Annotated in this window: 54 protein-coding genes and 8 pseudogenes (1 of these 62 cut by a window edge); 47 read left to right on the top strand and 15 right to left on the bottom strand. The window is 54.8% G+C overall.

The features are described 5' to 3' along the window. The 3 genes and pseudogenes from BDK88_RS20805 to BDK88_RS20795 form a co-directional block, all read left to right on the top strand. Window positions 1-34, top strand: the final stretch of a protein-coding gene (locus BDK88_RS20805) for a type II toxin-antitoxin system PemK/MazF family toxin (RefSeq protein ID WP_092935412.1). Its footprint begins 317 nt before the window's first position; the window shows 34 of its 351 coding nt (coding positions 318-351); its start codon lies beyond the left edge, outside the window; it ends in the stop codon at window positions 32-34. Window positions 35-432: 398 nt separating this feature from the next. Continuing rightward, window positions 433-1,575 (top strand): tyrosine-type recombinase/integrase, encoded by a 1,143-nt coding sequence (locus BDK88_RS20800; protein WP_130502027.1) that lies wholly within the window; start codon window positions 433-435, stop codon window positions 1,573-1,575. A 220-nt stretch (window positions 1,576-1,795) separates the two neighbouring features. Further along, window positions 1,796-2,647 (top strand): annotated as a pseudogene (locus BDK88_RS20795) (IS5 family transposase). A gap of 109 nt (window positions 2,648-2,756) precedes the next feature. Here BDK88_RS20795 and BDK88_RS20790 read toward each other — a convergent pair. After that, on the bottom strand, window positions 2,757-3,260 hold the full coding sequence (locus BDK88_RS20790; protein WP_277613500.1) for an ArsR/SmtB family transcription factor: 504 nt from the start codon (window positions 3,258-3,260) through the stop codon (window positions 2,757-2,759). 205 nt (window positions 3,261-3,465) lie between these two features. On the opposite strand from BDK88_RS20790, the gene BDK88_RS20785 reads away from it, so the two are divergent. Beyond that, window positions 3,466-4,197, top strand: coding sequence for a hypothetical protein (locus BDK88_RS20785; RefSeq protein ID WP_130502025.1), 732 nt, complete (start codon window positions 3,466-3,468; stop codon window positions 4,195-4,197). A gap of 149 nt (window positions 4,198-4,346) precedes the next feature. Here BDK88_RS20785 and BDK88_RS20780 read toward each other — a convergent pair whose 3' ends face one another. Further along, the gene (locus BDK88_RS20780; protein ID WP_130502024.1) at window positions 4,347-4,970 is read right to left on the bottom strand and encodes a hypothetical protein; all 624 of its coding nucleotides are present in this window, start codon (window positions 4,968-4,970) and stop codon (window positions 4,347-4,349) included. Between the two features lie 555 nt (window positions 4,971-5,525). Here BDK88_RS20780 and BDK88_RS20775 point away from each other — a divergent pair. Further along, entirely contained in the window at window positions 5,526-6,425 is a 900-nt protein-coding gene (locus BDK88_RS20775; protein ID WP_130502023.1) for a methyl-accepting chemotaxis protein, read from the top strand. Window positions 6,426-6,981: 556 nt separating this feature from the next. Here BDK88_RS20775 and BDK88_RS20770 read toward each other — a convergent pair. Beyond that, window positions 6,982-7,251, bottom strand: coding sequence for a HalOD1 output domain-containing protein (locus tag BDK88_RS20770; RefSeq protein ID WP_130502022.1), 270 nt, complete (start codon window positions 7,249-7,251; stop codon window positions 6,982-6,984). A gap of 1,542 nt (window positions 7,252-8,793) precedes the next feature. Between BDK88_RS20770 and BDK88_RS20765 the strand changes: the two genes are divergently transcribed. From BDK88_RS20765 to BDK88_RS20750, 4 genes and pseudogenes are all read left to right on the top strand, one after another. Next, entirely contained in the window at window positions 8,794-9,825 is a 1,032-nt protein-coding gene (locus BDK88_RS20765; protein ID WP_130502021.1) for a PAS domain S-box protein, read from the top strand. 202 nt (window positions 9,826-10,027) lie between these two features. After that, window positions 10,028-10,306: a hypothetical protein gene (locus BDK88_RS20760; RefSeq protein WP_130502020.1), complete on the top strand. Its 279-nt coding sequence runs from the start codon at window positions 10,028-10,030 to the stop codon at window positions 10,304-10,306. Window positions 10,307-10,312: 6 nt separating this feature from the next. Beyond that, window positions 10,313-10,738, top strand: a complete 426-nt coding sequence (locus BDK88_RS20755) for a hypothetical protein (protein ID WP_130502019.1) — start codon at window positions 10,313-10,315, stop codon at window positions 10,736-10,738. 28 nt (window positions 10,739-10,766) lie between these two features. Continuing rightward, a pseudogene (locus BDK88_RS20750) lies at window positions 10,767-11,507 on the top strand (hypothetical protein); the annotation flags it as partial. 12 nt (window positions 11,508-11,519) lie between these two features. Here BDK88_RS20750 and BDK88_RS20745 read toward each other — a convergent pair. Beyond that, the gene (locus tag BDK88_RS20745) at window positions 11,520-12,818 is read right to left on the bottom strand and encodes an IS4 family transposase (RefSeq protein WP_130500312.1); all 1,299 of its coding nucleotides are present in this window, start codon (window positions 12,816-12,818) and stop codon (window positions 11,520-11,522) included. A gap of 85 nt (window positions 12,819-12,903) precedes the next feature. On the opposite strand from BDK88_RS20745, the pseudogene BDK88_RS20740 reads away from it, so the two are divergent. The 12 genes and pseudogenes from BDK88_RS20740 to BDK88_RS20685 form a co-directional block, all read left to right on the top strand. Next, a pseudogene (locus BDK88_RS20740) lies at window positions 12,904-13,908 on the top strand (hypothetical protein); the annotation flags it as partial. After that, window positions 13,905-14,738 (top strand): hypothetical protein, encoded by an 834-nt coding sequence (locus tag BDK88_RS20735; protein WP_130502018.1) that lies wholly within the window; start codon window positions 13,905-13,907, stop codon window positions 14,736-14,738. The pseudogene BDK88_RS20740 and the gene BDK88_RS20735, both read left to right, overlap by 4 nt. 2 nt (window positions 14,739-14,740) lie before the next feature. Further along, complete coding sequence (locus BDK88_RS20730) at window positions 14,741-15,859, top strand: hypothetical protein (RefSeq protein ID WP_130502017.1); 1,119 nt, start codon at window positions 14,741-14,743, stop codon at window positions 15,857-15,859. Then, window positions 15,859-16,968: a hypothetical protein gene (locus tag BDK88_RS20725; protein ID WP_130502016.1), complete on the top strand. Its 1,110-nt coding sequence runs from the start codon at window positions 15,859-15,861 to the stop codon at window positions 16,966-16,968. The genes BDK88_RS20730 and BDK88_RS20725 overlap by 1 nt, the downstream gene beginning before the upstream one ends. Then, on the top strand, window positions 16,961-19,168 hold the full coding sequence (locus tag BDK88_RS20720; protein ID WP_130502015.1) for a VirB4 family type IV secretion system protein: 2,208 nt from the start codon (window positions 16,961-16,963) through the stop codon (window positions 19,166-19,168). Before BDK88_RS20725 ends, BDK88_RS20720 begins: the two co-directional genes overlap by 8 nt. Continuing rightward, entirely contained in the window at window positions 19,161-22,973 is a 3,813-nt protein-coding gene (locus tag BDK88_RS20715) for an ATP-binding protein (RefSeq protein WP_130502014.1), read from the top strand. The genes BDK88_RS20720 and BDK88_RS20715 overlap by 8 nt, the downstream gene beginning before the upstream one ends. Continuing rightward, the gene (locus BDK88_RS20710) at window positions 22,970-23,854 is read left to right on the top strand and encodes a bifunctional DNA primase/polymerase (protein ID WP_130502013.1); all 885 of its coding nucleotides are present in this window, start codon (window positions 22,970-22,972) and stop codon (window positions 23,852-23,854) included. The genes BDK88_RS20715 and BDK88_RS20710 overlap by 4 nt, the downstream gene beginning before the upstream one ends. Then, window positions 23,851-25,362, top strand: a complete 1,512-nt coding sequence (locus BDK88_RS20705; protein WP_130502012.1) for a primase-associated protein — start codon at window positions 23,851-23,853, stop codon at window positions 25,360-25,362. The genes BDK88_RS20710 and BDK88_RS20705 overlap by 4 nt, the downstream gene beginning before the upstream one ends. A gap of 546 nt (window positions 25,363-25,908) precedes the next feature. Continuing rightward, a pseudogene (locus BDK88_RS22460) lies at window positions 25,909-26,145 on the top strand (hypothetical protein); the annotation flags it as partial. Beyond that, a pseudogene (locus BDK88_RS20695) lies at window positions 26,136-26,813 on the top strand (transcription initiation factor IIB); the annotation flags it as partial. The pseudogenes BDK88_RS22460 and BDK88_RS20695, both read left to right, overlap by 10 nt. A 77-nt stretch (window positions 26,814-26,890) precedes the next feature. After that, window positions 26,891-27,403, top strand: a complete 513-nt coding sequence (locus BDK88_RS20690; protein ID WP_130502011.1) for a winged helix-turn-helix domain-containing protein — start codon at window positions 26,891-26,893, stop codon at window positions 27,401-27,403. Continuing rightward, window positions 27,400-27,852, top strand: coding sequence for a hypothetical protein (locus BDK88_RS20685; protein ID WP_130502010.1), 453 nt, complete (start codon window positions 27,400-27,402; stop codon window positions 27,850-27,852). The genes BDK88_RS20690 and BDK88_RS20685 overlap by 4 nt, the downstream gene beginning before the upstream one ends. Before the next feature lie 8 nt (window positions 27,853-27,860). On the opposite strand, the pseudogene BDK88_RS22585 reads toward BDK88_RS20685, so the two are convergent. Next, window positions 27,861-27,974 (bottom strand): annotated as a pseudogene (locus BDK88_RS22585) (DUF7342 family protein); the annotation flags it as partial. Window positions 27,975-27,984: 10 nt separating this feature from the next. Here BDK88_RS22585 and BDK88_RS22030 point away from each other — a divergent pair. From BDK88_RS22030 to BDK88_RS22025, 14 genes and pseudogenes are all read left to right on the top strand, one after another. Next, a pseudogene (locus tag BDK88_RS22030) lies at window positions 27,985-28,242 on the top strand (hypothetical protein); the annotation flags it as partial. Between the two features lie 138 nt (window positions 28,243-28,380). Next, window positions 28,381-28,569: a hypothetical protein gene (locus BDK88_RS20675; RefSeq protein ID WP_130502049.1), complete on the top strand. Its 189-nt coding sequence runs from the start codon at window positions 28,381-28,383 to the stop codon at window positions 28,567-28,569. Window positions 28,570-28,664: 95 nt separating this feature from the next. Then, entirely contained in the window at window positions 28,665-29,129 is a 465-nt protein-coding gene (locus tag BDK88_RS20670; RefSeq protein WP_130502009.1) for a hypothetical protein, read from the top strand. Window positions 29,130-29,285: 156 nt separating this feature from the next. After that, on the top strand, window positions 29,286-29,579 hold the full coding sequence (locus BDK88_RS20665; protein WP_130502008.1) for a hypothetical protein: 294 nt from the start codon (window positions 29,286-29,288) through the stop codon (window positions 29,577-29,579). Continuing rightward, on the top strand, window positions 29,576-29,905 hold the full coding sequence (locus BDK88_RS20660; protein ID WP_130502007.1) for a DUF7558 family protein: 330 nt from the start codon (window positions 29,576-29,578) through the stop codon (window positions 29,903-29,905). The genes BDK88_RS20665 and BDK88_RS20660 overlap by 4 nt, the downstream gene beginning before the upstream one ends. Window positions 29,906-29,990: 85 nt before the next feature. Beyond that, a complete protein-coding gene (locus BDK88_RS20655) occupies window positions 29,991-30,350 on the top strand; it encodes a MarR family transcriptional regulator (RefSeq protein ID WP_130502006.1) in 360 nt (119 codons plus the stop codon). Further along, window positions 30,347-30,688, top strand: a pseudogene (locus BDK88_RS20650) (type II toxin-antitoxin system PemK/MazF family toxin). The gene BDK88_RS20655 and the pseudogene BDK88_RS20650 overlap by 4 nt, the downstream one beginning before the upstream one ends. Before the next feature lie 156 nt (window positions 30,689-30,844). Beyond that, the gene (locus BDK88_RS21450) at window positions 30,845-31,156 is read left to right on the top strand and encodes a hypothetical protein (RefSeq protein WP_165397024.1); all 312 of its coding nucleotides are present in this window, start codon (window positions 30,845-30,847) and stop codon (window positions 31,154-31,156) included. 382 nt (window positions 31,157-31,538) lie between these two features. Continuing rightward, entirely contained in the window at window positions 31,539-32,435 is an 897-nt protein-coding gene (locus BDK88_RS20640) for a replication factor A (protein ID WP_130502005.1), read from the top strand. 355 nt (window positions 32,436-32,790) lie between these two features. Next, window positions 32,791-32,937 (top strand): hypothetical protein, encoded by a 147-nt coding sequence (locus BDK88_RS21445; RefSeq protein ID WP_165397023.1) that lies wholly within the window; start codon window positions 32,791-32,793, stop codon window positions 32,935-32,937. Between the two features lie 770 nt (window positions 32,938-33,707). Beyond that, the gene (locus BDK88_RS22580) at window positions 33,708-33,845 is read left to right on the top strand and encodes a DUF7563 family protein (RefSeq protein ID WP_015310288.1); all 138 of its coding nucleotides are present in this window, start codon (window positions 33,708-33,710) and stop codon (window positions 33,843-33,845) included. A gap of 85 nt (window positions 33,846-33,930) precedes the next feature. Then, window positions 33,931-34,815 carry a biosurfactant protein 1 gene (locus BDK88_RS20630; protein WP_130502004.1) on the top strand — a complete coding sequence of 295 codons (885 nt, stop codon included), beginning with the start codon at window positions 33,931-33,933 and terminating at the stop codon, window positions 34,813-34,815. A gap of 191 nt (window positions 34,816-35,006) precedes the next feature. Beyond that, window positions 35,007-35,444 (top strand): DUF5518 domain-containing protein, encoded by a 438-nt coding sequence (locus tag BDK88_RS20625; protein ID WP_130502003.1) that lies wholly within the window; start codon window positions 35,007-35,009, stop codon window positions 35,442-35,444. 121 nt (window positions 35,445-35,565) lie between these two features. Further along, a complete protein-coding gene (locus BDK88_RS22025; RefSeq protein ID WP_130502002.1) occupies window positions 35,566-35,754 on the top strand; it encodes a hypothetical protein in 189 nt (62 codons plus the stop codon). Between the two features lie 93 nt (window positions 35,755-35,847). On the opposite strand, the gene BDK88_RS20615 is transcribed toward BDK88_RS22025, so the two are convergent. Beyond that, a complete protein-coding gene (locus BDK88_RS20615) occupies window positions 35,848-36,513 on the bottom strand; it encodes a hypothetical protein (protein WP_130502001.1) in 666 nt (221 codons plus the stop codon). Between the two features lie 359 nt (window positions 36,514-36,872). Here BDK88_RS20615 and BDK88_RS20610 point away from each other — a divergent pair, with 359 nt between their 5' ends. The 4 genes from BDK88_RS20610 to BDK88_RS20595 all read left to right on the top strand — a co-directional run bounded on the left by BDK88_RS20610 (window position 36,873) and on the right by BDK88_RS20595 (window position 38,735). Next, a complete protein-coding gene (locus BDK88_RS20610; RefSeq protein WP_130502000.1) occupies window positions 36,873-37,379 on the top strand; it encodes a hypothetical protein in 507 nt (168 codons plus the stop codon). A 6-nt stretch (window positions 37,380-37,385) separates the two neighbouring features. Further along, window positions 37,386-37,751 carry a DUF7568 family protein gene (locus tag BDK88_RS20605; RefSeq protein WP_130501999.1) on the top strand — a complete coding sequence of 122 codons (366 nt, stop codon included), beginning with the start codon at window positions 37,386-37,388 and terminating at the stop codon, window positions 37,749-37,751. An 80-nt stretch (window positions 37,752-37,831) separates the two neighbouring features. Next, the gene (locus BDK88_RS20600; protein ID WP_130501998.1) at window positions 37,832-38,383 is read left to right on the top strand and encodes an HD domain-containing protein; all 552 of its coding nucleotides are present in this window, start codon (window positions 37,832-37,834) and stop codon (window positions 38,381-38,383) included. Between the two features lie 124 nt (window positions 38,384-38,507). Beyond that, the gene (locus BDK88_RS20595; RefSeq protein WP_130501997.1) at window positions 38,508-38,735 is read left to right on the top strand and encodes a hypothetical protein; all 228 of its coding nucleotides are present in this window, start codon (window positions 38,508-38,510) and stop codon (window positions 38,733-38,735) included. A gap of 91 nt (window positions 38,736-38,826) precedes the next feature. On the opposite strand, the gene BDK88_RS20590 is transcribed toward BDK88_RS20595, so the two are convergent. Beyond that, window positions 38,827-39,798, bottom strand: a complete 972-nt coding sequence (locus tag BDK88_RS20590; RefSeq protein WP_130501996.1) for a hypothetical protein — start codon at window positions 39,796-39,798, stop codon at window positions 38,827-38,829. A 667-nt stretch (window positions 39,799-40,465) separates the two neighbouring features. Between BDK88_RS20590 and BDK88_RS20585 the strand changes: the two genes are divergently transcribed. Next, entirely contained in the window at window positions 40,466-41,038 is a 573-nt protein-coding gene (locus tag BDK88_RS20585; RefSeq protein ID WP_130501995.1) for a hypothetical protein, read from the top strand. A 261-nt stretch (window positions 41,039-41,299) separates the two neighbouring features. Here BDK88_RS20585 and BDK88_RS20580 read toward each other — a convergent pair whose 3' ends face one another. The 3 genes from BDK88_RS20580 to BDK88_RS20570 all read right to left on the bottom strand — a co-directional run bounded on the left by BDK88_RS20580 (window position 41,300) and on the right by BDK88_RS20570 (window position 44,175). Beyond that, on the bottom strand, window positions 41,300-42,373 hold the full coding sequence (locus BDK88_RS20580) for a hypothetical protein (RefSeq protein ID WP_130501994.1): 1,074 nt from the start codon (window positions 42,371-42,373) through the stop codon (window positions 41,300-41,302). Between the two features lie 182 nt (window positions 42,374-42,555). Continuing rightward, window positions 42,556-43,119, bottom strand: coding sequence for a hypothetical protein (locus BDK88_RS20575; protein ID WP_130501993.1), 564 nt, complete (start codon window positions 43,117-43,119; stop codon window positions 42,556-42,558). Between the two features lie 150 nt (window positions 43,120-43,269). Next, complete coding sequence (locus BDK88_RS20570; RefSeq protein ID WP_130501992.1) at window positions 43,270-44,175, bottom strand: hypothetical protein; 906 nt, start codon at window positions 44,173-44,175, stop codon at window positions 43,270-43,272. 430 nt (window positions 44,176-44,605) lie between these two features. On the opposite strand from BDK88_RS20570, the gene BDK88_RS20565 reads away from it, so the two are divergent. Beyond that, entirely contained in the window at window positions 44,606-45,748 is a 1,143-nt protein-coding gene (locus tag BDK88_RS20565; RefSeq protein ID WP_130501991.1) for a DUF4238 domain-containing protein, read from the top strand. A 389-nt stretch (window positions 45,749-46,137) separates the two neighbouring features. Here BDK88_RS20565 and BDK88_RS20560 read toward each other — a convergent pair whose 3' ends face one another. Both BDK88_RS20560 and BDK88_RS20555 read right to left on the bottom strand, forming a co-directional pair. Further along, window positions 46,138-46,776 carry a hypothetical protein gene (locus tag BDK88_RS20560; RefSeq protein WP_130501990.1) on the bottom strand — a complete coding sequence of 213 codons (639 nt, stop codon included), beginning with the start codon at window positions 46,774-46,776 and terminating at the stop codon, window positions 46,138-46,140. Between the two features lie 5 nt (window positions 46,777-46,781). Continuing rightward, on the bottom strand, window positions 46,782-47,396 hold the full coding sequence (locus tag BDK88_RS20555) for a hypothetical protein (protein ID WP_165397022.1): 615 nt from the start codon (window positions 47,394-47,396) through the stop codon (window positions 46,782-46,784). 204 nt (window positions 47,397-47,600) lie between these two features. Here BDK88_RS20555 and BDK88_RS20550 point away from each other — a divergent pair, with 204 nt between their 5' ends. Further along, window positions 47,601-48,188, top strand: a complete 588-nt coding sequence (locus BDK88_RS20550) for a hypothetical protein (protein ID WP_130501988.1) — start codon at window positions 47,601-47,603, stop codon at window positions 48,186-48,188. A gap of 269 nt (window positions 48,189-48,457) precedes the next feature. On the opposite strand, the gene BDK88_RS20545 is transcribed toward BDK88_RS20550, so the two are convergent. Next, on the bottom strand, window positions 48,458-50,092 hold the full coding sequence (locus BDK88_RS20545) for a DUF7845 domain-containing protein (RefSeq protein ID WP_130501987.1): 1,635 nt from the start codon (window positions 50,090-50,092) through the stop codon (window positions 48,458-48,460). Window positions 50,093-50,565: 473 nt separating this feature from the next. On the opposite strand from BDK88_RS20545, the gene BDK88_RS20535 reads away from it, so the two are divergent. Both BDK88_RS20535 and BDK88_RS22455 read left to right on the top strand, forming a co-directional pair. Next, entirely contained in the window at window positions 50,566-51,501 is a 936-nt protein-coding gene (locus BDK88_RS20535) for an ArdC-like ssDNA-binding domain-containing protein (protein ID WP_130501986.1), read from the top strand. 75 nt (window positions 51,502-51,576) lie between these two features. Beyond that, entirely contained in the window at window positions 51,577-51,711 is a 135-nt protein-coding gene (locus tag BDK88_RS22455; protein WP_394342684.1) for a hypothetical protein, read from the top strand. Window positions 51,712-51,768: 57 nt separating this feature from the next. Here BDK88_RS22455 and BDK88_RS20525 read toward each other — a convergent pair whose 3' ends face one another. Beyond that, complete coding sequence (locus BDK88_RS20525) at window positions 51,769-51,996, bottom strand: MarR family transcriptional regulator (RefSeq protein ID WP_130501985.1); 228 nt, start codon at window positions 51,994-51,996, stop codon at window positions 51,769-51,771. Window positions 51,997-52,161: 165 nt separating this feature from the next. On the opposite strand from BDK88_RS20525, the gene BDK88_RS20520 reads away from it, so the two are divergent. After that, window positions 52,162-53,871: an ATP-binding protein gene (locus tag BDK88_RS20520; RefSeq protein WP_130501984.1), complete on the top strand. Its 1,710-nt coding sequence runs from the start codon at window positions 52,162-52,164 to the stop codon at window positions 53,869-53,871. Between the two features lie 123 nt (window positions 53,872-53,994). Here BDK88_RS20520 and BDK88_RS20515 read toward each other — a convergent pair whose 3' ends face one another. Further along, window positions 53,995-54,267 carry a hypothetical protein gene (locus BDK88_RS20515; RefSeq protein WP_130501983.1) on the bottom strand — a complete coding sequence of 91 codons (273 nt, stop codon included), beginning with the start codon at window positions 54,265-54,267 and terminating at the stop codon, window positions 53,995-53,997. A gap of 745 nt (window positions 54,268-55,012) precedes the next feature. On the opposite strand from BDK88_RS20515, the gene BDK88_RS20510 reads away from it, so the two are divergent. Beyond that, on the top strand, window positions 55,013-56,167 hold the full coding sequence (locus tag BDK88_RS20510) for a hypothetical protein (RefSeq protein WP_130501982.1): 1,155 nt from the start codon (window positions 55,013-55,015) through the stop codon (window positions 56,165-56,167). A gap of 279 nt (window positions 56,168-56,446) precedes the next feature. After that, window positions 56,447-57,532 (top strand): DUF262 domain-containing protein (locus tag BDK88_RS20505; RefSeq protein ID WP_130501981.1); only part of this gene is annotated, 1,086 nt, incomplete at its 3' end.

Genomic DNA, 57,532 nt, shown 5'->3' with positions numbered 1-57,532 from the left:
GGCGGTGACTGCGCTCGTCGAAGAGCTACAATAGCTTCTCCGATGGTTTGTTCGAGTCGCGATTTGGTGAAACAGCTGTGGGTAAGTCTACTTATGGATCAGAATTGAACGGGGCCTCGCCTTCTCGATAATAGACGAACTAATACACAATAGGCCAACAGATAACGAGCGCCGCGATACTCAACGGGGTCGTTGAGGACTATCATAACGGCTGTCAACGGTATGGTGGTTTGTAGAATTTAAGATCCGCAACTGTCGGTCGCCGCCGGGAAAAATCTATACAGCTGTATTTGGTTTATGGAGTGTGGTTTTGTACGCTCGAGTACCCGAGACTCCCGAAATCGCCAGCGAGAGCCGTTTCAGTATTCACTTGTCTAAATCGCAGTTTAACCAAGGGACTTTACGAGGGTCGACACTGTACCCCACATACGAATGTCTGGATCAACGGAAAAACGGGCTACACGCGGGGGCACAACCGTCCACGAGGCCATCGAGAGCTACCTTCGGTACAAGATCAACGCCGACGGTTCGAAGACGACCATGCGCTCACCACTGCGTGAGTTCGCCGACCACTGTCGAGACGAGCGTGACCTCGAGTTCGTCGACGACCTCACACCCCACGATGTCCGCAGTTACAGCGAGCACCTCTACGACCGCGTCGTGATCGACGAGGACCTGGCGGCTTCAACCGCTCACAACTACTTCGCCTACGTCCGGGCCTTTCTCTCGTGGTCAGTTCGGGAGCAATACCTCGAGTCGAACCCGGCGAATACGAACACCGCGATGGACCCGCTACCGGAAGACGACGGGAAGCGCAAACGCCAGTACTGGAGTGCCGAGGACCGCGAGACGTTACTCGAGTACGCCACCAAGCGTGTGGACATGGCCCTGGAAGAAACCATTAGGACCGATGTAGAGGCGGCTTTCCGTGACCGGGCGATCGTCGTCATGCTCGATGGCACGGGGGCGCGTGGTGCGGAACTGTTCGCCGACCCGAAAGACGACAAGCGTAACGGCCTCCGGTGGAAGGACGTCGATTTCGACGAGCGGCTGATTGAAGTCTACGGCAAGTCCCGTGAGTACGAACAGGCCCCGTTTCCTGCGAGTGTCCACGACGTCCTCAAGCGATGGTACCGGGTGCAAGAGCCGACGACAGAAGCGTGGCCCGTCTTTCCGACCGGCCACTATGGGTCGAAAAAGCGTACACTCGAGGATGAACTCGGCGAGAAGGAAGTCTCTCGGGCGCTCGAGGATAGGGGTGACGCCGGGAAGACCGAGGTGCTTGACCGTCTACACCGTGAGCACGAGGTTCCGCCGCCGTCGATCTCGAAAGAGGGCGTTCGCCGGTTGTTGAAACGGCTCACCGACGAAGCCGGGATCGATCCAGATGGGGAGTACGACTATCTCACCTTGCACGGCGCTCGGCGGGCACTCGGACGCGACCTCTATACCAGCGGGATGTCCGAAAAGGCTCAGGAAGCGTTACGACACAACTCGATCGAGACTACTCACGAGGCCTACGCCGACGTCAAGATGAAGGACGTCTCCGATTCGATTGACGACGTTCGTGGCTGAGAACGAACTCGAGTTATCCCTTACCCTTCGATTCTGGAATTCCCCGTGGTGTTCGTCGACGAACTACTCAAACAGTCAGCCAAAACAGCCATCACACTGCTGATATTCGTTGGCTTACCAGATGCGAGCATAGACAGCTTTAGAACCGGATCAAACTTTAGACAACTTGGCCTTGTTGAAACCCTTGCTGACAAACATGACTGGTGAATAGCCGAGAAAAATGGCTGCTCTGCCGAAATCACGACTCCTTCAATTCGCTGAACGGGCTATGAGTCTGGCTCGCCGTGACACGATTCTCGACACGCTATTCACGGAAGCGGTTTACGCTCCGCCAACATGTTGTCCTGCTCTGTCTCAAAGTGAAGAAGATGACCACGTACCGCGACCTCGTTGACGAACTCATTGAGATGCCTCGCATTCGTGACGCCCTCGATCTCGATTCGATCCCCGCACCCTCGACACTCTGCAAGGCATTTGATCGCTTGGAGATGGCCGTCTGGCGGGTTCTGTTGAACGTTTCATTGCGGACTTGCCGCTGAACGGTGTCACCAGCATCGATGCCTCCGGGTTTGAGCGGGCGCATGCATCAACTCACTACACGAAACGAACGAATCTCACCATCCAGCAGTTGAAAACAACGCTGTTGGTCGATACAGCTACCAACGCCGTTCTTGATGTTCATGTGACGACAACGCGGAAGCACGATACGCAGATTGCGCCACAGTTAGTGAAACGGAACGTACAATCTATCGCGGTCTTGACCGGTGACAAGGGCTATGACGACCAAAAGCTCCGGCAGCTCGCCCGTGATCATGATATTCGACCACTCATTAAGCATTGTGAGTTTAGCTCACTCCACAAAGCGTGGAATGCACGACTGGATAGCGACCTCTACCATTGCCGAAACATGAACGAAACGGTCAACGCGTCGATTAAACAGAAATATGGGGCATTCGTGCGTTCACGCCTCTGGCGGAAGCAGTTCCGCGAACTCCTCATCAAGTGCATCGTTCACAACGTGGAACGAGGGCTGGCTATTTCACGCGAAGAGTGCGAATCCCCGTCACCCTGAGAGGAACAGACTGGTGGATACGGAGGGAAAGTCCAACACACCATCTCTCAACAATTGAGGATATCAGAAATAGGATTAGTCTCTGACAGGTTCGGTGCTAACTTCCCCGCTACCGGAACCAGTACCACCAGGCGAAAACGACAGCTAAAACGAATAGTCCACCAACAAAAAAGAGCACGCCAGGCGGCACCACTGGTCCACCGATGCTCTCCACTTGCATCTGTTCATCGACGACTATGGATCCATTTGTCAGTGAGCGCCGGTTGAAAATCTTGATCACGTAGTCAACAGCAATACTCATCACACCCAAGAGTCCTACCGCCCCGAGCAACCGCTTGAGCATCTCCCGAAGAGAGTTCTTTGTTGACTCGTCGCTGGCAACCACGACCAACGATCCGTTGGCGGGAGCATAGACCTTCATCTCACGTCCGTGTTCCGAATACCACGTATCCACGATTTCGATCAGTCCTGCATCAAGGAGGTTGTCAAGGTGGTATTTTGTGTTCTGAAGGGACGTATCAACAGAATTGGCAATGTCAGATGCAGTTTGAGGTTCCTCATATAGGGTCATCAGTATCGACCGTGCTGTAGACGAACTCAATGCATCAAACACTTCGTCGGCAGCGTCCTCATCGATACTGAGTAGCAGAGATTCTCGGGAGGGCTCCTGGGTGATCTCTGAGCGTAAGGGCAAGAGTTGACTCACGGTTCTTGAATGCACTTTCACGAAGACATCAAATAGCCGTTTTCGTTGGTAAAGGCACTCTTGTAGTTCGCTGAAAGCACTTATCTAATTCTCTCCAACTGAGTAGATGATTATGCAACGACGGACGGCCCTCCAGGCGATTGGTACAGCGATGTTCGGAGCAATAGCTGGTTGTGCGAGCCAGCGACAGTCCTCCGGGGAACAGCCATCATCAACGGAATCTCAGCGGCTGAATACTGACGACTCTTCAGAGACGGCGGATTCGCTGTCAAGACCGATAACCTCCGATGATATTGCATTCGATGTCACCGTACTACAACAGTTCACGAACGATTCTCCCGCTCAGTTCGAAGTTAGGTTCACGAACGACAGCGACACACGATTGACGTTATTTGGAGGTCCCGTACTTCCGTTCACTGGCCTCGAAGGTGTGCACCAGAACCGCGACGTAGCACTGCTCCTTATGCCGGAAGATAACAGTTGGATAACTCCGACGGATGGTAATAGCGAGGTTCGAGATGTGCCGCTGGTTCCACCCTCTCGAACGGATAGCTGCTGGACAGTCGAATACGAAGGTATGTTACGGAAACAAACTATGCTCGTTGATGAGCTGCGGACAGGAGAATCGATAAGTCACACCTACAGTCTCTTGGACTGGGGGAACGAATCGTGTCTTCCAACCGGTAGCTACGCTTTCAGCGAGGGACACCCGCTCCAACGAGGCGAATCCTCGGTAGAGGCAGGCAAATTCGAAGTGACACTCGGATTTGAGGCAGAACTCGATACGGAGCGGAGAGTATCAGTCACAGTTCAGGATCCAACGGTTAGAAAGCATACGCACTAGTGATGCTTTAGGTCCATCAGTGTTATCTGCTTACTCTATACTGAGCGACCACTACCTTTTCAAACGGAACCGAATCGTATGCTACATTTGCGTGTTGTATTCAGCAATCAGTTGGCATATGTTATCGATTGAGGGTTTCAACAAGGCCACTAGCTAGCAACCCCTCTGGTTGACCTCACATCTCGCAATATTTCAGTGTGTAATACTGCACTATACACTACAACAGTGACTGGGATTATTAAAATTAATAATAATGATATAACTATGTGAAGTAATTGAATAAGCAATCCAGACGTCACAGGAACACCAAATACCGCGTCGAAATAGGTATCCAGAAGCGCCAACCCTAGGGTAAAGCCACTAAATAAGTAGTGGAATTGAATTGATGCAGGGAAGATGCTATTCGGAGTAGGGGATATCACTTGATACTCAGTTACCTCAAGATACGGATAGAAGGCGGCGTACAGTCCTGTAATCAGTGTTAAGAAGAGAGGGAGATTTATGTCTTGAGCAGTGAAGGTATCCCAGAAACCTCCACCAGAGTATGCCTTGGCTGCCATATTGAATGACAGAATAACGATAAAGTGATTTAGAGCATGGGTGACTGTGAATGGGCCGAGATGGTAGAACTCAATGTCTATGTGCGGAATATGCGTAATCTGGATTTCTTGTGTTGTTATTTTTGTTAAGTCGTATTCTCTTATGAGAGATGCTATACCGAGTGAAATGAGCATTAGTAGGGAGATTGTAGTCCCAACCCCGATGAGCGCCATTGTTTGCTCCGATTCAGCGTTTCCTGATAAATCTTCATAGCGTCTTTGAGTTCGCGATGTGAAGTCAGGTGTCAGAGTTGGGTGTCAAGTGCATCAATATCTCATATCTTCTCGAGTAGGTGATCAAGAACTGTGGCACTCGTCCATCGTTCTCAGTGATAGTCATAGGCTCTCGATGCATGCTGACGACGATCTAGCACTGATTTCACCACGCTGATGCGTGAGCCTGCTTGCGATTACCGCAGTCCGATACTGAGGAAAAGCCGCCAGTGAGGACTCCTAGTTTTAAGTGACATCCATGACTATCAGTGAGGCAAGAAGATAGGAGAATATACCCACCGCTCATCGATGTGGGTCGCAGGAGAAGGGGGCGTCAATTCGCCCCCAGAGTTGGCTACTCAATCCTGCGACCCGGATCGACATAAAAGTTTGCCTCTCGAGGAGCCGTGGCTCTGTCCAGCATGGTGTCTCGTCTCCTTCGAGAGTCGTCTCTCCCCAGCAGCATCGCGACTTGACCGACAACCAGCAGCACACGACCACGACCAACGACCCTCCATGACAATTGGAAAAGATCCGGACGCAGTTGACGCAGAAACGCCCGACAATCACGACGTTGCCGCCGTTCTTGACTTCGACAATGTCGGCAAGCACACCAACACTGATCCGACGGCCGATGACGGTGATGATGAGCTCCCGAGTCGCGCAGAGATGTGGGCCATCATCCAAGAGCAGTCACAAACGATCGACCGCCTCAAGGAGCGTGTCGACGAACTCCAGCAGGAACAAAACCGCGCCGATCGCAACCGCAAGGAGATCGCTAGTCAACTCCACGAGATCTCCGAGTCGGTTTCCGATACCGACGAGACAGCTGACCACGCAAAGGAAATCGCAAAGACTGCGAACGCAAACGCTGAGCAGGCCAAGTCGATTGCCGAGACTGGTGAGACTGCGTTCGATCGCGAGGATCCAGAGGAACTGCCTGGTGGCCTCGAGCCCTCGAGCAGTCCATTGGACTTCCTTGCGAACTGCCGCCAGCACCGCGTCAAAAAACACCTCGTCGACCAGGGGACGCCGCGGAAGAACCGATTCCGGGCACTCCTTGTGATGAAGCGCTGGAACGAGTTCGCAACCAAGCGTACGAACGGAAGCGGCATTTTCTGGACGCGAGACGATGTCCGGGATGCGCTCACTGCAATCCTCGGAAAGCGTCCCCACGCACAGACACTCAAACGCGTGTGGGACGAGATGGTCGCGCTCGGAAGTTCGGACATCGATGTCACCGAGCGTCATGTTTCTGCGAAACAGACGCCGACGGAGATCATCGCGATGGACATCGAGACTGCTGAGGGACTGCTTGACGCTCGCTATCACCATCTCGAGTTGCTTGATGGAGATGGACAAGTCACTGGTGGCGTCACACCCGTTGTGACTCGGACCGACACGGCAGAGGTGTGAGAGAACGGCTGAATTCATCCCGAGAGGGAGAATCTCTCTGACGAGCAAACAAACGGATCTGGTCGTCGTCTTGATTCGATGACGTCGCCGCTATCGCTAGCTGCAGGTGTAAGAGAGGATTCCCCCCTTTCAGAGATAGTGTTTGTCCCTCTAACGCTCGTTCTGGAGTTTCGGCTTTGGGACCACTCACAACGAGTGTGATCATGACCGGTCAGTTGTGGTCTACACGATCGTCCCTTCCCGGGGTGGATGTCAATGACCTCGTGGACTGGTATGATGATACCCAATTTAACAGACCACAATGAATTATTGTGTAGTATTGTGCCAAGTCATAAAGACTGATATAGCTGTGATACAGACAGTGACTTGGGCGTGAGGATGGGCGGTGGGGAGATAGCGCTCACGCTCAGTCAGAGGCACAACTCAGACACACGGACCGTGTCGAATACTCGTCTCTACACGAGTCATCTGGGACAAAGAGTACAACCTGGAAAGGGTAGCGTTCGGTGGCTCCGTCGGTACCCTGTCTTGAGAAGTGATTTTTCGTTCGATTGTGTTACTCAACGAGCTCTGGCTCCTCTTTGACCGTGATTTCTGGTCCGTTGTCGAATTCGACAATAACCGTATAGCCATTATATTGGAACTCGATTCGGCCAGACTGAGTCATCCCGTTCTGGCGTCCCGACGCAAAGAGATCGTCGAGCGCATCTGGATCGACCGCATCATACAATGGGGGAAGTTCCAGTGGATCTGTGTGTTCTCTTTTAGCAACGAAATCAACTATCTGCAAAGAAATATTACTCTCTTCTCCAAGACTTCTTTCCATAGTGGTGGATAGACCTTTCGAGCACTAATATGTGACGCCAAATGTACCAATTTCTATGATCTCGTGGAGAACTTATTACTGGCTAAGCTGGAGAAATAGAGATCCGAAAGCGGTGTTGTGCACCAAACTTGAACAGCGCTGGTCATGACGAGGCACTGCATGACATTCTAAGACTCACCGCTATGGAATTCCGGAAGGCGGATATCGAGCTCGCTTTTGATTTGAAGCGAATCCAGGTCCTCTCCCACTTGGACCGGGAAATAGTGTCGGCGATGGGGATGGGGGGTAGTGCCTCCGTTAACATGGGGGGAGTTGGAGGCAATTGATTGTTATTGGTGATCATTATTAACCATTTACATTCCGATCACTTATCCAACAGATTCATACGAGACATATCCTAAGAGCACACGTGGGGAGGGACAGTGTGGCTCTAATCGATCTCCAGACAGGGAATGCAATCGATTCGAGACACATGGCTCCTCGCCGCAACTGGGATTGCTCCACCACTGTCTGGTGCCATCAGGATCTCAGATCACCCACCAGTGACACACTACCTGGGACATGAGTGTGCCAACGTCGGCCTCTGGCCGGCGTTTTTGCAAGATGCTGAAGTCTATATCTGAAGCGACGGCCAACGGCGATGATGGTACTGACTGATCGACAAGAGAATCTCCTGGTCGCAGTCGAATTGACCGAGTTCTCAGTTCATTACGAACAGGCCGATTCCAAACTCGTCGAACACGCTTAGCAGCTGGCCGCCGATCGTCTCCTCACACATGATGTTGAGTCCGCCAAAATCATCGCCGTTTTTGAGAGTGGGTAGGAGGATCAGAAGACAGCAGCAGGAGCAGCGTTGGTTTCACATCGGACCGCAGACAAGTAGGCACTCGCCTTGGTACAGTTGGGGAACAAGTTGATACTCCTATGGGACATATGACGGGTTGGCGCGGACAAGGTGGGTCAACCTACTCCCCTGTATCGTTGCCCCTTCCTCGATCACAAGTCAGGGAACACTTGTCCACGCCAGCCGAGATCGGCACGTTCCACAAGATCCACAGCTGGTTTCGTCCTCCGATCTCTGGCTTTCGAGTACCATCCGGCCTTCGAGAACCTCATGCTGGCCCTTGGCCGGCATTTCTGTCAACTCGAGAGTGTGTAGTTACTCACTCTCGATATAACGCCTTTCAAGAGGATCCTGACCCGCCCGGATGGGCTCGGGGTGAGAGCCGCCGGGCAGGGTGGGACAAGAGCGGCAGTGTAAGGGGCGTATCCTGTCGCGTGGGGGAAACGCGACAGGCAGATAAATTCAGCGAGCATTTATCAATCTTATCGCGGCTCTCAACTACATAAAATCGTCTTTGGTGATTCCACAACTGCTCACTGCTCCGCTAAGTCCGATCGTCGATGTCTTGGATCGTTTCGCAGATCGATCGTCACCTCGAGCAGTGTTGTCTCGAGAGAGTCGTAGTGACATTCTCCGTGAAATGCACTTGAACATACTATTATTATAGGGAATTTCCTATGGTCAAGTATGATCTAATAATGGAAACCAAGAACCCATCTCTCCCGTCGATCGTTGATCGTCTGAATGCCGGAGTCACACTGCACGAACCAGAGACAGGTGTGATTCTCGACGTGAACAATCGATTAGAGCAACTGTATGGGTATTCCGCAGGCGAACTTCGAGGCATGTCTGTGGGGGACATCACACCCTCTTCACAGAGATACACAGAAGCGGACGCTCTCGATCGAATCCAGGCTGCTGCTGCTGGGAATTCCCAGATCTTCGAATGGAAAATTGAACGTGCAAATGGGGAATCTCGATGGGTACGCGTTCATCTTACACCAACACAACTGGATGGGGAAGTCTACGTCTGTGCTGAAGTAAACGATATTACGAAGTACAAGGCTCGTGAGCAACTTCTTCGGCTCTTGAACCGCGTTATCCGTCACAATCTGCGGAATGAAATGAATATTCTTATGGGATATACAGATCGGGTCAAGGCCGCCATTGAGAACGATCAACTCGAGGAGGAACTGGAGACGGTTTTAGAGATCGCTTCTGAGGTCGGGCGACTGAGCGATTCGCTCACCGAAATTGAACAAATCGTTGAATCTGAGGCGACACAGCGAGAAGCGACGAACCTTCGGACTCTGGTTCAAACATGTGCGACAGCGGTCCAGTCAACCTATCCCGCAGTCGATCTGCTGGTCGAGGCACCGGCTGATGTCTGGGTGGTCGGGAATACAGGACTCAAACATGCGATCGAGCATGCGATCGATAATGCGGTGAGACATAACGATCAGGAGACGCCAGAAGTGACGATACTGGTAACTGACGATCCCGAGGCCAACCAAGGGATTGTCCGAATCGCAGACAATGGACCGTCTATCCCTGAAATTGAGACTGACGTGTTGGACGACGAGACGGAAATTAGCAGTACGTACCATGGCTCTGGCGTTGGCCTTTGGGTGATGCAGTGGGCTGTGAATTCACTCGGTGGGGACCTTTCTTTTGAGGAGAACTCACCTCGAGGCAATCTCGTTCAGATTGCGCTCCCAAAAGCGGAATAATAGCCTTCCTTTCTAGCCAAAAAGAGGAGTTCTAAATCTGACTGTTCATTCAACTTAGCCTACCCACAATCAATGTATCTGTCTAAGATATAATTTGTACCGTTATAGTGTTGGTCACCATAAACTATATATTTTCTACCCAATAATACAGACAATATGCACCGGTCCTCAACCGGTGTCGACCAATACGATCACATCACACATGATTACACGGTCAGTCACCGTCGAAGATATCGATGACCTGTATTTAATGTGGAACAGTCATATCAACGCATCCGCCCTCTATCGTCGTGCCCTCCGCGAAGAGATGGCCGTTCGAGACGTTGATCCACATGAATTCCGTACGCTCCTCGAGCGAGCTCGTGAGCAGGGGTACACGTTAGACGAGATTGCTGACAAGACCAACCGGTACGCCGATCTTCAGTCACTTGTCGAAGAATCACAGGGCCAGCGTACCGCTGGAAATACAACTCACGACTAACCTGCTATGTCACCAGACCCTATCCCCTCCGAGCATGAGAATAGCAGCGAACACGACCGTAACCGACCGATGAGCAGCCGAATTCCCAGACAGACTGCGATCGCGATTGTCCTGCTGACGTTGGTCGTTGTGGAACCTGCCGCAGCACAAAACAACGCAGTCTGTGGAACAGACAAACTCCCCGGGATGGTTGAGGGGTTCTTTCAGTTAACCACAACACTGGGTATCGTTGGTTTTGTTGTTGTCTGGCAGGCTGATACCCTCGTAGAGATATTCGTACTCGACCCAGAGCAGAAGAAGGCGTTCAAGCGTCACAAGCGCTCTGCGATGAAGTCCATGGTTGTTATTGTCGTTCTCGGCCCTCTGTATACGGTTGCTGGATCCATGATGGGACTTCCGATGGCAGAGTGTGTCAACTTCGTCCCCTGGTAATCACACGCCCATCCCTATCGCGAGTTCCATGCACCACTGCGAACGCTCCGTGCTCATCGCTGCGCTGTTCGTGACCAGCCTAGCCACGGGTAGTGTCGCTGCTGATCCACCGCGACCGGGAACCGAAGGAAACGGACTCACTGAAAACGAATCCGCGACGCTCTGGTCGCGAGACGCAGACGAGTATCTTGGTCAAGACACGTTCCGCCAGCGATACGGAGACAGCCGTACTGCCGTTCACCAACTCGCCAACGGAACGGACATCACGTTCAAACGACCTCCCGAAACTGCCGCAACATGGACCCGGAACGATTTCGAGGATCTCAACGCCGGCGGGTCAGAGACCTCCGTCTATCCGACTCATGCAACTCTCGAGGACGGCGTGTTCATCGAGGATGCCCATGCGACCATCTTCGCCGTCCACCCATCCACTCGAGGGCATCTCGAGCCCAACGAGACCCCGCTCTACATCGCACCGAACGGGACGATGCGCGGTTTCATCGATTACCGCGTTCGCGTTCCCGAGGACAGAACCTCTGGAAACACGACGATCGAGTGGTCGCTTACCGAGCACGAAATCGAGGATATCCAGTTGCAGACGGGCGATGAGACCATCGCCAAGGAAGCCGGCTCACACACGCCAACGCTCGACTACAATCTCGAGGATGACGGGAGTACAACCCTTTCCCTCGAAGCCGAGATTTATACGCGGCTAAAGAAGACCACACGAATCGATCGCGGCAACGAGACAGATGTTCGTGTCTCCTACATCTGTGTTCGGTTAAGGCCAGACCTCCGTCTTGAAGGCTTGAGCCACTCGTTTATTCAAGGTGAGGCGTGATTTCTCTGGTTGGCGAGCCTCACAACGCACAAGTTCAGGAAGATTCGGTGGTGGATGGCCCAGAGCAAGTCCGAGATCTGCAAGCACTGGCTGGGCGACCGACCGAAAGGTCGTCGCCCAGCGTTCTTCTGGATACTCTACGTCCGGTTCAATCTCCTGAAACACCGCTAACAAGGCTCTGCTGACCACAAGCGTCAGCAGAGCCGCCGTCACGAGCAACTCTGCAATCGCTTCATCACCTGTCTCGAACTTCTCCAGTCCATACCGCGACTTCAACTCCCGGAACAACAACTCAACCTTCCATCGCAGGCTGTACAAGGCTGCTACTTGCTCTGGGGTGAACTCGTCCGGGAGGTTCGTCACGTAGAGGTGGTAGTCGTCGGTGTCATCGTTGCGGACACCGACGACGCGAAATTCAACGATAGCCTGTGACTGCCTCTCACCATACTTCCGGCGCTTGAACTCGAACTCACCAGTCACATCAATGTGCTTGCGCGTGAGCTTCGAAAGTCGGTCTTGGAGATGGGTTCCAGTCAAGGAAATGGCGCGCCCGCGCCATTTCCGTCGCTCGCCGACGATTCGTGGATTGGCGTTCGTCTTCAACCGGCTCACAAAGTAACCATCGTTTTCGTCGATCAACGCGAACCGTCGGTAGCTGTAGAAACCGAGATCGAACAGAAACAGCCGCCCACGCAGCCAGTTCCCCGTGCGGAACTGGCTGCTTTCATGAGTTCGTTCGTCAGTGAGTTTGAACTGTGCGAGCGTCTGTCTCGTGACGTTGTAGACGAGATACAGCTGCGCTCCGGATTGGTCTTCGTGAGTTGCTGGAAATGCCGTAAGGAGCCGATGCAACCTGAACACGGTTGCATCGGCGATCATCGTATCGCGGAACTGGGTGAGTTGCGGAGCGATGGTGTGCGGAACCGCGACCTCCTCGAGCGCATGCGCGAGGAGGTCGCTCAAGAGGTTACGGAGTTCCGGCGTAAATCGGTCGTAGAAGCTAGAACGAGCCACGGTTTGGTTAGTCGCAGTCTGATAGGCCCGCTGAAACGCGGCGATAGAGCGGGTTTCGCCGTCCACGGCGAAGCCCAAGATGAGCGACCAGACGAGCATCGTGATGTCGATCGTTCGATGGCGTTGGACGGCATCGCGCTCGCTCGCGATGCCTTCAACGAGGTCTACGGGAAAGAGGGAAATCAGCCGGCGGCGTATGAGTGTTGGAGAGAGTTCAGGTAGCACAACCTCTCTCTACGCGGTTTCTGAAGATAACCTCATCAAGACGCTGGCGTCTGTCGGTTTGGCTCCTTAACCGAACACGGATGGTGTCTCCTACCGAACCGAGTCGGTCACCGTTTCGGATTCAATCGACGTCGAGATTTACGATCTCTCGGCGTCTCCCTACTACGCCGAGTATCCTAATGGAGATACTGGCGTTGCCATCTTCCAGTCGCGGCCGTGGCAGGGATACACACTGACAGCAGATGGTGAGTCGAGGGTGCGTGGTGTCTGGCGATTTTACACTGCACGGAACACTAACTGGGACACGCTCATTCACTCGAGTCGGACCGATAGTACTGCCGTCGACTCTGATGCGATTCCAGTAGCTGTACACGCCTACCCGTCACGGATCGGCCCCCGCGCTGAGCCCGTGCGAACCGGGCCAGAAATCATCGATACATGGGGGACTGAACGGCCTGCCCCAGGAGAGACCATCGGCGAAAACGTCAACATCGAGGTGATAAACCAGTCGTACACGACGACCTACGGTGTCGCTGTTCGCACTGAGAGCGTCGACCGTGATGCTCTCCACGTTGCAGGTATCGTTCGAGGCGTTAACGCCTCAATCGACGAGCAGGATGCGGGTTCTGAGCGCCAACTCCGACGGAGTAACCTCTCTGTCGAGATTCTCGAACAGAACCAGTCCCAGGCAACACTCCGGATCGAACTCCGGGATGCCAAAACAGGCGCACCGATCACGCTCGCCGATCGGAATCGATGGTTCCCGATTGGGGGTAACTCTCGGAACGGATACATCACCATTGCAGAGCAGCGTGTCGAAACTAACGCGTCCGGGGTCGCTCTCGTGACGCTTGACCAGCCCGGCATCTACACTGCTCGGTATCATCCGGGGTCGTGGATCGGACATAACCCCGCATACGTGAGTGATACCGCAACTGCTCGCTGGCACCCGTTGGGAACAATCGATGGCTGGTTCGCCCTCTTTTTCGAGGTCGGCTGGCACCTCATCCCGTTTTTCGTGATGTTCTATGCGGGACAGCGACTCTTGCGGATGCTTGGCCCAGAAGAGATCTTCCAGCGAAAACCATGACTCGAGATACCCCACAGATCAGCAGACGTACCGCCCTTCAAACAGTTGCAGGCGCTGCACTGGTAAGCGGTGCTGGCTGCCTCACCAGTAATGAGAACACCACCACTGGTAACGGAAAGAGTCCGGCAGACAGCCAGGGTGTGATCCAGCGAGTTGCTGTCGATGGCACCGCGCTTGTTGTTGACCTCTCGGCAGATGCAGATGTCGATCAGATCAATCTCATCCAACCAAACGGAGAGCTGTTCGGGCAGCGCGATGTAGCTGCTGGAGCACAGCAGGTTTCGTTCGACCTTGGTACCTCCTATACGCCGGGAGAGTACAGCGTTGTTGCACTCAATGGCGATGAGACCGTGGTTGAACGTTCGAAAGAGATTCAGCCTAACATTCGCATCCGTGATGTCGGACTCTACCGGAATAATCCTGACAAGCCGTGGGACGAGGTCTACGGAGATACAGAAACGGATCGGATAAAGAATGGAGAGGCATTCGTCACAGTCGAGAACACAGGAAGCGGACCCGAAGTGATCGTGAATCTAGTGTTCTCTGGTGGCGTCCCAAATCCGATTGAAAATCCTCGAGGTAGTGGGATGTACGAAACCGAGCAAGTAGTCGTCTCACCTGGGGAAACAGCAGATCTGTTCAGTAACTCGTTTCCATTTGGTTCAGAATCAGAGGTCGGCATAGGCTGTACCTCAGATGGAAATGAGGGCCAATTCACAGTTAGTGTTCAAACACAGGTAGATGGTAGTCAGATTTCGAAAGCGTACAACGTTCTGTATTCGGGTTCTAATGAGATGAGCGATTGTGAGGTTACTATCGAGGAGGCCTAACCATGGTGGACCTAATAGATGTCGTCCTTGAGGGGTTCAAGGGTGTTGTTGAGTGGTTTATTGGGTTGTTCATGGAGGGACTTCGATCGGGGTACAACACCCTGACCGAGGAAATGTTTGGTACCCCAACCCCACAGACAGATGGTGCTTTCATTTTCGGCGAGCCGAGTAATGCTCCTTGGCCAGCAATCCAAGATGGGGTGATTGGTGGCGAGATCATGCTTATTTCTCTCCTACTGCTCATAATGAGTGTTCAAGGTCGCCACACCATTCGAATCTTCAATATTGGCAGTGCCTATGAAGCCCGGAAAACGAAGAAGACAGCTTGGGTTGGTGCGTTTCTCATCATCACATGGTATTGGGTTGGTGCTCTCGCGCTCTTCCTCGTTGATGGGTTCACGATCGCCCTCATGCCCGATCTTTCCTCCCTTTCAGCGGCAATGCTACGGTTCTTAGCGGGCACAATTACTAATCCAGCGTTAGGACTACTCTTTGCTCTTCTCGGTGGAACCGCCATGTGGGTCTTGGAATCGCTGTTCTATATCCGAAGAATTCTCCTTTACGTCTACCTGTATGGAATGCCCATTGCCTTCGGCCTCGCTTATGGTAATATCCCTGTCCTCTCTGACGTTGCGATGGGTTTCAGCAAACGGTTCGTCCCATTAGCAGTTCTACCACTTCCTGCAGCGATAACGTTCAAGGGATACGACCTTATTTACACAGGAGAAAATGGGCTTACGCCCGAGACTCTGTTTCTCGAATATCTGGTCGCTGCTTCGCTTCCATTCGTTGCCCTCTACGTGACTTGGAAGACGTTCAAATACGCAACTCCGATGACTGCGAAGGTCCTTGGAGGTGCGACGAAGACTGCAGCACTCGTCGGCGGAGTCGCAGCTGGTGCCTACGTCGGTGGCGCCGGCGTCGCGACGACAGCAGCCCGGTGGGGACCGAAAGCCGCAGCCGGTCACGCAGTCGCCCAGAAAGCCGCCGCTCGAGGTGGACACGGAAGTGAAGACGGGGAGAAACCATCGTATCGTCGAACTGAGAATGATCCGGGCGGGTCCACAGTAGAGGCATCGAGTACCAACCACGGAATGGAGTACGACCGAGGAATTTACTGATGTCAACAGACCCAGACGCGGCCGCACGGCGTATCATGGATCAATTTGGCGAAAAGAGCCACATTCCGTATCTCAACATCGAGGAAGGAGACGTTGGCGTCCTGATTGGGTTCCCAATCATCGGGTTATTCCTCGCCGGACTCACTGGAATCGAATCCCTTGCCCTCCCACTCATCGCGGGTGGCTTCGGGTTTGGTGGAGCGATCGTCTACGTTTCACCTCAACACCTGAACGCGTGGACGTGGGCAAAAGACGTCTATCGATACGCCAAACGGCCCCAGATCACGTTCAGTGCGCCAACAGACGCAGCTGAGACAGAACGAAACGAAGGCGGGCTTGCCAACTACACGCCGTTCAAACCTGACGAACGAACACAGGATCTCACGAACATCAAGCGAGCATGGCCGGGTGTTGGCGCGATTCAGCGGGCCGACGGCGCGATGGAGGCGTTCATCGAGATCGATCCCGGGAACATGGACTTCGCGATGTCCGATGACTGGGCTCAACTCCAGGACGCTGGCGAGGAGTTCGCCAACAAGAAACTCAACTCGAAGCTCAAACTCCACGCTACAACCCGATCGTTCCCAGTCGAACAAATCATCGAGAACATCGAGGAGCGACTCTCTGATGAAGACGTCACGGAGAACCCAATCTTCCGCGAACTCCTCGAGGAATACCGGGAAACGAGGCCAAGCGAGATGCGCGACCGGGGTATCCAGCAGGTTCGCTACTACATCGGCGTCGAAGTCACACCACTCGAGGTCTATGACCGCTTCCACGACGAGGGAACGCCCGCCGAGAAACTCACACGATTTCCTGTTATCGGGTTCCTGTTCAACCCGTTCGTCACTCGTCGTGAGGATCTCACAGACGTTGAGCGACGGGCTAAGATGTTCGAGAAACTCGACAGCCGGGTTACTGACGTTCGTTCTGAGTTCATCCAGCAAGCGTCGGGCTGGTCTGCACGACGGCTCAGCACTGTCGAGCTGTTCGTTCTGAACATGGATTTCTGGAACGGACGCGAGCACGACTATGACGACGCAGAACGTGTCATTCGCGACCAACCGATCATCGGTCACTCACACCGGGAGGATGAGATCGATGCATAACGTGATCCTTCAGACCGGAGATGGGACAGTTAGTCAACTCATCGAGTGGCTCTCGAATCCAACCTCGGCAGAGGGCGCGGCACTCTTCCTTCTCGGTGTTATCGCTCTCGGTGTCAGTGGGAAGCTCCTCTGGGACTGGTATACCGACGATGACGAGGAAGAAGTCGAGTTTTCGGATGTCCTCGATGAGGACACCCTCGAGCAAGGGCATGCCGAAGGCCAACTGCTCGATGAGATCGCCGAGTCACACAAGACAGTGACGGCGCCGGCTGCGATCGAGTGGGAAACGCGAGCGGCCCACGTTGGCGAGCAGTGGACGTCGACACTGTATATTGCTGACTACCCAGACTATCCCAACGATGGTTACCTGAGCGACCTCTTCGAGATGACTGACGTCCAGTTCGATCTCACGGCCCATATCACACCAAAGAACCAGGAGCGGGCCCGAAACGAACTCCAAGACATTGCTGACGATCTCCAGGTCGATGCAGACCTCGAGCAGAGTGTTCGAAGCGCCTATCTCCAAGAACGAGCGAACGAGGCCGCTGCAACCTACAGAGCTGTCGAGAGCGGAGCGCAGGTCTTCAGCCAGGGTCTGTTCATCACAGTGCGTGCCGACGAGAAAGACGAGCTTCGAGATGCTGTTCAAACGGTCAAAAGCGCGCTTCGTGATGAGCCTGCGAATCTCACGCCGAAGACGGCGATCTGTCGGCAAGATCTCGCACTCCAGTCCGCCGCACCCATCGGCGACAATGTGTTTGGACGCGAGTCCATTGCACTCGGTGGTGCTGTCGGCGCGTTACTTTCCTCACCCCACAACGCGACGATCCTCGAGGAGGGCGGTGTCGAGTTCGGGATCCACAAAGACAACCAGAGTCCGGTCGTCATCGATCCATTTGCTCGTGATAACGGGTACGCGATGTTCACCGTTGGCGATACTGGCTCTGGGAAGTCGTTCAGTTCGAAGCAGAACTTCATCCGCTCGATCGAGCAGCGCTCGGATCGTATCGGGATCATTCTCGAGCCGTTGAACAACTGGGCTGGCGTCGCCGAAGCACTCGATGCAAAGCGGATCACCGTTGGTGGTACGCTCGGGCTCAATCCACTCGAGATTCGCCAGACGCCTGAGCATGTCCAGCGAGCGATGGGTGAGGACGCGAGTCCGTTCAATGAAAAGCTCGATGATGCGATGAGCTTCCTGACGAACTTCTTCGCCCTCCGAGGTATCACACTGGGAGATCGACGGACAACGCTCGAACTTGGACTCAAGCGCGCCTACAAGCAAAACGGCATCACTGACGACATCTCGACACACAGCAACCCGAGCCCGACCATTCGGGACATGATGGACGTCTTTGAGGAGATGGTCGACTCCCCAGAGAAGTTCGTCGTGCGCTCTGACGAAGAAGCGGGGAAGCTCCAAGACGACGCGACGTGGTTGCTTGATCAGCTTCGTCCCTTCGAAGAAGATGGCCGGCACGCCAATCTCGGACACCCGTCGGAGTTCGACATCCGTGACGAGAAGGTCATCTACCTCGATCTCGCCCAGCAGGAGGGCAGCGTCGACAGCAGCACCGCACTGACGATGCAGTTGCTCATCTCGCTTGTCTACGAGCGGGCCAAAGTTTCAGACAAGGAGGTCGTGTTCTACATCGACGAGGCGCGGTACATCATGCAGGACGCCGCGAGCTTGGCGTTCCTCGAGACGGTGTTCCGACACCACCGCCACCACGACCTCTCGATCCGGCTGGTCACGCAGACCGTCGACGAGTTCTTCGAGCACGCAGAGTCTGAAGCGATCCTTGACCAGTGTGCGGTCAAGCAGTTCCATCGGTTAGACGGGATGGACGAACAGTGGGCCAGTGAGTTCGGTCTGAACTATGCACAGATGGGGTTCGTGCAAGATGCAGTTCCGGGCAACGAGGATGCTGGGTTCTCAGAGGCACTCGTCGGCGTCGACGGCGAGTGGCGTGGCATCACCGTGGAGGCGATGCCAAAGGAGAAGCAGGTCATCGACTTCGACCCGACCGAGCAGCGGCGTTCCTCGCTTCCCGGCGCTGGTGAGGAGGCAGCCGATACTGATGTGCAGGAACTCCAAGCGGAGCTCGAATACCGAGAAACAACTGGAAACGACGGCAATACTGGCATCGTCACGGCCGAGACAGATGACGGTTCTATGGGGGGAAACAACGATGACTGAGTATCTGTGCGTAACGCCGACGTCTGAGCGACTCGATCCGGAGCATATCCCTCGTGTCCTCGCCAGTCTCCACAAACTAACTACGCCAGGGTCATCGGGCCTTCGGTCGAAGCTGAATCCGCTCCACAGTGAGACACCGCCCCGATTCGAGTTCCTCGCAATGAGCGATGGTCCGAACGACCCCGTGGAGTTCTTCTACGGGGCCGATGCGCATCTCGAGACGCTCGAGAAGCGTCTCCGCTCCATCTATCCGGATACGTTCGATATCGAACGCGTCGACATTGACGTGGCTGCACGTCTCATCCAGCCGGTCGAGTTCACACCGCAGGAATTCGTCGAGCACTACGAATCCGGACAACTTCAGTACGAGTTTGGTCCGGCGGAACAGTACGATCTCGTCGATGAGGAAGCGGATGACCCCGATCCCGAGCCAGCGGAAGCAGATCCGATTGTCGACGGCGGTACAACATCCACCACAGTACCGGATCATCACATTGCCGTCAAAGAGTCCGTCCTCGAACTCGCTCCGCCCGATGCACTTCCAGATGACGGGGAGCGGCCGACCGTTGAGAAGCCGACGATGACACCGGAGGGGACGATTTTGGCTCGCCCGGCGGAAGACGCCGTCTCTCCGCTTGGGGTCCGGTGGTGTGGATCCGCGGTTCGAAAGCAGGATTGGATGACTTCGCTGACGCCGTTCACAGCGGCGGAGACGAACGATGACTTTCCGTCCGTCGACCAACCCGGCGCAGCGCTCGCGTCGCTGATCGACCACTTAATAGAGGCGACAGCGCCGATCGCGTTCCAGGTCGTCTTCCAACGACGATCTAGCTGGCAGTCCGATGCGGAGCTTCGGAAAGAGGACCTCGTCGACGGCCGGGATACGTTCTTCCAAGAGGTCTTCGGGTCGTTTCTCGAGATCGAAGACAAATGGAACGACCAGGGCGAACGACAGATCAGCGAATCCGTCGAGAAACGAATCGAGTTCATCGATGCGAAGAACGCTAAACGGTCGTTCACGGCCAATATCCGTGCGATCGGCGTTCCCTCCGAGGACACTCGTGACGATCTCGATGCCCGCATGGATTCGTTACTCCCAGTGTTCGATCCGCTTGACGGGCCGTTCTACGAGGTTGAGGGGAAGCGACTCCGCGAAAGTGGGTTCCGTGAGAAAACGAAGCGGAAGAACGCACGAGCCGCCCTGCAGCGCCTTCTCAACCGCGAACTGACGACCGGACGAGGCAAAACTCGATCCGAGTTGGTTCTCTGTGGAGCAGAACTCGCGAACTTCGTGTTGGTTCCCTCTTCCGAACAGTTGACGGTTGAGGGAACACGGGGCACTCGTGCCGAGCAACAAAGTCGGAATCCGTTGCCATGGCCTAACCCGGATCTGATTCAGCAATTCCAAGATGGGATGGCCATTGGATATGCACTCGACGAGAACGGCGAGCCGCGACCGAACCCGATCCGTGTACCTCCGGATCTGTTGACGACGCACTACGGTCGCTTCGCGTCAACTGGCGGTGGGAAATCGAAGGCAATCATCAACGACGCGCTGTCTCTCCGAGAGACGACCGGTGGTCCCGTCGTCATCGTTGACCCGAAAGGCGACGGGATGTGCAAGAACTATCTACGGTGCCACTACCAACGCTTCAACGGGTTGGACGACGTCTACCAATTCCGCGTTCCAGAGAACGTCCCTGCGTTCTCTTTCTTCGACATCCGGCCTGCGCTGGAAGCCGGGCGCAACCGCGAGGACGCGATTCAGGACAAGGTCGACCACTTCCACGACATCCTGCGGATGATTATGGGTCGCGAGCAGTACGGACAGGCGTTCGTCGCCAACGAGATCGTCAGCTACCTCATCAAGGCCCTCTTCGACGAGGAGTACGGTAGCAACGTCTTCGGTCTTGATGACCTCTTCGCTGCAGCACTCCGGATGCAACAAGAGCGAACTATTCCACCAGTTTCGGCAGACAACAGGAACGTCGAAGAATCGCTCACGCGGCACTTCGCGAAGGATGACCACCAGTTCCAGGTATCGATGGATGCCGTCGGCAACCGCCTCGATAAACTCAGAGAAGACGCACATCTGCGACGTATCTTCAGTCATGTTCCAGAACAGGGCGATGATGGCGAATACATCGACAATCGCTTTGATTTCCGCGAGTTCCTCGATGAAGACGCCACGATCCTGTTCGATTTGGGCGATCTCCGTCCGGAGGCACAGCGAGCGATCACACTCCTCCTGTTGAGTAATCTCTGGGACGCTGTGCAGGTGCGTCGACGTGACGGGAACACGGACTACGAGAACCTCACCAACCTCATCATCGAGGAGGCGGCCCCCGTCGCATCAACGAAACTCGTTTCCGAGCAGTTGCTTCCCCAGGGACGATCGTTCGGCCTGAGCATGGGACTGGTGATGCAGTTCCCTGGGCAGGTCCGGAATCGAAGCGAGCGTGCCTACGACGAGGTCCTGAATAACATCAAAACGAAGCTCATCGGGAACATCTCCATCGAGCGCGACCTTGCTGAGTCGTTGGCCCACGAAGACCTGAGCCCTACTGACCTTCGAAATCGGATTAATACACTTCCCAGTGGCGAGTGGATTGTCCAACTCCCGAGCCCGTCATTCGGGGAAACAGGTCCAGCCCCGTTCTCGGTGAAGCCGCTCCCGATAGCAGCGGGCCATCCAGAAAGCGACCAGCCGCTCTCTGTTGAGCAGGCGGATCACTTCGAAACCGTGGCCCTTCCACGGCTGGCGGAGCGTACACAGACTCAGTACGGACTTGCTGAGAGCCAAAGCGAATCGGAGACCGGTGACGATGAGGGCTGGGGAAGTAGACCGAACGATGAACGGTCAGCGTCCGTAGAGTCGACTAGCTCTGTGGACTCGACACAATCGGCGTTCATCAGACAGGCAGCTAGTGGTTCAGCAGCCGACGAAGAGAAAGAGAAAGACGCGGACTCCATTGATTCGCTGTTTGTGAATATGGGGTCTGCAGAGTCAGAAGAATCGGCTACAGAAGCGGAGACGAACGCCGTCGACGAAAACGGATTGTCGCCAGTACTGGCAGGTGGTGTGACCGTCTCCGATGGCGAACTCCGACGGCGCGGGCTCACTCACGACGACATCCGGTTCTTGACTCGTGTCCTCGACGTGATGAACAGGGACGCACCGAACCACACGCTCCTGGATCACATGAGTTTGTTCAAGGACGACTTTGATGACCTGGACGTGCAGCGGCTCATCGATCAGGACCTGCTGGAAGAAGGACGAGCCTGCAGTCGGAAGTACTACACCGTCCTCCCGGCAGGGCGTGAACTGCTTGGCCAGAAGCTCGAGGTTGGACCTGGTCAGGGAGATATCGGAGAGAAGACGCCGCACAAGGTCGGTGTGAAGTTACTCGAACTGTGGTTAGACTCCCACGACGACGTTGTACAGGTCAAACCCTATTACGAATACGACAAGGAGACGGTGTTCGACGTCGCCGCCTTCGATGCTGACGGAGAACTCGTGTGGGCCGGTGAAGCGGAACTCCCGAGCAACAACAAACACGCGCCGGTCGACGACTACGACAAGCAGAGTGCGGTGGACGCAAACGCTGTTTGGGCGTTCAACAGACGCGAGACAGCCGTCGAGGTGTTGGATCGGCTCGCAGAGGCTGACCGGATAGAAAGCAGTGTGAGTGGGCGTGCAGCCCGTCGATTCTCGGATATTCGGGAAGCCGTCGAATCGTTCGACGCAGAAGGGATGACGACGATTCGGAGCTTCAACAAGCTCGATGAGGAGTTCAATCCATGAGTTGGCGCCAAGCTACGCGCGAGGAGATTCACAGGTACTACACGGAGGAGTTCCCCTCGTACGTCGACGAACTCCCATCGTTCATCACAGCAGAGGGACCGAAACAGTACGCACTCGCGTTTCGAGAACCTCACCCGGTACGGAAAGACAGAGTTCCAGACAAGGACTTCATCCGACGAGACACCTGGCAGACGAACACCACCGGAGAGCGGACCTCAGCAGTGTTCCACGACTTCGACGACGTCCTCGAGTTCATTCGCCACCCAGCGCGGAATGACCCGCTCGGACGGAGTGACTTCGCGCTCGCAGATCCCGACCTGCTTGACAAACCAGATCCGCATCCCGATGCAGTGTACTATGCCCTTGATCATTGGGAACGGCCGTGGGTGCTCCTCGTCGATATCGACGCGAAAACAATAGCCCGAGAGCGAGCAATGCAGGCAGTACCGGACGAAGATCTTGCAGGGGACAGCGAGGCACTGCTCGATGCCGCGGGGATTCTCGAAGCCGACCCAGCAGGCTACCCATATTCCTTCGCGGATATCGAACGGGCCATCAAGTACGGGTTCGAGGTGCGAGATATCTTCGAGGACGACTTCAACGCCGAAGAGACGATGGTTGTGTACAGCGGCCAGGGCGTTCACGTCTATCTCCTCGATACCGACCCTGCCCATCGATATGATGCCAAGAGTCGAGAGGTGCTGAACGACCTTCTGCAAGACACTTACGAGATTCCCATCGATCCAGTGGTTACCGCCGACCGTCGTCGAGTCGCCCGGCTCCCCTACTCGTTGCACGCTGACGTCTGCAGTATCGTCACGCCGATAGAGTGCCCGAACTTCGACGTTCGGTCTGCAACACCGGAGGTCATCCAGTCATGAGTCAGTCGACGCCTGTCGAGGACGAGCGTACCGCCTACCGCGTTGCGATGCTTCCGCTCGAATACGGCACGACACGCATCAACCAGCTGTTCACGCGGGGCTACAATCGCTACATCGTCGATGGAGAAGACCAACCAGAAGACCTGTTGAACGACCTCGACCGATTCGGGACTGCGGCGTTCAAAGAAGACGTCAGGGCCAATACTGCAGAGGACCCCTTCGTCGACGAACCGGGAACACTCGCTGTGCTCGCGACGTTGAGTGCAATCTGTGTCAAGACACACCCGAAATTCGAGCACGCTCCGCCGCGGAAGGTGCAGGTCCTCTACGACATTCGCGAGCTCTACGTCAACAACCTCGCCTCTCTCCTTCGAGAATTCGGCGACGGGAGCCTCCAACAGGATATCGCAGAGGTGCTGTACGCGAAAGATCCTGGAGAGGATGGTCCACACCCTGGTCGAGTTTGTACAGGAATCAAAGAGATGCCGGAGTTAGGTGGTGGATTATATCTCGAGATACCGATGGCTGCGGCGTCGAGGGACTGCCTCGTTCACGCCGACACTGAGACAGGCGAAGTCGGAGAGCTGCTCACTCATGTTAAGAATAATCGGCTCTACGTGCCAGTTGGCGATTTTGACACAAAGTATCGCGAGTACGCCAGACGGGCGTTCAAGAAGCTCCTGCGAGTCCAGGAGGAGAACCTCACGGAGGACCAGCTCATGTGGCTGACGACGAATGAGTCGGCTATTACAGAACGCATCGACCGCTTCATCGAGACGGGACACCACGAACGGATCTGGCGAGACTGGAATCCCGGTGAGCGAACCATCCGTGTGCTACGGGATGCGATTCGAGACGCTCCAGACGAAGTCACCACGCTGGGAGAGTTCCACTCGGCGAAGGAGCTGTTTGAAGCAGTGGAGGCCTACGATCCAGAAGCGGACTGGAAACGAGACGTGTGTAATCGCATCTCGAGTCCCCGGAGTCTCGGGAATCTTCTCGCATCCCAGCGCGACCACCGGAGCCTGACCATTCGGCAGCACGAAAATACGAACCACTATCGAATTCAGGAGTCTGCGCGGGGCATCCAGCCACTCACTGTCGAGTCAATCGAGGATCTGTTTGAACTCCCCTGCATGGCGAACATGGCCGAACGCCTCCACGAGAAGAAACCAGTCCGAAAGGACCTGTACAACTTCGCCCGGATGGTAATGTGGCTGCCCCAGTATCAGGACAGCGACCTCGAGACGATTGTCGCAGATCTCAAGGATGTCTTCTCGCGGTGGCCATGGTACGATGAACAAGTCACTGACTACCAGATCCGCTACGAGTTTTCTAACACGATCGGAGGCGACATCCCGCTGCCGATGAACTGCGACAACGACGACATGCAGCGGTACTGTATTGGACAGGACCAATGTCCATACTCAATCTGGGGAAGTCTCCCCTTCCCAGAGGAGATGTACGACCAACTGAATGAAGCCGAATCTACTGGAGCGGAGTTCTAATATCTACAATTGAACTACCATCATCGCTATATTTCTATGTGAGAGAAAACCCGACGAGGTTAGAATCCCCGTCATGCACTTTGCAGGCTATGTATCGTCTGTTCACGACAGATATAGGAGAATTCTCCGCGAACCGCGGCAAATTCCATCAACTGGTATAATTCGCGGTTGTCGAGTCTCGCCTAGAATCCGACACCAATTCTTTCGAATTCGGGGCATTCACCACTTCGTCAAGCACAATTATGCCATATTACCGTATCTTGCGTTTCGTCGAGGACCTTATTATGGCCTGAAAACAGCCCGACGGCCCTATTACTGGATTTGCATTTGTTTTAGATCGCTCTGCACCTTCAGAATCATCCAAAGGAAGGCTAGGGTACAACGGTGCAAACGCCGCTGGCTCTCTCGGGCCGAGAGGCCATCAAACGACGAGCGTCTATCGCCGGTATGTCAGAAAGCACTCATTAGATAGTGATGCGATTCGCGGTGGAGTTTGTCGCCCCCAAGAGGAGCGAGGGGGCTGTCGTAAGCGCCCACTCAACAACCATGTCTTCAGAACACGAGCAACAGCGATCACGACTCTCTGATGAGCAAACTGAGCAACTAAGCGACGAGCCGTGGGCAGATCTCGAGCTGACGATCCCCCACAACAGAAGTCCGACTGCCATCGTCTCACTCGTCGAGTGCGCGCTCGTCAAGCTGACCCACGAAGACGTCGGAGCCGAGTTCGTCTCGACGAGCACAGGAGTGAAGCGGACACAGTACATCGTCACCGACGACGTCGAACACGCGTCTACGGCACTATCCTGCAGACCCGTGGCCGTTGGCGGTCGAAAGCGGAACGGAATCTCGCACCCCGGCTGGGAGAGGTGCGCCGACTGGCGAGTGCTCTCGAGTACTCCGACTCAGTGCGCGACCAGGCGTGTCAGCTCTTCTGGAGTGACCAGAACGAGGACCTGCTTCGAGGCAGATCCATCGAGGCCATCGCTGTGGCCAGCGTCTATGAGACCTGTCGGTGCAACGGCCTCTCGCGATTGCTTGGCGAGGTCAGCGAGATGGCCCGCGTCGCGGAGTCTCGAGTCATGAACGCGTACAAAACGCTGAACGAAGAGCTGGGGCTCCCTGCCGAGCCCGTCTCCCCTAGTATGTTCGTGCCGCGCCCCGCCTCGGACCTCGAGTGTCTGGACGAGATCCGTCAGCGGGCCCGAACCCTCGCGGAGCAGGCTGAAGCGCGCGGCGTGACGACGGGCGTCCATCCGGCTGGGTTCGCAGCGGCTTGCCTCTACAGAAAAAGCAGGTCGAGTGCCTCGGGGCGTGACCCCGAGGTGGTTCACAAGGCCGGTCGCGAGGAGGGGCGATGGCTGACGTAGAGTGACGTTGCCGAGTCCGGGAATGGTACGCCAACCACGGTCGGGACGCACCACGAGACGTTAGAGGAACAGGTAGCCTGACAACGCTCGCCTACAAGCATCGACATTAGATAATTTTCTCAGGAAACTATTTGTTCTTCGACCGCGTAGCGCCCAGTATGACCGAGACGTGGGATGACGTCAACGAACAGGTCAAGACGGACTGGAAAGACGATACCACGCCGTTCGAGCGAGTGTACGAGATCGTCGAACAGACCCACGACGGCCAGTCGGCCGCCGAGATCGCCGACCGAGCGCTCGTGAGCGAGCCGACGGCACGTCGACACTGCAAGACGCTCGTGAACACTGGGTTCGCCGAGACGAAACAGGATGGCCAAACAACGCTGTACAAGCGAAACAGCGACCGGATTTTGATGTCCCGGATCCGTGAGCTGCGTGAGGAAGTCAATCGGCCAGAGTTGCTCGACAGCATCAAGGACATGAAAGCCGAGATCCGGCGCTACGAGGACCGCTACGACGTGGTGTCACCAGAGGAACTCGCCCAGCAGCTTGACGCCGGCGAGACGGAAGGCTGGGACGACCTCACGGCATGGCGAACGACACGGCAGAATCTCGCCGTCGCCCAAGCAGCACTCGCCTACGACGAGGCCAGCCATCAGCTCGCGGTATGAGTGAGGACGACCGAGCCGGTGAGTTCGGGCCGATCTATCTCCCGGCGCTTCAGCGGATTCGTGACCTCTGGCTCGAGCTTGAACCGTTAGTCGACGCAACGTCGTATGATGACGTCGTCGCCCCCACGGAACTACAGATCAGTCTCAGCGATGGGCTCGGCGACGCCGACAGCGCTCGGCTCGATATCCAGTGGAGCGAACTGGGGATGTATTCGTTCCATTACGTCGATAGCGACGACGTCAACTGGCGATTCGATCGGCACCCGAATACACACTCACCCGAGATCCACTTTCATCCCCCGTCCGATACAGCCACGACGGCAGCCGAACCGTCTTGTATCGACGTGACTGAGGTATCACTCGTGACTCGTGCAGTCCATGCGATGTGGCGAGCAGCGTACGAGGACGCCGACATGGGCCATCTGAATAGCGCATCAAACCCGCCGTAGCGGACGGATTAGCGTATGGCGCGGTCAGCCACGTCGATCATCTGTTCGCGAGCAGCTTCGACATCCGAGTAGAGTACCAATGCGTGTTTGATCAGGCGACGATCCTCTTGGTTCTCCTCCCAACGTCCGAGAGCGATCTTCGACGACGCCGACGACACGGTATGGCTGGTTCCAGCGATGGCGCTGACCGAAACCGCTGGCGAGGCTGAGTCGGATAGCCAGCGGTCCTCGGTACCAACGACACAGCAACTCGATTATCAGAGCTGTGGGCACACGACCGACCACTGATTCAACACTCACGAGTCGGTTCCTGATGAGACATGGACGGAACAACCGATCTGGGAGGACCAAGTGTGTAGCTCAGCACGCCACGCCCCCAGTCTCGAGTAGCGCCAGTGCTGGGCGTCGATTAACCAACAGCCTGCGAGTACCGTCGAGGTTCGTTGGTTAAGACCGTGATCTCCTGCAAGCCCGACGCCAGTCTCGATGGGGAGTCTTTCCGCGCCGGCGAGCGGTGAGGCGCTTCCGATGGAGCAAGAGTTCAAACAAGGGTACCGGATGCATCGTATACTCAGTAATCTCAACCGGCTCGACGCCGACCGGTTGGACGACGCGGATCAAGAGCGAATCGAGACCGCGAGAGACCTTCTGGAAGAAGTGAGCCTTCTCACACAGCCGGACGACGGAGACAGGACAGAAGCCCACGCAGATCCCTAACTAGAGTCGCCGGACACTCCCAGAGAGGGCTCCTCCAGAGTCGGTTTATCACCCCGAGATGGGTGCGGGGCGATCGAACTGCCCCGAGATAGCGAATGACTTCTGAGCGACAGCACCCACGAGACCGTGGTATTGATCGAGCACCAACCCACCGACAGCCAATCGATCCACCCTGGTCCGGCCTCGAGTTACGGGTTCCGAACGATCGGAGTCGAGAGTCACTCATTTCGTTCGTCGAGTGTGTTCTCGTTGAACTCACACATGCAGATGTCGGTGCCGAGTATCGATCGTCGAACGTCTGGGGAGTCAAACGAACTCAGTACATCGCCGCCGAGACGACCGGCCAGCTCTTTAGGAAGCGTCATTACGACGAACGGCTCGGCTGGCACGAACAGACGATGTCTCGGCAGGACGTGCGTGATGAACTGATCAACCGCCTCGCACGGCCCGCGTCATTGGCGACGAATCAGAGTCATCCCCATCCTGTTGAGGAACCAGATACGTTCCAGGTGAAGCCAACGTGGCAACTGCGAACAGGTCGACGGACCAGTAAGAGGTAATCTCCAGCCGTCGGTACTCGAGCCCGCTGTTGAATATTGATCACTGACTCCATACACATCACGCAATGTCTTCGACTTGATTGTACTTCCAGCAGCGAGTTTATCGGCGCCGTGAGGCATGAGGCGCGCTCAACAGTGTGCCTCATGTGGTTTCCAATGACTGATCCAAACCCGATTGACGACACTGCAGACGATTACAGCCGGTTCGAGGCCAGACTCGTTGCTCATGATCAGGATGCAACTCGCGTCGTGACCGCAGATCTCGGCGAGACAACTGCCCGACAGCTCGTTACTGAACTCATCGATAACGGTGTGGTGACGCCGGTCCCTGGCAAGCGGGTGTTCGTCCATGAGCCAAGCAGGACCACCTTTGACTCGAGCACCCAGCTTGCCGTCTTCCATCAAGGCTGGACGGCTGCTCGAGATGACGTCACGGGGGAGGAGTCGTGACACAGCAGACACTCGCCGGGTGTTCGTTCTGTGAGGCGCCACCCGGAACGGAAACTGGCACTGCATACACTTGGGGGAAAGACGAGCGAGTCAGTCGCCTGATCTGCGTCGACTGTGCCATCCAGATACGGCCAGATCCGGATAAGCGCGATCACCACGCCTGCGACGGCTGTGGGCTCGTCGTCGATGCGCTTGCAGCCCTCACGCGATTCCGCGTCGAACTCGGCAATCTCGAGGGCTCGCTACAGTTGTGTGCGCGATGTAGTCCCGGTGGGCCAGCTACCTACTGGACACGTGATCTTGAGGAGCATCTGATCGATCAGTAGTTGACTCCGTGATAGTCGTCTTCCGACTGCCTCATCTAGAAAATACGTCGATATAGCTAATACATTCGCAGACAAAGAAATACATATGCCCATCGACATCGAGACGTTCGAATCCTCGCCCGAGGACCGACTCCAGCACAACGGAGAGACGAACGCCGATCGCGTAATGCAGTTCCTCGCTGCCAACCCTGATCAGGCGTTCACCCAGAGCGAAATTCGCGACGCGACTGGCGTGAAAGCAGGGAGTATCAGCGTCGTCCTCTCGCGTCTCGAGGATCGCGGACTCGTGCGCCACAAAGGCAACTACTGGGCGCTTGGAGAGGCCGACGACGTCGCTGCCTACGCGAATATGGTCGAGAGCACGCGGACCGCGAACGACCGCTTCGGAGAGGAGGATATGGACGAGTGGCTGGAGCACGCCGTCGACGACGAGGATACTGAATGAGCTACCAGCGCGGCGACGTCGTCTAGGGTCCGGACCCGTTCAAATCGGGAGAGAACCCGCGGCCGTGGCTAATTCTGAACAACGACAGCCATCCGTTCGGTGACGAGGAGTACATGACGGTCACGCTAACCACGACACCGCACGATGAGGGTATTCCACTCAATGACGCCGACTGGATCGAGGGCGGGATGCCCCGCCAGAGTTACGCCTCGCCGTGGGTGGTTGCGTCACCGAAACACGCCGCTATCGTTCGACGGCAAGGTCGCCTCGAGGAATCGTTCGTCCAAACCGTCGTCGATGCACTCGAAACCTATCTCGAGCCACCTCACGAAGACTGACTGTTCAAGCGGCCGTGTGACGTGTAGGAGCAGAACTGGCAACCCCGAGTACCGTTCGTTGACGCGATCTGTAAGGCTATCCTCAGCGACCGTGTACCGTTTCGAACCACTGCTGCAGACTTTGGCGGAGCGGCGCTCGATGGAGTTTGTGTCAGGATGACTGCGACTCTGGTTCTCAGAGAGCAAAATACGATACAGCAGGAGTATTCTTTGAAAGCCCCTGGCGCGCTCGAGTCCCGCGCCTCGCTGCGCTCCTCACAGGTTGCGGTGCTTGTGTCGGCGGGGTTCCTCGAGCGCGCCAGCCCCTTTCAGCCCCACCCGCGTGGACTGATCGGGCTGCTGTCGCGTCGGTTGCTCGCGCTTGGGTATCGGCCCGCCCCGCTCGCCGCGTGCCGCCCTTCGCGTCGCTCGCGACCGACCATTCCGGGCTGCGGTTCGCTCCTGGCGTCGCTCACCGTTCCGGGCTAAAATGAATCTGGTCTCGGCGCCAGCATTAAGCGCGTTTTCGGTTGCGCCCCTCGCGGGCTTTCGCGTTCCAGCGCTTGGTGCCGCCTGCGCTGTCGCGCGCCACACCGCGGCGCGCGTTCTCGACGACAGTCGCGCTGGACACGGACCCGCGGTCCGGGCCGGACACGAGAAACGGCTTAAAGCTGGCCGCTCGCTTCGGGCGGGACGCCGCGCGGTGCTGGTTGGGACACCGCATTCAGGCGCGCTCTCGCTCGCGCCCAGATGGGCGCTCGCGAAGGCGCGAGCGCGAGCGCGCAGATAGATCTAGTCGGTCGGTGTCGTCGGAAAACCGCGATGTAGGGGTCGCGGTGGCAGGCGCGTGAACGCCTTCAGAGATACTACAATGTCTAGTAACAACTCGAGTGGCAAGGTCGTTACGGTTGATGAACAGGCACTCAAACAGGCGGACGAGCAGGCGGTCGATGAAGACGGCTTCCCGGTCGTCGACGAGACGCCGGAATTCGAGGCAACAGTCGAGCAAGGGGTCCAAGCAAAGGTGGATGCGAACCACCCAGACGGGATCGTCGATACGAGCGACGATCGGATCCACGGCGCGACCCTCGAGCAGGAAGAGCGGATTCGAGCACGAGAGGATGAACTCGAGCGAATCAGTGCCCAGGCCGAACTGGGAACACAGGAGGGTCGTGAGAGACGGACGCGAACGATCACTGCAGACCAGAGCAAAGCGCGACGTCTCGAGTTCCAGAAACGGGCGGCGAGCGTGGACCCAATGGCGGACCCGGAGCAAGCGGATCCTCGGACAGAGCTCTCTCGAGAGCAGTTGGCGGCCGTGAACAAGCAGTCGATGCGACTCGCAAAGCAGTTGGATGGTTGGTCTCGAGCAGCGATCAGCCGGCGGTTGAGTGAAGCCGTCGTCGGTGGTCAAGACCTGACGAGTGCGGTCGTCAACGTGTTCGAGGAGCTGCAGACGGCGCCCGGACACGTCATCCCCATTGGGAAACTCGAGGAGGTTGCTCGAAAAGAGGTGAGCATCGAAGGGCGTGTCGAAACCCTGTGGGATCCCTCGCATCCGAGCATCGCACAGGTCGGGCTCATCGCAGACGACAGTGGACAGACACGCGTGACGATCTGGAAGTCATCAGACGCGCCGTGGATCGAGGAAGGTGAGCAAGTGCGCATTCACAAGGCTGCCCGGAACTGGCACGAAGGCCGTGTTTCACTGGCCGTGACCGGCTGGACAACGATTCACTTCCCCGAGCGCGGCTGGTGGTGGGAATAGCCGGGCCTGAGCCCCTTTTTTGCTAGTGTGAACGCAGTCACCGCCACCTCCCACCACCTCCACGGTCCGGGCTGCTCACGGCCGGTGGCCGCTGCGCTGCCGGGCTTTCGCCACAGCGTGAATCCGTTCCACGGCATTGCCGCCACCTAGTAGTTAGTAACATGGCTTCTTTATTCAGAAATCTGCCTGAAACTGAATCTGGCAATTCGGTAACTACATCTGCGAACTTACCGGTGGTGTTCCTTCACTAGTGCTGTTCTGACTTATAATCAAATAAACATGATTGTCGGAGATGTCGGGAGTTCGTGTTACTCAGAATACGTGTTTATGCTGGCTGGTAGCGTAGCTACTGGTGATGGCCCGAACCAACGCAGCCAACCGACTCCGAGAACAGGCAGACCGACTCGACGCCCTCGCACAACGCAAACGTGCGCAAGCAGATGCACTCCGCGACTGCGACGATAACGGAAACGGCGGTCCCGGTGGAAACAACCAACAGTGATACCATGAACTCAGAATCAACCACAGCAGACCCTCGCCGGTCGCGCCGTCGCGTGCTGAAACTCGTCGGCATCGGAGCCCTCGCCGGAACTGGCCTCGGCACTGGCACCGCAGCCGCCGCTGACTGCCCTCCGGGGAACACGCGTAAAGCCGCTGCACTCGACCGCACTGCCGAACGCTTAGAAGCACGCGCCGCCCGACTCAGAGCGCGTGCAGATGCTATAGAAGATGGTGGCAGAAGTGTTGGTGGCAGAGGTGGTGGTGATGGAATTGGTGGTGGACGCGACCAAGTTGGTAACCGCTAATCCCAGTCGATGTGTCCGCAACTGGCATTCATTTACTCACGAAGGCGTTGCTGATACCGTTCACTCCTTGTCCTGTACTGACCGCGAGTTTCACAAAGAACCCTGAATAAAGAAACTCTGCTACTGTCTTCTGATAGAGCGGTTTCTCTGCCCCACGAGTGAGGTGAGGGGCAGTCGGAGTTGCTCATTGCCCCTCGTGAACACCATGACTTTTAGAGAGATTTACGAGACAACATTCGACGAAGACGTTCAGCCCGACTTGAGCGCCAGTCCGTGTCCCAAATGCAATGGCCGAGTCACCACCAACGCAGTCGAAACTCGTTGTGAGGACTGTGGACTCCTTCTCGAACCGCAACAATACCTGGCCCAGAAAAGAGTCAATCCCACTTAGATAGAATGCTATTTAGAAAAACTACACAAGTATTGCAACAAGATATTTGCTGGAGTAACAACATAGATTTGGATAATGCCAGAATGTGATGGCTGTGGCTCTCATGTCACAGAGAACTATTTCCGGGTTTTCGCCGTTGATGGTGATCTGCCAGCATGTATCCACTGTGCCAGCAACCGTGAAGCTCGAGAAGCAGGACTTCGCCAGCAATAGCGTCCAAGTGAACTTATTCCCAAGATCTTCTCTACCGGACTGGAACCTGATCAAGACGTGAGGAAATACAACCCACTACCCACTAATGACTGATCGAGATTCTGACTTCGAGGAGCTTCGTCCGACCGGCGAAGCGTCGCATATCCCAGATGAGAGACTCAGAGAGTGTACTGAGGGTGAGCCGAATCGACAGCGAATTGCGACGGCGACGACTGGATATCCGGACACTCCAACGGAAACGGATACCGAGTGTCGCTCCTGTGGCTCACCGATTCCTGCTGATCAGACCAAATGCTTGTTCTGTCTCACCAACCATCTCGGGGACTCCTCTTCTGAGACAGACGCACCAGCAACAGAGTGGACACTGCTTGGCGTCGTTCACATGCTTGTCGAGTCGTCTACGTTCTACGGTGCCGTCGCGAAAGGCGCGGCCGCCGCGACACTCCTTGCCTCCAGTGCGACGGAATCAACGGTCGACGACTGCACGATCATCTACGATCTCGAGGACGAGCCTGCAGCCCAATTGACCGATCGGTGGCCCGTGCTTCCTGCTGCAGCACAGATTACGTCCACTGGCGGTGAGCAACTTCTCGCAGCGGCCCACGATCGAACAGCGTGGACTGACCAATCAGCGGTGGATAGCGACTGCGAACCAACAACCTATCTCTACGACGAGGGTGGATCCGGCATTCGCGATGAGCAGCGACTTGCGACGCTGCTCGACAACGCCGGTGATGATACGTGGCTAGTTCCTGCAATTGCCCTCCAGCAGGCACCTAAAGAACGTGAACCTGAGCATCAAGACAGTGGCATTCCGACCAAAGAACGCCTCGAGTGTCACCAGTGCGGACGCACAACCGATCATCGATTCAGCGATCATGAATCAGTTCCTGACGAAACTTGGACCGGCCACGCAATCTGGGAGTGCCAGGTCTGCGGGACGCCGCGCTATGGGTCGAGCCCAGAGTGAATGAGATGTGGAACATGATCACTTAGCAGTAGATAGTAGCACTGTTTCTTTATTCAGATCTAGGGGTGAAAATAGCGGTAAGTACAGGGTGTGTCTTGTTTGCAGAGAGACGCGACAAAGGGTGGCACAATAGCATATTCTGTAAGGAAAGTTATTATAATCTTGCAACACCAATCATTGATTGAAATACTATGCCTGAAGCTGGTCCTCCTCTACAGCCCGGAATGACCCAATGGAAGTACGCTCTCATCGGTGGGTTGTGCTCTCTTCCATTCACCACCTTCAGTTACTGGCAAACAGGATCCGAACTCTCGCTTGGAGCGGTGTTTTTCGGTGGTATTCTTGCCGGCTATCTGATCGGGCGTGTGAACGGTGAAATTAGTGGAGTTGGGGTTCGGGTCGGGATTGTTGGCGGACTTCCAGTATTCTGGGTTGTTTTCGATCTTCTTACAACCACATTCCGCTTGGCCGGCCCAGTATGGTTTGTGGCGAGCGCGATCGGTGCCACGATTGTGTTTGCAGTCCTTGGATTCGGAATTTCAGCGCTCATCGGTGAAGTGGGAGTACGGGTTGGGCGTTGGCTGGCTGGTAACCAACATGACCAATCGACTACTGTGAGAAATAGTTGAGGCGGCGGAGTTCAAGGAACACCGTCAGTTGACATCAGTCAAGAGATGTTGGGGTGCAGGAAAATCAACTATACCTATTATATCATGTTTATCTGCGCCGCGATCGGCTGAAGCGCATCCAATGGATCCACGCAACACACCAGGATACAGACTGCATCGTGCACTCAGTCAACTCAATGATCTCGAGGGCGATCAGCTGACTGACGCAGACAGAGAACGAATCGAGACAGCAACGGCGCTCTTGGAGGAAGTGAGTCTTCTCACTCGACCAGACCGTAGTGAACCTACTGATATCCACAGTAACTCCTAACCGAGCGGGGCATAGAATCGGTCACGGATCCATTTGACGCTGTAGTGAACAGTCAGTGAAGGTAGATCGTGACCGATCGGTAGCCAATCTCTGTTAGTCGTATAGGCTCCGGAAGTGCCAGCCAGAAGCGGCGACTAATCCACTACCGATCAGAAAGAGGATGGCTCTGGCTATGGCGAGGCCACCATCTGCGGTCCAGTGGCTACCTACTCCTTCGTACTTTTTGTGCATATAGTAGTCACCCTCATATTCGAGAACCTCGTGCCGTTCGAACAGCTCAATCACCTCGCCGTAGACTGTGACCGATCCAGTTTCGATGGCTTTCTGAGTCTCTTCCGGTTGTTCACCTGCAGGGACAGCGAGCTGCTCAACTGCCGTCATCGCACTCACCTCCTCAAGTGTAAGTATAGTCGTATTGTTTTCAGCACTTTGTTTGGGAATATAGGTTCCATTTGCAGTCCTAACAACGGAGTACCACGGTGGATCATCATTATATACGGGAACAGTAGATTCTACAGAATCCTCTTCAAGAATCTGTTCCTCTAATACACATGGTCTGTTACCAGGACAGTCCAAGATCTTCTCCGAGAGGCCGAACGCTTGATTCGCCATTGACTTGTTTTCAATCTGTTCAACATGATATGTTCGCTTAGTCCCACCACCATCTGGATGGAGATAAAATGGGTTGAGAATTAATCCAATGCCTATAAGAAAAACACTAAAAATTGTTACAACATACAATCCACGCACATAATTCATGAGAAGAATATTAAAGCGACTTAATATAACTCTTGATGTTCAGTACACACATCCTCACCAGCTGATTCAGCCAAAAGATGTTGAAACAAATCACTTATGAGTTTTTATGATAATATGCCAACCAGTACTCCAACTCGAGTTGAGGGTGCAAGTTTTCGAAGGCACTCGCAATCTTTTCGAAGCTATCGACGAGTCGAGCGACCTGACGACCACTGTCGATGCTACTACCGATCCGGATCGCTCTACTCCATGAGACAGACGCGTTGCACCGTGATTTTGTGCGCCGATAATGGCTGCCGGCGCACTGAGTAAGGACAGACGAGTACTGACCAGAGCGTCGGCACAGTGAGGTATCCCAGATGCATATGATCGTTTACGCACTGGTAGAGGAATCGACAGCAGACGAGGCACTGTCAACCGGAAAGAACGTGTTCGACCGACTGGTTGGCGCGGAGCCGGATTCTTGTGCAGTGTTCGACTACTACGTTACCTTCGACGAAGAGGAGACGACAGTGGCTGGAAAAGCACGGTGGGGCGACCTGCCGACGGCTGCGCCCGTTACGTCCGACGAAGGCGAAGAACTCCTCGAGCGAGCCTGGGAGACTACGGCGGAAACGTTCCAACGAAATCTGGACCGGGTGAAAACCGCACTCGAGGAACGCAGCGACGATGAGATCATGCGCGATGAGGGCCTCGCTCGGCACGCCTTCCAACAGGTCGGTGCCTCCCGTGGCCCGTCGATCTGCCTATATGATCAGCATGCGACTGGGATCCGCCATCGTGGACACCTCGATCGCCTCCTCGAGGAGACTGACGAGCACGAGCGCGAGACGTGCTGGATCGTGCCGGCAGACGTCCATTTCTGAGTAATCATGCCCCGAATTACCAACTGGACACGAGAGAGTCGAACACCCACGCTGGCATATCGAAATACGGAGACTGGAGCGCAAGCCGTCCTGCATCGTGCCCCGGACTCCTACGCGTACAAGTGGCGGGCAGCAATCCTCGTCGACGGCTATCCAGTGTGGTCGCGCGGCTTCGAGACGAAGGAGGCGACCAGCTTTCGGGATACACTTCGTGATCGTCCAGCTCCCGAACTCGCTTGTCCGGAGTGTCCGAACGACGATGTCATCGTCGGCCAGAAATCTGCCACTGGTGCGAAGGTCAAACGATGGTTCGACTGTCCCAACTGTGGCTACGAAGCCCCCTCAAAAATCGTCTATGGCGCAGAACGCTAGCAGCAGGTGAGAGCGCAAGCTGCGAAGTGAGCATCACTGCACGGCGGGTACTTTTAGTGGTCAATACTGACAGCAGAGACATGAGCGAGGATGTAGTCAGAGCCGCGTTTCCCGAACTCGAGGTGATCGAAGACGACGATCTTCGAGCGGGCGTTGCCAGTGCGTGGGCGACGGCCATCGAAGAGAACGACATCGACGACCTCACCGAGGTACCGTGGCTGCCACCAATACAGCGTGCGTTAGGGTTGGAGAACGAACGGCTGGTAAGCCACGTTCGGGACGTAACTGCCTGTGCCGTCACACTCGCGGAGACGCTTCTTGAGCGGCGCGAGGTCACGCTCTCATTGGATACTGTGGTTGCTGGTGCACTCATCCACGACGTGAGCAAACTCGCCGAATTCGACGGGATGGCCGAGACGCCGGTCTACAACCTGCTCGGACATCCCTACTACGGAGTCTACGTCGTTGCAGCAGTGGACCTGCCAGTCGAACTGGCACACATCGTGCTCTCCCATACGAGCCGAACGCCGGTCGAGCCGGCGACGATCGAAGCGGAACTCATCAGGAGAGCCGACGAAGTCGCAGCAGCCGCCATCCAGTCACAGGCGACAGATGACCTTCGAACCGTATAACCGCTGCAGCGAACGACCGGTGCTTCCCCCGTACTTATCGTAGCACGTGGTCATCTCTCACTTGCGGAAAAACCAGAGAGCAATGCAGTTTTTCGTGCCTCAACAGGGGTAGAGGCAACATCCAATGAGCGATACGTCAGAGCAACCTCGAAACTCGAGCAACCTCTCACCAGCCCAGCGGCTCGAGGCACCAAACACACGACTCATCAACGCCAGCATCGCGACGATCAACGATATGGAGACGCTGCGAGCCTGCATCGCCTACGAAAACCAACACCAACAACGTGTCCCGATCCTCCGCCAACTCGAGAAGCGGGCTATCGAACTCCGCTCGCAGGACGACGATGACTAACTCGACACTGCCAGTGTCAGCTTGCAGGACGACCGGGAGGAAGCCTGCTGATTCCTTGCTCTGTACGTGATGCCACAAAAGCTGTCACCAGTCATCCCTGTACCTCCGTCCCTGCCCGGAAGCTCGTGAGGTCATCGATACGCTCTTCGAGGGCCTCGATCTCTTGTCGCAGTTCCTCGGCTTCTGTCTCCTCGCTGGCGGCAAGTCGGTCCTTCAAGCCCTGAAGGCGCGACTCCTTGACGTCGTCATCAACCTCCGCCTTGCGAACGTACTCGCTCTCATCGATCTCGTAGACATCGGATTCGGTAAGCGTCGTCACCTCAAGTGCTTCGTCGACCTTCTGGCGATCAACGCTCATAACGCGCTCGCGGTCAATCCCTTCCGCCTCGAGCATGGAGAGGACGTCTTCGTCATCTTTGAGCGAGCGGTTACGGCGACTCGTGCGCTGGACGGAGCCGTACTGACCGGCAACAGGACGGTCGTGATGAAGCCGTGAGAGAAGCACATCGGCGACCTCCTGGCGAAAGTCGTTGGCGTCTCGCTGGACATCCGACAGCAGCGTATAGAGATTCACCAGTGTGGCCGTCTCCAACTCAGGCAGGTCAGTTACGTCGTGGCGCTCGAGTGCATCGATTAGGAGCAGGGCATCCGAGTAGACGTCCAGACCGTCTGGTTCGGTGCGGTCGTCGTCATCAGGTTCGTGTGCTGTGTCGGCCAGTTGGGTCGTCGTCGGTCCGTCGGTCTCGGTGATCACACCCGCGTCTTCGTCGATCTCGAACCGGGGATGAACACTCAACACCGCTGGAAACGGATCAGCATCTGGCGGGAGCCGGTCGAGATCAAACCCATCGTGCGCGGTCTGTATCTGATGGTAGAGTGTCTCAAACTGATCGCGTTGGAGCGGGCGCTTCTCGCTGGACTCGTCGAACTGGACGATAATGCGGTGTTCCTGGATATCTGTGATGTGGATGTGGGAGTGCGACAATGGTGTGATCAGTGTCGCGTCCGCCGGCAGCTCATCCAGATGCTCGAGAAGCGTGTGCCAACTGACGCTGAAAGGCATACGGGGAAGTTACGCGCCAACTCGACTAAACTTTGTTCTCGACGGGTGTCAGAGAACTCTCTCACTGGTTTGATCCACCGACTGCTGCGGTGAATTGGCCAGTAAGTAGATGTGCGGACTATGCAGCAAATATTTTTAGGTTGACATCAATTATCTTCGTATGGATGCCTCGTTGAAAGCCAGAATATTTCGGACTGACTTATCGGCATGGAACAATAAATGGTATGTTATTTTTGGGTCGCCAATTTTTGCGGCTATCGGTGTTCTTCTCGGCTGGTTATTTGGTGGTCACCTATTTTCTTCCGAACTGGGAGTGGTACTGATTGCGAGCCTATTTGCAGGAGCGACAGTCCTGATAGGAAATACTGTGCTCGCTGTCATTGATAGTAGGTGACTTTACACGTAGTCTTTTCCGGCACTTATTCTACCTGTACTTGTCGATTCAGGAGACTTCAATATGGACAGTATGAACAGTTCGATGACTCTCTCTACGGAGAGAACTTCTCGAGCAGGACGAGTCCAACACCATGGACGAACTCGTAGACGTCTCCAACCTGGTACGGAGAGTCGAGGTAGCCGTACTTAGACGCCAGAGCACCCCATCCGCAGGAGTTGTTTGTGCGCCGGTGATGGGTGCCGGCGCACTCGCGCCGGAGAGGAAAGAACGATGTCAACACGAAGTCAACTCCGATTCGTCCACCGAAACGAGTCTGCAGCAGAACAGGACTCAACCAATCGCATCGCACAGGTCTACCGGCATTCCGACGGTTATCCCGAGAGCGTCCTCCAAGACCTCGCTCATCTCAAGCAGTTGCTCGATGAGACACAAACGGAACGTGGACCCAGCTACGCCGCTGCGCAGTTCATCTTCCTCGAGACGGTCTCGAGTATGAGCCTCTACGTGGACGAAGGACGTGAGCGAAGCATTCGCGCAGATCAGCCGGATGACTTGCTGGACCCGTCGAACATGGAGCATCTTGAGCAACCGCTGTTCCTGCTCGGCCACGGCGTTGAGAATCCTGACACCGGCATTCACGGTGACGAAAAGTATCTCTACATCGTCGAATTGCCGTCGCGGAACCCATTCGACGAACCGGCCGAGTGGACCGTCAAGGTGAGCGACCATGCCGGCTTTCCGCGGTGGGACGGGCCGACAGACGAGGCGTTCGAGCAAGCCACGTGGCAGTTTCAGGGGTCGCTAGAAGCTGCTCTCGAGGAGTTGCAAGCCGAGTCTGCGTAATGCTTGACTTAGATACGCTACCGACAACGAGGAGTCTGATGGCTACAGGTAGCAGAGTCAAACAAACATGTCCGCAAAGCCTGTCTTCGAGGACATTTGAGAAAGAATCAGGCCTAACTTTTGCACTGACAAACTGGTTCTTCATAGTCTGTAGGGATAAATCTGAGATTCAAGGACACCCAACCACGAAGGATCTCCAAGTGGATTAGAAGTAAAATCGACTGAGGAATGCGATCCGAACGTTCGGATAATTGCTGACCTTCAGCTATTCGAGATGCGAGCCTCCTCAAGATACTTACAATCACCAGAATAGATCGGACGGCCATCATACTCAACCAGTAGATTCTCTAATTCATCAATCGCTGCTGCTGCTTCATCAAGAACCGCTGCAGCCCGCTCCAGTTGCTCATATGGATAGTCTTCCTCCAACTGATCCAGAACCTGTTCAAATAATTTCTCTGCTTCATCCACTGCCTCAGATCGCTGTTCCTGTAACTCGGCTCGGTCCGCGCCATCCAAAACCGCAGAGTAAACCAGAGGGCTGATCTCACCGCGGATGTTAGCCCGAATCTGAATCTGCGGTTTATCCGGATGGAAACCAGAACCACCCTGCTTAAACTGGGACCGTGTCCGCTTCCGAAGTTCCTCGAAATCCTCAAAAATCCGGCGTTCATATTTCACTAAAGTCTCGAACATCCACCGATTGAAATACCCGTCCGGCTCAAACGTGAAGTTCTCTGTCTCGTGGATAATGCCGCCATCAAAGTCCTCGCAAAACTCGTCTCTCAACGAATCAAACTCCGTATATAGCTCTTCGATTTCCTCCTTTTTCTCCCGAAGATCAGGCGCATGATTCTCGAACAGGTCGGCAAGATATCGATCACCCTCGAGACGATGCGGAAGAACCTGAAATGGCTGCTCTTCAACAGGTATCGCCGTATACGATCCTGTTGGTGCAGATTCAAACGAAGCATCGGCTACTGCTGGCAGGTTCGTCCCCGGTTGATCAAGCGGATTGTCAGCTGTCCCCCTGTCTGGATCTCCATGCCATAGCCGCACCCGATCTCGGAGTGTCTCCGTATGCTGCTGCCGAGCCTCCCGATTCAATTCCTGGGCGAGGAGATCATGCTGAGCCTCGAGAATAGATGTCTGCCGGAAATAGAGCATGACCAATGCAGCGGAGAGAAACGCTGAAACAGTCACATCAACCACCGTGAGTCCCGTGGAGCCAAAGTAGTGGTGTGCGCCTACTCCAAGCGCGAGGAATACCAGACCAGCGGCCAGGAGATACAGAAGAATCCGCAACTGGCCTCGATGTCCACTGCTCTCTACCATAGTGAAGCGTATTTAGCAGAGCATGAAAACTCTATAGATCCGACATTCTATACTCTTACAGATAATCACTGAGAGCGCCACCGAATCTATGGGAAATAATATTATTGTGGAGATACCTTGTCCCCTCTATTCTCCGTCTGCAGGATCCCACAACCGCGAAAACACAGAGGATAAAACAGGTGCTATATCTGTGTCCGAATATAGTTGATCGTCGCCGGGATCGCACTGAACAGGACAAAGAGATTGATGAGCAAAGTGGTCCCGACCCCGACGATGCTTCCGACGCCTGCTGAGTCAACCCCAAACGAAGACAACGACAGCTGGTCTGCATCCTGAAAGAAGACGACGATCGTCATCAGCAGCATCGCGATTCCAGCGGCAAAGTTGGCCCACAAAACACATAGAGAGACAGTGATTGCCACCCATTCGAGGGGAGAAAGCTGATTCCGGGTGCTTCGTATCATCGAGGATCGATTCCTGTTGAATTGACTGCGGAAATACCGCCACCCTCCGACGATTCCGCGACGCACGATATTTCGAGCGGTCGGATACTGACGGACAAGGAATCGGACGATATTACGGAGGATGACTATAATGCCTCGGCAGACTGCGGACATACTGACCTTGACAGCGCACTGGACTTGTAGGCTAGTAACAGCAGCCCAGATTCCAGTCAGAATACCAGCGAACACCGTCAAGAGAAGTTCTAAAGCACGGTTCACGAGGAGCGCGTTATTTGTTGTCATACATAGATCAATGGTCGCACCTGTCAAAAATCCTGTGTAGCCGTCGTGAAAGTGAAACGACCGAGAGAACCTCGTAGTCAAGAGATCAGGTGGGGGTACTCGATTCTCTCAACAAGGCTTTGATTTGACCATTCCAGAAGACTATCACCGCTACTCTGAGCCAACTTCAGCCATCCCCTGCTTGAGAACAGTGTTCGCTGTTCGCCTCATCATTCGAAGAGATGGTATCTCTAACTCGTCACGGTCAAGTATTCCAGCGACATCCTTCCCCTTATCTGGGTGCTTCACCCTGTTAACCATCTTACGCCACTTCTTAGCCTGTTCCTCGCTCGTCGCAGTATTCTCAGCGATCAGTTGATCTTTGTCCCCGTACTTCCCAGAGAACAGAACGTTTTCGCAGACGTAGTACAGATTGGCAGCAGCAGTCCAGAGATCAGACGACAGTGCATCATCGTACATGTGAAGGGCAATCCGAATATCCATCTCCGCATCAGTTGCAATCTGCTTTGATCGGTACTCTCTGACTTGCTCAAAGACCGATACCACGTCACCAGTGATTTCAACCTCTTTTGGGATCTCATTCATCCCGAGTAATGCTGTAGCAATGTTCCCCGACGAAAGATCGCCTCGATAGTTCAACGCACCTCTTTCATACTTATACGCTCCTCCAATCACCTGACCAGGGTTCTGCGAGAAGAAGACCGGATCATCCGTACACAAGTTAAGAGCAATCAGCAAATCGAAAATATCGGCGTGTTCCCGGAGAGGCGGGTCGATGTTCTCAAGCAGGCCCCGTGAAATGACCCACCAATGATGACCGGGATTATCTACGGTCTTATCGACTCGTATCTCCCTGTCGCTGGTGACCTTTGTCTTTCCGTGATAGGCCTGCTCGTTAACCCACAACTTGACTGTTTCATACTGTTCAAATGCTAAAGACTGTAATCCTGGACACCGGATGACCTCAACCTGCTCCGCCTTTTTATCAACTCGTGACTGGTTTCCTGTTCGTACTTGACTTAAGGGACGAAGATAAGAGGGAATGAACGTCGTCATATTCAACGACTATCAAGTCAGACAGCCAAAAATATTCCCACCACTCAATATAGCTTGGTGGAAAGGCGAACCGAGATAGCATTTCAGTTCCCGAATTGCGCTGTTGGTGATCAGTGTACCTCGAGTTCCGGATAACGGCAGCCTCAAAACCCAGTACGGAGACGACATCTATGGACGCGACGACATCACCCCCTGAATACTTCTGGTGTCGAGTCCGGAGCCACGTCATCCACGGAGGATCCAGCGTCACTACTACAGAGATCAGTAGGGACTGCAACGCCCTCCTCGTACTCCTCCAAAGGCTTCTACGGAAATCCTGCTCGAAGGTAATACCGCAAGTCTCCATGGAATGACGGATCTCGAACCGAACGACTTCGTCTCCCGCTGAAACCCTTTTTAACGCCTGAATCGCTACTTGTGACGTAAGAGGATGCCGGAGAAGAAGAACCAGCACTATGTTCCCAAGCACTACCTCCGTGCCTGGGCCACGGACGGAAAACTCAACGTCTTACCCCTCTCCGCCGGAAAGATATTCCCCGATACTACTGACTCAGTTTGCTCCCGGAACTACTTCTACGGAAACCCTCCAGTCGTAGAAGACGAGCTGGCGAACCTCGACGGCTACCACGCCCACCCATTCAGAGAACTCCGTAACGGAGACGACTTGACCGATCTCTCCCAGCAGCGTATCGAACTCCTGCTCTCTTTCATCACCACCCAACGCACTAGAAGCCGGGCGACAAAGGAGGACATCGAACAGGGCTACGACTTCCTGAAAGGCGCCGTCGAAGACGACATGGGTGCCGACAGGTATGGAGACAAGATAGAGTGGAAAGACGACTTCGACGAAGAAGAAAAAATGGAGAAACTGGTTGAAGCCCATCTCCTCGGCGTACACCACTTCCTCATTGCCCAGGGCATTTTCGGCTACATCGGAATCAAAGATCTCGACGGAGTGATGCTGTGCAACGTCACCGATCAGGAGTTCATCGTCTCAGACGCCCCAATGGTTCTCGACATCCCACAGTATAAACACCAACTCGGCCTAGTTCCTGCAGGCATAGGAAACCGTGGCCTAAAAATCTACTGCCCGGTTGACCAGCACCGTATCCTGCTCCTCTACGATCCAGATGTCTACCGGTTCGACCAGAACTCCAAGAGACAAGTCCTAATCAAAAACGAAGAAGTTGTTGATGAGCTGAACCTGCTGCAGTTTCACAACGCCGAGAGCATCGTCATGTTCAATGGCAGCAGGGAAGATTACATTCTTGACCTGTACGATCGGATCGACGAGGTCCGGCGGAGAGAAGAGATCACGACGACACGGGAAACAGAGGACATGGGCGAGTTCGAAATGGAGGAGGCACCGGCCTACCAGGTTCCGAAGATTTCGCCCGATCTTCCCGGTTGCACGCCGCTTGACGGAGTCAGGTACATGAAGCGACGTCCAGCCTCGGAGATAGAGAAGGAACGGCAACTTGTCCATACCATCTTCAATGAGGTGAACTGGGCGTCCGACATTGCCGTGATCTACTGCATTAGACTCCTCGAACAACTTCTGGACCTTCAGTAACCGTGCTGACTCAACACCCGTATTATCTAATATAAGGGGCAGCGTTAGGTTCGCAGACGTGATTACCGGACTCATTGTGTCCGAGAATTCGGTGAGAGTCGGACAGAATTGATTTCATCTTCCCTCTTGAGTACCCTGAGCGAGCTAGATTTCATCAGATCCTATCCGGAATGCAGGCAAACCGGACACTATGAAGCAGAATCGAAGTTCTTGAATTGACACCTATGTGAGATATTGAATTGCTTTGCTCTATTGAATAACAGTGTTTTGATGAGGAACCACACCCGGATTTGACTTGTAGATCGCTGACGCGAGTAGCCTCAGAATCGACGTTGCTTCATTTCCGCTCAGAAGTGCTATTCAACGCGGCAGATTATGTAGGAGCGGAATCACCAGCCGAAATTTAGATTGATTTCAGATTCACTTGGATCATCCTCATCCTTATCTATGAATAATGTCCGGCGGAGAAGATGGTTCCCTCTTCTCCCACCAGTCACTGTTGACTGAACAGCATCTTGGACTTCTCGAATACTAAAGTCATCTTCATACGGGAAGATTTGGTTCTCCACAGTATAATATTCGAATACGCCATTCTCATCACTATGGAGTAGAGTATTATTATGTCCAGAAGACAAGAACATGAATGTATATGCTTTGAGTGCATCCATATCACCTCTTGGAAGACGTTCAAGAAGCATCTTCGCTGCCCTTCTTTTACGTACTGTGTCATCGAGGTCCTCTTGACCCTCAAGTAGTCCGTCAACAATCGATTCATCTAACTGATTAGCAACATTCCCCGTCACGGACAATGCGTAGACGACGTAGAAAAATTCCAGATCAGGATGTCCGGCAATCATATAAACACTATCTTCCTCACCGACGCAAGTGTGTCCAGTTAGTTCATATTCCTCTCCTCGAACCTCTACAGTTAGAGATCCGACATTTTCTTCGCTGATCTCATCCCCAATTGCATGGACATATTCCGCGATCGTATCTAATGCTTGGTCAAATTCTTCTGAACTAGGCATTCAAATCACGCCATTGCGGCAGTTGTTGGATCGATAGAATGGCTTGTTTTGCCGTCCTTATCGAAGGTATTCGAGGCTTCTTCTTGCTCTTCATCGAACTTGATAATGTTTCCGCTGAACTCTGCAGAGGCCACCCCTTGGTTCTTCCAGACTGGAGGGATATCGTGGCGGGGGTTGCGTTCCGTGTTCTTCACCTTTGACCGCTCACTCCCGGCAATCTGGACTCCGAGTGGTGTTAAACGAATTTCCCCCTCAAGGAGTTCCACCCACCCCAATGCTTCCATCTTTTCCACAGACTCTGTGTGGTTCTCGAGGACTTCCGAATGTTCCTCGAAACTTAGTGGTTGGGTAGCTCCACCTTTTAGTTCCGCATTGTTGAGCAGATAGACAGCGATTGCTCTGGTGGTATTTGCGAACAAACGGGTGACTGCAGACGATTTTCTTCCAACAGTGACTCCTTTGTCATCGATTTCGATTTTCGGCGCGATTTTCTGTTGAGTCTCAATTGCTTGCGCATACTTCCGAGCCGTCGCCCACGAGAGGCCCGTTTCCTCTGCAATCTTGTTTATTGGGACTGTCTCATCCGAGCAGTAATTTAGATGCCAGGCGATACGTTCCATTGCTTCTGCCGGACTAGTCCGTCCCATGGTCTCATTATAGTGAGAAGCCACTATGGAAGTTAAGCCTTGTGTTGATATACAGACTATCCCACCCCCTGTATTTTTATTTGTTAAGTGTGAATTCCTTCTGTGTCGTGGAATAACGAACAAGTGCTCCAAATCACGGATCGTCTTGGCCGTGAAGCCACTCTCTGGCTATTAGTCATGTCATCTGGGAGGAAGGCTGGTAAAAATATGGCCCGGAACTATAATAATTTCCCCGGGAAAATTCAATCCTACGCTAAAAGCCACGATATTGAGATTCCTGATGAAAGTGAAATTCGGGGAGGGTATAAACGCCTGCGTCGTGCCCAAATTCCAGACTTGCAGGGTAGTACAGACACTGTTATCCTCGGTGATAAAGAAGATTATATTAAGCTCACAGATCACGGATTAACACTAGTCACTCTCATCGATTCCCACGAAGACCTGAGAAGAGAGGTAAAGAGACAAATTGGTGTTGAGGTCGATCAAGAAGAACCATGGTGGCCCCATGAATACAATGAAGACGAAGCTGCGATTCGAATGGAGGCAACCTCAGAACGTCCTTCTGAGGATACAGAGGAATACGAAATAGAGGCAAAAGCAGAATTCATTTGCCCGTGTTGCGAGTCAGAAGTTACCCACACCTATACTTTTGAGGAACCCGTTGAAACTTGGTCTAAGACTGTATGGACAGATTGTCCAGGATGCGAGATTGAATGGAGCCATATCGCTGGAAACCCCCATCAAAAACCAGAACCGCGTGAGTGAGTTCTACACTAGGTTTGACTGAATTTAATTAAATTTAATTCTATAGAACAAGGGTTCGGCTTGAGGAACAATATCGAGAACCGTTCAAATTCCGGTTGGCGGTGTTGTATTCCTTATTAGGCGTGTCCCTAAGGGGGACATCAGCAAAACACATTCCTGGCTCTCCGAGCCGTGCCCCCCCGGGGGGTGGACCACCGAGCTATGCAGAAAGAAGCAGCTTTTGCTGGGAAGCCGCCGCGATAGATAGTGTTGCCACTACCGAGGCTGGTTCAGCTGAGGTGATGCCACGCCACTGAGGCGAAGGATTTCGTCTCAGTCTTGTCGATCGACCGGAGACCAGAGTCGATCTCTTTCTTGTATTGGACCTTAGCCATCCGGTATCGGTCCTCTGGCATGTCGGCAGCAGTCCACAGTTCGTAGCCTTCCCGAAGCTTTCGCCTGATATCGTCTACAACACCGAACTTCAATCGAAGTTCGTCTCCCTCACGATCTCGGATATCGATATCGTGTTTTGCAGCCCAAGCGATGAACGTACTTGTCGATTGATCGAGCCCTCGTTCGGCTGCTTCGATGGCTTTAGCACCAGCTTCCGCAGCTCGTCTGGTCGCTTCTCTGGCCTCTGTCACTGCATCATGGACGAGATCGGCGATGTACTTCGACCGCAGAGAGACCTTCCCGTATTCTCGCTCAACCAGGTCCGGAATCCTGTTGAGAGCCCTACGAACGCTCCCTGGATGACGGCCCGTTTCGTCGGCGATGTCTTGGGGGCTCACTTCGCCACCGTCGGTTACCAGAACCTCGAGAGACTCCCATGCTGTCGGGGCGATTCCGTCCGCGAGATGCTTGATGACGACTGACTCTTGCCGGTGCTTGATCTGCGTGAAGTCCAGTTCGACGATGTCACGATCTCGGTCGGAGTTCTCGGGCGCGAAGTATGCATCTTCGACGTAGGTACCGGCACCTGATCGAAGTGGAAGACCGGCTTCCGCAAGGACGCTGAGAAGTGTCTCTTCGAGTTCTCGATTGAGACGTTCGATATCGTTCGGTGATGCATCGAGTTGATCCTTCCAGAACGATCGCTGGTAGGACACGCCAACTTTCGGATGCGCTATCGAACGGTTACTATCGAGATCTACCGCGTGCTTCGTGTAATAGTGCTTCACCTCCTTCGGTAGCTCGTGCGACGGGAATGCCTCACGGACGCGATGTGGGCCGAGAGTCGCCGTGTGATAGTATCCAGGGCGATCTCGAGCACTCTCATCGATATCGTACTGAACGAGCTTGCGTCGTCCTGTGCGATCGTTCTCGAGTAAGTGGCCCAACTGGGCTATCGGACCATCGCGAGCATGCACTGGACCACTCTCGTTCTTGTCGACGCGCACGTATCGCTCGGCATCAAGAACTGTCGAGAAGTCGTGTAGCTCATCGAAGTATCGACTGTTGATGCCGACCGCGCGCGCCGCACGTTTGATCAACGATTGATAACGATCGAATTCGATATTCGATCCTTGAACGTGGAGGTTTACCCCTTCCTCGAGATCGTCGGGCACGGAGATTGTGCTACCGCCCTTGCTCCGCATTCCCTGCCAACGCGGCGCGATGTGAGTGTGGAACGACCGCTCACCGGCGATATCGTCGCCACTCTTTACGTTGAGTTCGAATTCGCGCATCTCCGCGAGGCGGAAATCAGTTCCAGTCGGGAGCTGGTCTCCCGGATGCTCGAGACCAGAATCTCGGTAGGATAGCGTCACGTTCCACGGTTCGCCCTCGAATTCGAATTCGGCGTGCTGGCTCCCGTCACCGTCCTTGATCCGACGGTCGCACGCGAAGAACGGATCGAGACCGTGCTCGGCGAAGAGGAAATGTGCCGCGAACTCGTGGGGCGCGGTCTCGATCAGTTGCACCCGCGCTCACCCCCCTTGCAAGCAACGGCATAGAGACTACTGAGTAGGGAGTTTGTCGTTCCGGCATGTAAACCGAGAAGGGAGTGCCGCCTCCCGGATAAAAACCTGTGACAGCGTCAACTGAACAGAGGTCCCCGTTGCAACAGACTCCCGAACATTGTCTCAGCAGACGTATCTCTGGATCCATGCCTGGAATAGTACAGCGGATAGCAGTCCATACGGAACACCCGCAACCCTTGCAGAAGTCAAGCCATTGCTAACCGGGCCAGCGTACGATGCATATCCAGCATCGCTCTTGAACAAGAGCGGAACGCCAGACGACGCGCCGATCAAAGTGGAAACCCCGGCGTCCGCTGACTGACGACTCTCCAACTGCTCGAGTCCGGCGTCTTTTTGAGACCCACTGAGGGGTGGAGGTCTTCTCGAGTTCAGTTCGATTCGATTCGATCCGACTCGGGAAGCAGTGATCGAACATGGCTACGAGCAGCAGCTCCCGGGAAACGTTCGATGATTCGGACACCCGGCACGATGAGATGCACAGTACGATCGAGGCGTGGGTCCAGGACCTCGTCGACGAGGTCAATGACGCCGTCTCGAGCGACCAGTTCACAGAGTGGTTGGATGTTCAGAGTCGGTTCCACGACTACTCGCACCGAAATACGCTGTTGATCAAACTCCAGTGTCCGCAGGCAACACGCGTTGCCGGCTACCGAACATGGCAAAACGAGTTTGATCGACACGTCAAAGAAGGGGAGACAGCGATCTGGATCTGGGCACCCATCATCGCGAAGCAATGTCCCGACTGTGGGAACTCGCCATCGTACCACGAGCGCAGTGACTGTGAGTACAACGAGACACCGCCGGACAGTTGGGAGAAAGGACTCGTGGGCTTTCGACCAGCGCCTGTCTTCGATATCTCACAGACTGACGGCGAGCCACTGCCCGACCCCGAGACTGAAGCGAGAGGTGACGCTGACAAGTTGGTTTCCGCACTCCTCGAAGCAGCAGACCCACTCGAAGCAGACGTAGAGATCGTGCCACCCCAGGACTGGTCGCACGGGAGTGCCAAGGGCGTCTGTGAGTACCGCCCTCAAGAGCAGCCACGCGTCACCGTCCGTGATCGCGAGAACGTCGCTGACCTCGCCGTCACGCTCGTTCACGAGTACGCCCACGCGCTGTTACACAGTGGCATCGACGACGAGGCTGAGCGATCGAAACGTGAACTCGAGGCCGAAGCGGTCGGCTACATCGTTGGGCGGTACTTCGGGTTGGATACGAGCGGCTCAGCGTTTTACCTTGCCGCGTGGCACGGTGACGAGCCCGAAACGATCCTCGATCGGCTTGAGCGAATCAGTTCGACTGCCCAAGAGCTAATCGACATCGTCGATGAGGTAACTGACAATAAGTGATCGACCGCTTTTGCTCGAGATCATTGATGCGCTCGAAAAACAGGACCCCAACGAAACGAGCATCAACTCCATCGGGTGACCGACGTCGAAGCCCTTGAGTGGCTTGTAGACTCGACGGGCCCACAGACTGATCTCGAGATTCGATTCTCGGTTAGTGAGTTCCGTGTGGTGGTGACATCATCTGATGTGGCCGTGCTCAAGACTTCGTAGAACAGGCTACCAAGACAAGGGTATCAGAGGATTCCCAAAAGTTCACGTGGACTATGGCTACTTCGCAAGCGAATAGAGCTTCTGACGGGCGTCTCGAAAGGACACTCGTTGCTCAACTAACTCCTTCTCCTCAAGCCGAGAGATCGCATATCGAACAGTCCGAGATGAAAGTCTGGTTTTCGTGACCAGTTCTTTCTGTGTGCACTCGCCCTCGTATTCCAGCGTCTTGTGGACCAACTTCGCACTCGGTGGCAAGTCCTCGAGCCGTTGTTTTGCGCTGCTCACTGTCTGTAGGACTTCTTCGAAGTAGACGCTATAGGTCGTTTCGCTTCGACAGTTCGACTCGTTCCTCGAGAGCACCGGGAGACTACGTCAGGTCGAACCGGAACTCATTCTGGCTGCCAAGTGACCGCACGGTTCGGTTTCTGTGGTGCCAGATGGGTGGACACCATGACAGACCATCCGACGCTTTCGGAATTCGCCACGAGCGAGGCAACTGACTCGAGGCCGGCCAACCAGCCATCGACAGACGAGACCGTAACGATGACCACTGACGAGCGGGTCGCAACGTACCTCATCGAGGATCAGATGGCGGATCTCACAGACGCGATCCGTGAAGCAGTCCAAAACGGCATCGACAGTCCTGGGTCATCCCGTGTGCTGGTCAGTATCTCGCCTGAACGATCGCTCATCTTCGATGACGGCGCTGGTGTTGACCTTGAGTCGACCGAAGGGCGACGCAACCTGTCGGTGCTTGGTGCAGGAAGCAAGCAACGAGCTGATGACGAGACGATCGGAGAGTGGGGTATCGGTAAGGGTGCGATCATTGCGAAGGGTGCCGTTCGTATCTGGAGTCACGACACCGCGCTGTGTTTCGACTACCGGGATCGACGCGACTCTGGGCCGTGGGCAGACGTCAGCAGTCGCGACGGCCAGCTCGTGGACGCTGAGCATCATCTCGAGGGGATGCTCGTCGAGATCGATCACTACGAAGATGAAGTGCCCGATCCGGACAGCTACCGCTGGCGGCGCTACGTTCGCGATCTTCGCAAGCGCTTCGCGTACGTGCAATCCCGAACCGGCGTCTCGGTCGTGATCAATGGCGAACCGGTCGACAAGGGCGATCCACTCGAGGCAGTGGCGGACTCACCACATCCGTCGCTCACGCGCGAAACCGAGGATGGGATCCTCGCACTCGAGTACACACCCCACGAGGGGCTCGATATCTACAGCAACGGTCTGTACGTGACGACGAAACGGGAGTACGGAGTCGGCGGAATCGTCGTCTCGAAAGGGAACTTAACGCTGAACTTTGCGCGCAACGACATCCAGTCGGGCTGTGAGCGCTGGCAGCGGATCGACAACGCACTCGAGCAGGCACGTGACGACCTGTACGCGGACGTCTCGGACGACCGGCTGACTGCCGAGAGTCGGGAAGTGATGATCGAGGCGATGGCGTCCGACGGCGATGATGCATCGGACGTGCAGTGGATCGATCGCAAGCTGTTCCAGCTAGCAACGGAGTCCCGTATCAGCCTCGAGGAGATCCAGGCAGCCCCAAAGATTGGATGGGCTGACGGAGCCCAGAAAGGCGCGGACAAACTTGTCGAGCGTGGCTACGTCGTCCTCAATACGAGCGATGCAGCGACGCAGCGGCTTCGCGACCTCGCCACTGACGAAGACACATCGATAACGGTGCCAGAGACGTTCGATGTTGGCGAGCAAGCAGAGTCAGAGGGCGTCTGGACTGGCTATCATCGCATTGAGGATGAGTCTCAGTTGAACGCTGATCAGCGGCGGTATCTCCGCTTCGCTCGAGTGCTCGCACGAGAACTTGGAATCGAGCGAGACGTGTACTACGGCGAGGCGAGTGCCGATGCCTGGACCGACGGCAGGACGTACATCGTGATCACCGACTCGACCGTGACGAGCCGCCAACGTGCGGTCTGGATGCACGACCTGTATCTCGTGGTGTTACACGAAGCCGCTCACGAAACCTCAAGTCAGGATCGTCCCTCGCACGGGCATCACTTCGAGAGTACATTTCGGTCGCTCGTGGAGGATCCGGATAATCGAAGTTCGTTCGCGAAGCTTGTCCAGCAGGTCGTCGACGAGGGATTCGAATCGGTGTTCAAAGAGTATCTGGGGGAGAGGCTCTAGCAGAACGTAGCCATCTCTTCTGGACAATTCCGGTAATGGAGCGGTGAGATGGAGGGTCGATTTGAAGAGACTGCAGTGGCTCGAGATCAGTATCGATATACAGGATAGCTCTTCGAAGAGTCGTTAACACTGCTCTTCCGGGGATGTGACCCGAAGTTCGTCTTCGACTTCGTAGAAGTAGCCTCGTTCGAGGAGGCGCGTAAGTGCGTGCTCGACGTCCCGTTGCTCGAGTGCTAACTCTGCATCGGCGATCAGCATATTGGTGGCGTCGTCGTAGTCGATCAATGGCACACTGCCTTCTCCATGGTCTGACCGACATGCCTGCGTACACAGCCGGTCGTAGCACTCGAGAATCCACTCCGGAAGTGGTGGCCGTGGATCTGTAACGCGAGCCATTGCAATTCTGTATGGTTGGTTCGACAGTCATCCGCTTAACAGTACCCGTCAAATCTGTTTCTCTCGCAGGTACAGACTGATTCCCCGTCTGATTGAAGTGACCGCCCGAGAATCACATACGGTTTCTCATCAACTGGTTTTCCTTCGAGAGACAATCCACCACAACCTGTGAAGTGGCTACAGGTGTCCTCGTTCATTGGGTCAGTGAGCGATGTGATGCGATTTTCTATCGCCCATAGGGGTGGAGGCGATTCTAAATGGAAGATTCAATTCAAGTGATAAGAGAAGACGGAACCACGAAAGAAATTATAGGCGTTGATCGAGATGACTGGGATGGACTCAGTGATCCCTGCCCAGTCTGTGGGAGTTGTGAATTTGATCATTTTGCTACTACTGGTGGGCATTTTGGCCGGCAAGGCACCTCCGTCATCGAGCGGACCGATTACTGGGACGCCAAGCGTCAGTTATTCACCCGGTGTCGTGGGTGCGATGAAGTGTTGTACAAACATCCTGCCTTTGACCTCCTCTTTGAATACAGTGGCAATTGCCCCGCTAAATAGCGGCGATCGAGTCCGAACACTGCTGCAGACAGACCAGTTCATGACTTCTCAACTCGGTTCCGCAGAGTTCACTCTCAGAGGGTGCTAGTCAACAAAGCAGAATATCCCCGTCGTAAAGCGTCTTTTTTTGCGCCAGCGATTGGTGCAGGCGCGGTTCAGAGCGCAACGCGCCTGTGGATGCTACGATGAAAGACCCAGAGATAGCTACGGTCTTCGCAGGCCTTGATGGACGTACCGACGCAAAACTTCCCAAGTGGTATGCCGACCGACACGGCGTCACCGACCCACTCAGCTTCAGTAAAGCCATTCGAGATTTGCCACAGGCAATCGATACGGCAGTCGCATACCGGAATCCCTACACTGACGAGTGGGTCGAGACAGAGCGGTTTAATGCAATCGTCGAGCCGTCGCGGTTACAAGCAGAAAAGGGTGATGCGGAGGCAAAGTCGTTGTTCCATATCCCCACGGACAGTTACGCGATCATCAATCCAGTCGATGTCTACGGCCCGTTGGAAGAGGTCCTCCGCGAGGAGACCATCGACGGGACGCCGCTGGGTGATGTGATGTTCGGCGAGATCCGACGCTACCGGGGCGGTGGCGAGGTCCACATGGACATCATGTTCGATGGCCTTGAGGTCCGGTTGCCCGGGCGGGTGGATCCGATCACGATGGGTGTGACCTCCGGCTACGACTTCTTCGGCGAACACGCCGTCTACGTGGAGGGATTCGCCCAGGATGGCCACTGCTCGAACTCGATGCGCTCACTCACCGACAAGGAGGTCATCAAGCACATCGGCGACATCCAGAACTTCCGAACGTGGTGGGAAGAGATTCTCGCACAGGTCGAACTCGTCGCCGACGACCTCTTCGAGTTTATCCGAGATGCTCAGGAGATCGATCTCGATTTCTCTGAGCTCCCATTCACCGTGACGGAGTTCTACAGCCTGCTCGGCTTCCCGGACTACCTGGCCGAACGCGCCGCAAGCGATGCAGAGGCCAACGCCGCCTCACCCATCGAGATCGACATGTGGACGCTGCACTCCGGCGCGACGTACGCCCTGACCCACTTCTTCCAAGGCAAGGAGGGGACATCACTCGATCAGTACGTCCGTCTCGCAAATGACATCCTGTTCAACCCCGAGGGGACGATCAAGCGCGTCGAACAGGCGTATGAACAACAGTTGGAGGGGGACGGTGACGACGGATCGCAGGCGTCACTCGCCGGCGAGCGAGCCCTCGCTAGCATCGAACGCGTCAGCTCTGACATACAGGAAAAAGTCAACCAGTTCGAAGAGCGCGAGGAAGCGCTTCGCGAGCGATTCCAAGAGGTGATGAGTTAACGACTCAGTTCGCAATCGAGTAGAAGCTCACCCTTTCAGATCTTCCTCGAGCGTTTCCTGATAGAGTTCGTCGATACGTTCGACCAAATCGTGGTTCGATACGATGTGCTCGTCGACGGCAGTCGCTATCGCAGCGACGTAGCCAGTGAATAAGTCGCCATGTTCCTCGAGGTCACGCTCGAAGATGTCTGCCGAGATTTAGTCAGCAACATTTTTCATCATTGTTCTATCTCAAGTTCGAATCTATTAACACGACTGAGTTAAATCTCTATGACGAATATGGGGAGCAATCTCGAGATATCTGCCTCTGAGGCCGATATTCAACATATCCTAAAAAAGAGTTACCGGTTTACTGTTCCAGATTACCAGCGCCTCTACTCATGGAAAGAGGCACAATGGACGGAATTTTGGAACGATCTGAACAATATTAGCGATGAAGATACGCACTTTCTCGGTTCGATCGTCGTAATCCAGTATAGAAAATCGATTGATGAACTAGACGAGATGGAGGTTGTAGATGGTCAGCAACGGCTCACAACGATCTCCCTTCTGCTCCGGGCGATGCAACAGTATTATGAAGACATAGGGGAACCGATTGCTGAGCAAATCCGAGAGACCTATCTCCATGAAGCAGATTTCGACATCAACGAGTATCCGAAACTAGAACTCAGTCGGTTCGACAACGATCGGTATCAGGAGATTCTCGATGGAGATCCGATGAACGTTCCGGAAGAAGAACAACTTCGGAAAGCCTACGACTTTTTCGCTGACAAGATAGAGGGCCTCGAGAAATCCGAGGTTGATCAACTCCGAAAACACCTCCTCGGTTCGATGACGCTCGTCGTTGTCGAATGTGATAGTGCCGGTTCTGCGTTCCGGTTGTTCGAGACACTGAATAACAGAGGACTGGAACTGTCCGCAGTCGATCTGATGAAGAACGCACTGCTCCAGGTCGCCTCCGAGAAGTATCCCGGTGGTGACGAGAGCGAAGAGTATGAGCAGATCCGCGACCAGTGGGAAAAGGTCCTCGAAAAGGTCGTTCACGAGATCAGCGAACCGGATCGATTCTTCCGGCACTATATCATGTCTCGACCAGTGCCGGATATCAATGGAAGTGTTACCTCTAGACAGCTGTATGAAACGTTCCGTAATATCATAGAGGAACGGCTTCCCACCGAAGGCGTCACCCTCGTCGACTACGTTGACGGGATGGTAGACCACGCCGATCTCTATGTTGGATTAACCGACGCAAACATCGATGAGTTTAGCTCGCGGCCTCAAAAGAAGATCAATCGCCGAATCAGGAACTTAAACGATATCCAGGCGTCACATGCACGGACAATCCTCCTCCGGGCATTTGACGAA

The sequence above is a fragment of the Natrinema hispanicum genome, from assembly GCF_004217335.1.
Classification (GTDB): domain Archaea; phylum Halobacteriota; class Halobacteria; order Halobacteriales; family Natrialbaceae; genus Natrinema; species Natrinema hispanicum.
This window is presented reverse-complemented; position numbering and strand designations above follow the sequence as displayed.

Excerpts from the sequence above, each read along its gene's own strand:
- BDK88_RS20775 (WP_130502023.1), top strand. The coding sequence starts at position 5,526 with ATGACAATTGGAAAAGATCCGGACGCAGTTGACGCAGAAACGCCCGAC.
- BDK88_RS20765 (WP_130502021.1), top strand. The coding sequence starts at position 8,794 with ATGGAAACCAAGAACCCATCTCTCCCGTCGATCGTTGATCGTCTGAAT.
- BDK88_RS20720 (WP_130502015.1), top strand. The coding sequence starts at position 16,961 with ATGCATAACGTGATCCTTCAGACCGGAGATGGGACAGTTAGTCAACTC.
- BDK88_RS20560 (WP_130501990.1), bottom strand. The coding sequence starts at position 46,776 with ATGCCTAGTTCAGAAGAATTTGACCAAGCATTAGATACGATCGCGGAA.
- BDK88_RS20535 (WP_130501986.1), top strand. The coding sequence starts at position 50,566 with ATGGCTACGAGCAGCAGCTCCCGGGAAACGTTCGATGATTCGGACACC.
- BDK88_RS22580 (WP_015310288.1), top strand. The coding sequence starts at position 33,708 with ATGCCAGAATGTGATGGCTGTGGCTCTCATGTCACAGAGAACTATTTC.
- BDK88_RS20595 (WP_130501997.1), top strand. The coding sequence starts at position 38,508 with ATGAGCGATACGTCAGAGCAACCTCGAAACTCGAGCAACCTCTCACCA.
- BDK88_RS20755 (WP_130502019.1), top strand. The coding sequence starts at position 10,313 with ATGTCACCAGACCCTATCCCCTCCGAGCATGAGAATAGCAGCGAACAC.
- BDK88_RS20655 (WP_130502006.1), top strand. The coding sequence starts at position 29,991 with ATGCCCATCGACATCGAGACGTTCGAATCCTCGCCCGAGGACCGACTC.
- BDK88_RS20770 (WP_130502022.1), bottom strand. The coding sequence starts at position 7,251 with ATGGAAAGAAGTCTTGGAGAAGAGAGTAATATTTCTTTGCAGATAGTT.
- BDK88_RS20600 (WP_130501998.1), top strand. The coding sequence starts at position 37,832 with ATGAGCGAGGATGTAGTCAGAGCCGCGTTTCCCGAACTCGAGGTGATC.
- BDK88_RS20570 (WP_130501992.1), bottom strand. The coding sequence starts at position 44,175 with ATGACGACGTTCATTCCCTCTTATCTTCGTCCCTTAAGTCAAGTACGA.
- BDK88_RS20615 (WP_130502001.1), bottom strand. The coding sequence starts at position 36,513 with ATGAATTATGTGCGTGGATTGTATGTTGTAACAATTTTTAGTGTTTTT.
- BDK88_RS20760 (WP_130502020.1), top strand. The coding sequence starts at position 10,028 with ATGATTACACGGTCAGTCACCGTCGAAGATATCGATGACCTGTATTTA.
- BDK88_RS20780 (WP_130502024.1), bottom strand. The coding sequence starts at position 4,970 with ATGGCGCTCATCGGGGTTGGGACTACAATCTCCCTACTAATGCTCATT.
- BDK88_RS20690 (WP_130502011.1), top strand. The coding sequence starts at position 26,891 with ATGACCGAGACGTGGGATGACGTCAACGAACAGGTCAAGACGGACTGG.
- BDK88_RS20605 (WP_130501999.1), top strand. The coding sequence starts at position 37,386 with ATGCCCCGAATTACCAACTGGACACGAGAGAGTCGAACACCCACGCTG.
- BDK88_RS21445 (WP_165397023.1), top strand. The coding sequence starts at position 32,791 with ATGGCCCGAACCAACGCAGCCAACCGACTCCGAGAACAGGCAGACCGA.
- BDK88_RS20515 (WP_130501983.1), bottom strand. The coding sequence starts at position 54,267 with ATGGCTCGCGTTACAGATCCACGGCCACCACTTCCGGAGTGGATTCTC.
- BDK88_RS20715 (WP_130502014.1), top strand. The coding sequence starts at position 19,161 with ATGACTGAGTATCTGTGCGTAACGCCGACGTCTGAGCGACTCGATCCG.
- BDK88_RS20800 (WP_130502027.1), top strand. The coding sequence starts at position 433 with ATGTCTGGATCAACGGAAAAACGGGCTACACGCGGGGGCACAACCGTC.
- BDK88_RS20520 (WP_130501984.1), top strand. The coding sequence starts at position 52,162 with ATGACAGACCATCCGACGCTTTCGGAATTCGCCACGAGCGAGGCAACT.
- BDK88_RS20735 (WP_130502018.1), top strand. The coding sequence starts at position 13,905 with ATGACTCGAGATACCCCACAGATCAGCAGACGTACCGCCCTTCAAACA.
- BDK88_RS20625 (WP_130502003.1), top strand. The coding sequence starts at position 35,007 with ATGCCTGAAGCTGGTCCTCCTCTACAGCCCGGAATGACCCAATGGAAG.
- BDK88_RS20710 (WP_130502013.1), top strand. The coding sequence starts at position 22,970 with ATGAGTTGGCGCCAAGCTACGCGCGAGGAGATTCACAGGTACTACACG.
- BDK88_RS20575 (WP_130501993.1), bottom strand. The coding sequence starts at position 43,119 with ATGACAACAAATAACGCGCTCCTCGTGAACCGTGCTTTAGAACTTCTC.
- BDK88_RS20730 (WP_130502017.1), top strand. The coding sequence starts at position 14,741 with ATGGTGGACCTAATAGATGTCGTCCTTGAGGGGTTCAAGGGTGTTGTT.
- BDK88_RS20640 (WP_130502005.1), top strand. The coding sequence starts at position 31,539 with ATGTCTAGTAACAACTCGAGTGGCAAGGTCGTTACGGTTGATGAACAG.
- BDK88_RS20705 (WP_130502012.1), top strand. The coding sequence starts at position 23,851 with ATGAGTCAGTCGACGCCTGTCGAGGACGAGCGTACCGCCTACCGCGTT.
- BDK88_RS20630 (WP_130502004.1), top strand. The coding sequence starts at position 33,931 with ATGACTGATCGAGATTCTGACTTCGAGGAGCTTCGTCCGACCGGCGAA.
- BDK88_RS20510 (WP_130501982.1), top strand. The coding sequence starts at position 55,013 with ATGAAAGACCCAGAGATAGCTACGGTCTTCGCAGGCCTTGATGGACGT.
- BDK88_RS22025 (WP_130502002.1), top strand. The coding sequence starts at position 35,566 with ATGGATCCACGCAACACACCAGGATACAGACTGCATCGTGCACTCAGT.
- BDK88_RS20555 (WP_165397022.1), bottom strand. The coding sequence starts at position 47,396 with ATGGAACGTATCGCCTGGCATCTAAATTACTGCTCGGATGAGACAGTC.
- BDK88_RS20670 (WP_130502009.1), top strand. The coding sequence starts at position 28,665 with ATGACTTCTGAGCGACAGCACCCACGAGACCGTGGTATTGATCGAGCA.
- BDK88_RS20665 (WP_130502008.1), top strand. The coding sequence starts at position 29,286 with ATGACTGATCCAAACCCGATTGACGACACTGCAGACGATTACAGCCGG.
- BDK88_RS21450 (WP_165397024.1), top strand. The coding sequence starts at position 30,845 with ATGACTGCGACTCTGGTTCTCAGAGAGCAAAATACGATACAGCAGGAG.
- BDK88_RS20580 (WP_130501994.1), bottom strand. The coding sequence starts at position 42,373 with ATGGTAGAGAGCAGTGGACATCGAGGCCAGTTGCGGATTCTTCTGTAT.
- BDK88_RS20610 (WP_130502000.1), top strand. The coding sequence starts at position 36,873 with ATGCATATGATCGTTTACGCACTGGTAGAGGAATCGACAGCAGACGAG.
- BDK88_RS20725 (WP_130502016.1), top strand. The coding sequence starts at position 15,859 with ATGTCAACAGACCCAGACGCGGCCGCACGGCGTATCATGGATCAATTT.
- BDK88_RS20685 (WP_130502010.1), top strand. The coding sequence starts at position 27,400 with ATGAGTGAGGACGACCGAGCCGGTGAGTTCGGGCCGATCTATCTCCCG.
- BDK88_RS20590 (WP_130501996.1), bottom strand. The coding sequence starts at position 39,798 with ATGCCTTTCAGCGTCAGTTGGCACACGCTTCTCGAGCATCTGGATGAG.
- BDK88_RS20585 (WP_130501995.1), top strand. The coding sequence starts at position 40,466 with ATGTCAACACGAAGTCAACTCCGATTCGTCCACCGAAACGAGTCTGCA.
- BDK88_RS20785 (WP_130502025.1), top strand. The coding sequence starts at position 3,466 with ATGCAACGACGGACGGCCCTCCAGGCGATTGGTACAGCGATGTTCGGA.
- BDK88_RS20565 (WP_130501991.1), top strand. The coding sequence starts at position 44,606 with ATGCCGGAGAAGAAGAACCAGCACTATGTTCCCAAGCACTACCTCCGT.
- BDK88_RS20550 (WP_130501988.1), top strand. The coding sequence starts at position 47,601 with ATGTCATCTGGGAGGAAGGCTGGTAAAAATATGGCCCGGAACTATAAT.
- BDK88_RS20675 (WP_130502049.1), top strand. The coding sequence starts at position 28,381 with ATGGAGCAAGAGTTCAAACAAGGGTACCGGATGCATCGTATACTCAGT.